Source organism: Desulfocucumis palustris, assembly GCF_002933875.1.
In the GTDB taxonomy this organism is placed as follows: domain Bacteria; phylum Bacillota; class Desulfotomaculia; order Desulfotomaculales; family Desulfocucumaceae; genus Desulfocucumis; species Desulfocucumis palustris.
On sequence record NZ_BFAV01000092.1, the window covers coordinates 1 to 57,671 of the forward strand.

Below are 57,671 nucleotides of genomic sequence, written 5' to 3' on the forward strand. Positions count from 1 at the left end.
ATATCGCTGGAAATACAAAATAGATGATTTTTCTATTGTATAATGTTTATGACAATCAATCCATTGATATGTTATTACGGAAACGCTATACTAGTTGTTCGCAAGGGTGGAAAAAAGTCAACTGTCGCGGTCGCGCACTCCATATTGATAGCAATTTATGGTGGAGGCCTTTACGGGTAGAGAAGAACTGGCCCGCGGCGGCGATTAGGCAACTGCGTACATAAAGTGAGGCCGGGACGAACGGTATGCTTGTCCTGCCTCTCCAAAACGGGGCGGCATTAATACCATTTAATAGGGGGGACTAAAGTCTCTCCTTTTAATTTCCTAGTAACATTTTCCGGTTTAAATCTTTATCCATTCCCCAATATGTTGTATAATACATTTGCCCGGGATACTATATTATGTTTATGTAAAGCGAGGGGTGGTGCCTTTGTGAAGTGCCCTTTTTGCGGCTTTGGTGACACTAAGGTTTTGGATTCCAGGCCCGCCGGCGACGGCAGCTCCATACGCCGCAGGAGGGAGTGCGTCAAGTGCGCCAAAAGGTTTACCACCTATGAGCGGCTGGACGAGCTTCCCCTGATGGTGGTAAAAAAGGACGGCCGCCGGGAGATGTTCGACCGGCCAAAATTATTATCCGGTATTGCCAAGGCCTGTCAGAAGCGGCCCATTTCCATGGATCATCTGGACGCGGCGGTCAACAGGATAGAGAGGCGGCTTAAGGATACGGCGGAAACCGAGGTAAACAGCCGGGATATAGGCGAACTGGTAATGGAGCTGCTGCGGGGGCTGGACGAAGTGGCCTACGTTCGTTTTGCCTCAGTCTACAGGGAGTTTCATGATGCCCGGAGTTTTGTGAAGGAAATTGAAAAGCTCATGGGGGTCGGAACCGGGGAAAAGACCGAGTGATTCGCATAACCCGGCCATAAATTGGAGACATGCGCCGGGACATTCCCTCGTGATATTGCTTAAGAAATAAAGAATTTACTATTTTCGAGGAGGCTTGCAAAAATTTGTTCAAGGTTATCAGAAAGAGAGACGGGCGTGAGGTTTCCTTTGACGAATCCAAAATAACCGATGCCATTTTTAAAGCAGCCCGGGCGGTGGGCGGAGAAGATCGCCAAACCGCCATGGAGCTTACCATCGAAGTTTTGAAAATGCTAAAAAAGCTTTATAATGGCAACATTTTCGGTGTGGAGGAAGTTCAGGACATGGTGGAAAAGGTGCTGATCGAAGCCGGTCACGCCCGCACGGCCAAGGCGTACATACTCCACCGGGACAGGCGTACGCGCATCAGGGATGCCAAGGGTGAACTGATGGACGCGGTGGAAGAAATACTGGAGGAAACCAACCGGGAAAACGCCAACATAAGCAATTCTCCTTCGGCCAAAATGCTGCAGATAGCCAGTGCGGCCAGTAAAAAATACTATCTCACCAGACTTATTCCCGAAGAAATGTCTCTGGCCCACCTGCGGGGCGATATTCACATTCACGATCTGGACTTCTACGGAAAAACACTAACCTGCGTGCAAATCCCCCTTGGCAGGCTGTTGGCCGAGGGTTTTAACACCGGTCACGGCTATATCAGGCCGCCCAGGCGTCCCACCTCGGCCACCGCGCTGGCGGCTATTATACTTCAAAGCTCCCAGAACGACATGCACGGGGGGCAGTCCTTCGCCTTTTTTGACAGGGACATGGCGCCCTTTGTGGAGGACGCGGATGATTTTGAAACCTATCAGGCCATGGAGGCCCTTATATACAACCTTAATTCAATGCATAGCAGGGCGGGAGCCCAGGTTCCCTTTTCCTCCATCAACGTGGGTACGGAAACCTCCGAGGCATCCCGCAGGGTGGTGCGCAATCTGCTGCTGGCCTACGAAGCGGGACTGGGCAGGGGGGAAAATCCAATATTTCCCAATATTATTTTCAAGGTCAAGAAGGGGGTCAACCTGGACCCCGGCGACCCCAACCACGATTTGTTCCAGCTTGCCATAAGGGTTGCCGCCAAGCGGCTGAACCCCACCTTCAGCTTTATGGATTCCAGTTTTAATGCCGAGTACGGGGATCAGGTGGGATATATGGGCTGCCGCACCAGGGTAATGGCCAACCGCCGGGGTCCTGCCGTCACCGACGGCAGGGGCAACCTGTCCTTCACCACCATTAACCTTCCCCGGGTGGCCATAAAAGCCGAGCGGGACCTGGATATGTTTTACCGTAAATTGTCCGATTTGATGGATCTGGCTGTCCGTCAGCTGCTGCACAGGTTTAAGGTTCAGGGCAGGCTGAAGGTTAAGGATATGCCCTTTGTGATGGGGCAGGGGTTATATATGGGTTCTCAAAATCTTAGGCCGGATGATTCCATTGAAGAGGTAATCGTACACGGCACTCTCACCGTTGGTTTTATCGGCCTGGCCGAAACCCTTACCGCCCTTACCGGCAGGCACCATGGACAGAGCGAGGAGTCCCAGGCCCTGGGACTTGAAATAATATCTTTTTTGAGAAAGAAGATTGACCAGGCGTGTGAGGAGCACAACCTGAACTATACCCTGCTGGCCACTCCGGCGGAGGGTCTGAGCGGCCGCTTTGTGAAGCTGGACCGTAAAGAATTCGGCATAATTCCCGGAGTTACCAACAAGGATTATTATACCAACTCCTTCCACGTACCGGTTGATTATATAATCAGTTCCTTTGACAAGATTAGCCTGGAGGGCCCCTACCATAAATTCTGCAATGCCGGTCACATAAGCTATGTGGAAATGGCCTCGCCTCCCGTGAACAACCCGGAAGCCATGGAGGCCCTGGTGAGACACATGGCTGCCAGCGACATGGGCTACGCCGCGGTGAATTTCCCGGTGGACTTTTGCACCTCCTGCAACATGATGGGGGTAATAAACCAGGATAGCTGCCCTTCCTGCGGTTCCACGGCAATAAGCAGGGTAAGGCGGATAACCGGTTATCTCAGCACCGTGGACCGCTTCAACGACAGTAAGGTGTCTGAGCTTAACGACCGGATTACCCACGGGGCATAGCCCTCCCGGGCAAGGGGGCCTCCATGCCGGTAACTCATAATTAAAAGGAAGGGTTTATATGGATTGGGTGGAACTGGCCGGAGTGCTGCCCGAAAGCGTGGTGGACGGTCCCGGTCTTCGTTTCGTCATATTCACCCAGGGCTGCCCGCACCGCTGCAAAGGTTGTCATAACCGGCACACCTGGGAGCCCGGCGGCGGCAAAATGTATGCCGCGGACGAATTGTTTGAGCAGATAAGGGCCAATCCTCTTTTAAAGGGCATTACCCTTTCAGGGGGCGAGCCCTTCAGCCAGTCGGCGCCCCTTGCCGGGCTGGCCAGGAGAGTCCGGGACAAGGGGATGGACGTCATCTGCTATTCGGGCTACACCTGGGAGTATTTGACCGGTCATTTGAACGGCCGCGGTAATTTTCAGGAGTTGCTCGGGGTTACGGATTATCTGGTGGACGGCCCCTTTGTGGAAGAACTGAGAAATTTTAAGCTTCCCTTCAGGGGCTCGTCCAACCAGCGGATTATAGATGTTAAACAGTCATTGGAGCAGGGCGTTATTGTGCCGGCGGCCTGGGGCCGGTAAAGGGACATAAAAGGCCCGGTAACCACCGCTCCGGTCAATAATTCCAATAATCAAACCATTGCCGGGCGGATTAAGATGTAACCCTCCCATGCTGAAACACATATTATATGGGTAAGGGGACACACCTTCCTGTATTGTCAATAACCGGTCAACTTGCGTATTCCAGGAGGAATATCCCCAATTTATGGGGATATTTCTTTTTGTGTTGTTGAACCTGGTGCTTGCCGGCAATGTCCGGGAAGGAGCGTCCCTCAAATTATGAACCCTGAAAGCAAGGGAGGGAAGCTTTTTGGCCGTTACCTATACAGTGCGGAGCGGAGATACCCTTGGGGCCATCGCGCAGCGTTATAACACCACGGTGGAACGCCTGGTGGAGCTGAACAACCTGTCCAATCCCAACATGATTCAGGTGGGGCAGGTACTGGTTATTGACAGCCAGGCGGACAGCGGCGCTGCAAACGGGGAGGAGGGAGCCGATCCGTCCGTCAGCAGGAGGATAGGCGGACTGCTGTACGTTTTTGGAACCCCCCGGGATGTGTACCGGCAGGGCGAAACCATACCTATCAGTCTCAGGAAAACCAACGTTTCCGGAAGAAACCTGGACCTCTATTATCCCACCAGCCAGAGGTTTGAATTTGAAGCTGTGAATCAGTCCGGGAGGGTCATCTGGAACTATTCCTCCGGGAGGGTTTTCAACCAGGTGGCGCAGACCGTGACACTCAGACCCGGCCAGTCCCAAAGCTTCAGTTTTAACTGGAACCAGAGAAACAACCAGGGAAATCTGGTTGGTCCACAGGTGTTGACCCTGAGGGGCTACAATGTGGCCAGCGGATTAAGAAACCAGTTCGTCTCGGTTTCCATCCGGATAACCGGAGGGGCCACCACCAGGCCCCCGATTACCACCAGACCTCCTATTACCACCAGGCCGCCGGTTACCACCACGCCGTCTCCCGGGGGGTGCCAGGCCGGAGTAAACCTGCTCAGGAACCCGGGCTTTGAATCCTGGAATACCCTCACCTCCCCCAGGAACTGGGTAAGCGTAAATGTTGTTCAGAGCAACGTGAGACACAGCGGGCAGTATTCGGCCCGGATGGGCGATAACCCGTCCCGCAGCGCGGAGCTGTATCAGGATATCCCCGTGCTGCCCCAGAGGACCTACCGGCTGACGTTCTGGGGCAGGGAGGTGGGCAGTCGTGAAAATGGTGATTTCAACCTGAGAACCAGTGTGCTCTATCTCAACAGCAGGGGCAGTGTTATAGGGCAGTCCGACCCGGATTACGATGAAAATTTCATTCCCAACGACAGGTTCAGCCAGTTCTCCTTTACCACCGGAAGGATACCCGCCGACGCCCGCACCGCCCGGGTCAGGTTCAGATTTACCCCCCGGGCCAACAACAATAATGGCGTGGCCGTGGATGACGTGTTTTTGGAGTGCATATTATAGAAAATTAAACAAGGGGCTGTGCCGGTCCCCACGGCAGGCCCCAAATAACGATTTAAACAGCAATCCCGTACCACTTGACAGTGATACGGGACTATTTTTGAATCATTTTGGATTTGCCGCCCTGCCAGTAAGCTTTTGACACGGCCCTTGCCTAAAATGTCCGTGTTTTAATGACCGCAGGTGCTGCAACTGCTTGAACTGCAACCGCTGCAGCCGCCGCCACCGCCCATGGGCGTGGAGAGACCGTTCTTGCCGACGCTTTTGGGGGCAAAACCGCTCATAACCCTCTGGGGTTTGGGAGCTTCACAGCGGGGGCAGTTTATATTTTCGCCGGTTTCCCCCATGGGGCACAGCTTGTCGAATTTATTGCCGCAGGAGTCGCAGCGGAATTCGTAAATGGGCATAAAGTAAACCTCCTTTTGTTAATGCTTTATAATAACAGATCATGGAACAATTACGGCTCATTATATCAATAAGATTATCCCTGCGGGGTATTGCTGTCAAGCGCAGGTTAGAAAAAAGTTAAGGGCCAAAACTGTTTTAAGGAAGGGATTAGCGGCCGATAGAGTGAATTAATAATTAATTCATCGAAAATAGCCGAACGGGGGAGCTTTCATGAGATTAAAATTTTTTGGCGCCGCGGGCACTGTAACTGGTTCCTGTCATATGATAGAAACGGGGGCTACCAGGATTCTGGTTGACTGCGGTGTTTTTCAGGGCTCCAGGTCGTTGCGGGAGCGTAATTATCAGCCGTTTCCGTTTAATCCCACCGGGTTGGATTTTGTTTTGCTGACCCATGCCCATATTGATCATAGCGGTGCTATTCCAAAACTTGTAAAACAGGGCTTTAGTGGAAAAATATTTGCCACGGGGGCGACCACGGATCTCTGCGAGGTGATGTTGCCCGACAGTGGATATATACAGGAAATGGAGGTCGAGCGGTTAAACCGCAAAAACAGCCGTTCCGGCAAACAGCTTGTTACACCCATTTACACCGCCGAAGAGGCCAGGGAGAGCATGCGTTATTTTAAGCGGGTCAGCTACGGGGAGACCATTTCCCTGAACAACAATATCAGCGTGCGCTTCCTGGACGCCGGACATATTTTGGGTTCCGCCATGCTGGAGATTTGGATCAGGGAAGGCGAAAAGCAGACCAAGCTGCTGTTTACCGGGGATCTGGGCAGTGACAACAAGCCCTTTGTCAACGACCCCACCGATGTGGCGGCCGCCGATTACGTTATCATGGAGTCCACATACGGGGCCAGGCTTCACAAGGATTCAGGAAACAGGATCGAGAAGCTTCACGATGTATTATGGGAGACCCACGGGAAGGGCGGCAATTTAATTATTCCGGCATTCGCCGTGGAGCGTACCCAGGACCTGTTGTACGACATGAATTTACTCATGCTGGAAAAAAGATTTCCGCCCATGCAGGTGTATATCGACAGCCCCATGGCTGTGGCCGCCACCCAGGTGTTTAAAAATCACCCGGAGTGTTTTGACCAGGAAACCAGGGAACTGATCAGGCAGGGCAAGGATCCCCTGGCCCTGCCGGGATTGGTTTTTTCCCAGACCACGGAGGAATCCATCGCCCTGAACAATATTCCCGGGGGGGCGGTAATTCTTTCAGCCAGCGGAATGTGTGACGCGGGACGGATAAAACACCACCTGAAACACAACCTGTGGCGAAAGGAGTCCACCGTTTTGTTCGTGGGATACCAGGCTGAGGGAACCAAGGGCAGGCGGTTGATGGAAGGGGAAAAGTCAATCAGGATTCACGGCGAGGAAGTGGCTGTTAAAGCCGACATCAAAAGTATCGACGGTTTTTCAGCCCATGCGGACCAGAAGGAATTACTGGACTGGCTGGGCAACTTTACCGAGCCGCCCCAAAGGGTATTCCTGGTGCACGGGGAGCCCGAGTCCACAGACGTCTTTTCCCGTCTGGTGGAGGAGCGCCTTAACATACCCGTAACCGTACCCCAGTGGCTGGATGCCGTGGATTTGACCCCGGGCCCGGTGGTAAGCCAGGAGGATGTTCTGAAGGCCCACAGCCTGGTGGCGAATAAGCTCAAGTCCCTGCTGGAGGTCAAGGGCGGGGAGGGTAATTATACGGAAATTATGAGACAATTGGGCCACCTGGACGGACTGATAGAAAAAATAAAAACCAAGGCGGGATAATATAAGTTAACTTTACGGCCTGTCGCTCTCCGGCTTTGAGGAGGGGAGCGTACAGGCCGCCGCAGGATTATTTTAACAGGAAAGGGTTGAGAACAACCTGTCCCCGTATAAAATAGTTGATAAAGAAGGTTTAAAATACCTGACCTTTGACATATTTGAGCGAACAGGCCTGGTAAGGCACGCATTCAGCACCAGGCTGGGGGGGGTAAGCGGCGCCCCCTATGAATCGCTAAACATGGCCTTTCACGTGGGTGACCGGGATGAGGCGGTGCTGGAAAACCGGAGGCTCATGTGCCGGGCGTTGGGGGCGGAACCGGGGGACATGGTGGCCGGAAAGCAGGTGCACGGCACGGAGATATGCAGGGTAACCGGCCGCCACCGGGGTAAAGGCGCCCGCTCCCTGGAAAGCGCCATACCGGACACGGACGGGCTGGTCACGGCGGAACCGGGTATTTTATTGTCAAGCTACTACGCCGACTGCGTGCCGGTGATGCTGCTTGATCCGGTGAAAAAAGCCGTTGGGCTGGCCCATGCCGGCTGGAAAGGCACCGCCGGGCGCATAGCGGCAAAGGCGGTTCAGACCCTGCGGGAATGTTTCGGGACGGACCCCGGTGATTGTCTGGCGGTGGTGGGCCCTTCCATTGGACCGTGCTGTTATGAGATAGATTCGCCGGTGCTGGAGCAGTTTAAAAAGAGTTATGAAAACTGGCCGGAAATGCTGCGCCGGACCGCTCCGGACAGGTGGAAGCTGAATTTGTGGCTGGCCAACCGGAGGGTTTTGGAAGAAGCCGGCCTTAAGGAAAATAATATTCTGGAAGCCGGGCTTTGCACAGCCTGCCACAGGGATTTGTTCTTTTCCTACAGGGGGCAGTCCGGCCTGTGCGGAAGAATGGCATCGCTAATTATGCTCAAATGACCGGAGAGGGGGATTGGGGTTGCAGACAATTCTGGTGGTGGACGATGAAGAAAATATTGTGGAATTAATCAAATTCAATCTTGAAAGGGAAGGCTACAGGGTAATTACCGCCGGGGACGGAAACACTGCCATAGCCCTGGCTGAAAGTGAATCTCCGGATCTCATACTGCTGGACATTATGCTGCCGGGAATGGACGGACTGGGGGTATGCAGAATACTCAACCAGAAATCCAGGACCAGGAATATTCCCATTATAATGCTCAGTGCCAGGGCGGAGGAATTGGACAAGGTGCTGGGTCTGGAAATAGGTGCCGATGACTATGTTACAAAGCCCTTCAGCACCAGGGAACTGGTGGCCAGAATCAAAGCCAGGCTCAGGAGGAACCGGGAAACTGAAGAGGTTGTCCAGGATAAATACTGCGCCAGACTGGTTTTCAACCGCCTGGTGATAGATCAGGAGAAATTTCTGGTAACCGTTGACGACAACAGGCTGGATCTTACCCCCAAGGAATTTGAGCTTTTAAAATTTTTGGCCTGTGAGCCGGGTAAAGTTTTTTCCCGGGATTACCTGCTGGAAAAAATATGGGGATACGATTATCTGGGGGACTCCAGGACGGTGGACGTGCACATCAGGCACATCAGGCAGAAATTCGAACAAATTCCCGGACAGCCGCAATTTATTGAGACTGTCCGTGGCGTGGGTTACCGGTTTAAGGATGTGGCGGGTTAGGGCTATTCAGGTTGAGGCGAATTTACCCAGCAGTTTAACCAGCAGCGGCAGGTCATGGGGAGTTGTGCCTGTTGCCTGCCTGAAACCTCCGGATAGGTGGTATTTATAGAAAAGTTGGCCCAGGTCAAGTATGCCTGTTGCCTTCCCGCCGTCAGTCACCGGAAGGTGATTGACCCTATGGCGCGCAAAAAGCCTGGCGGCGGCGGAAATGCTGCTGTGGCGCCTGATTGACACCGCGCCCAGCGGCCGCATGATTTCGCGTACGGTAACCCGGGCGTTTCCGCGCATTTCATGGATGTAATGCCAGGAGAAACATTCTTCCTTAAAAGCCGGATCTTCATCCAGCAATCTCAGCCCCAGCGCATTAAAGATACATTTCACGGTCAGCAGGCCGGTGGGCTCCCCGTTCCTGTCCCGCACCATCAGAAGCCGCTTACCCTGCCAGGGGCCATCCTTGTGCAGGGCCTCCTTAAGCATTTTAATGCCGGTGTATACGGATTCGTCCCGGCCGATGACCGGGTATTCACTTAGCGGTATGGCATATGCGTCTATTTCACTGTTCTTCGGCACGGTCTTTACAACCTCCCCGCTTTTTAAAGCAATTCCTCCATGAACCACAGCAAATCAATAGCCCTGATTACCCCTACCAGTCTTCCCCGCTCCTTAACCAGAACCGAATTGTTCCTGTTTTCAATTATAGCCCGGGCCGCGTGCAGTATATCATCGCCGGCGTTCACCCAATTGGCGCTGACAGGACGCATCAAATCCTTGATTTGCAATATGTTGTTTTTTTTGCCCGCCCTGATTACATACCAGGGCTTCCACCTGCCCCTGCCGGGGTCCCCGAGGCCTATGGCCTTCAGCAGGGAGCGCATGGTTACATAGCCCACGTACTCATTTGCCCCGTTGCTTATAAAAAGGGACTCGTAGCCTTTCCAGTGACTGTTCTTGCCACTGAAAGCCTCAACCATCAGTTCAGCGGCCCGGCCTATATATTCGTCCTCGCCGGCCACGGGATATTCGTCGATGGAGATCATCACGTCAGCCGCTCTTGTTCCCATGCCTGACACCTTCTTTGGGTAATTAAACTACCAACCCTTTTTGAAATATTCCAGCAAATCAGGTGCCAGTTTGGTTAAATACCTTTAGCCCCGGTATTGCCGGGTTTTAATTTGTTTGGCCGGCGGCGCTGGGTTAATTTTGCACGTTTTGTGGGCAAAAAATGCCCACAAAACCCCGGGGCAGTGCTATAATTATATCGTGCAATTAGTTAACTACCCTTGCAAAGGAGCATGACGTGAAAATAAAAATAAAAAAACCCAATATAAAATATGAGGGCTTTATCAATCAGCTGCTTATTCTGATTGTTGTGCTGCTGCTTATCCCCATTGTGCTTACATTCTATCTTTTTCATATGGTGCACAGCACCCAGCTGGGGATGATTAACAACCAGCGCAAAGTGCTGGAGGAAGTGCTGGATCACCTGGACAAAAAGCTGGACCGGCCTTTCGACAGCATGCTGGTGGACCTGAAGGTGCAGAACCTGCCCAAACGGGACCAGGAGAAGGCCCTAAACCAGGCTCTGAGGCCCATACTGGACGAGGTTGCCCAAAAATATCCCGGTGTTGATATAGGCTATTATTCAAAGGAATTTGACGTGATACTGGACGGTGACAACCAGCATTTAAACGAGAATTTTTCCGAGCGCAGAAAACGGAATTTCGACGACACCCTGGAAACCAAAAATTTAGTGTTTAATATACTGGGACAGGCGGAAAACGGCCAGTTGGAGGCATACCAGCCGCTGGTCAAGGACGGCAAAGTCATCGGGGCGGTCTGGGCCATTAAAAATATCAACCAGATATACCGGACCGTGGGCGAGATTCAGCAGGTGGTCTACGTGATTATATTCATTGGGGCTATATTGGCCTTCACCGGGGCTTTCGTGCTGATAAACAAATTTGCCAGGACCGTCAGCGATATTAAAAAGGGTCTTAATATAATGGGCAACGATCCCACCTACGTAATACCCCGGGCCACCGGAGAGCTGGGGGAGATAACCGATGCCGTCAACGAGATGTTCAGTAAACTGGTTAATATGCAAAATTACAACGAAATAATATTGACCAGCCTGGAGGACGGAATTATAACCGTTGACCGGGGGGAGAGGATTATCAGCCTTAACCAGGCGGCCAGAAACCTGCTGAATCTTGACGGCTCCTGCCTGGGCCAAAAAATAGATGAGGTGTTTCCCGGGGAATCGCCCTTTATTTACTATCTCAGGAAAACCAGGTCGGAAAACAGGCCCTTCAAGGACCTGGATGTAATATTCGGCAATGGGGGCGACGAAGCCAGGCACCTGCTGCTCAGCACTTCCACCATGGTAAATGTGAGGGGGGAGCAGGTGGACACATTGCTGCACTTCAGGGACATTACCGAGATTGTCCGGCTGCAGGAAAATATGAACAGGCAGCAAAGGCTGGCCTCCCTGGGCAAACTGGTGGCCGGGGTGGCTCACGAGATCAGGAGCCCGCTGACATCCATTACCGGTTACATCCAGTTCTGGACCAGGGGGCACGTGCCCTCGCCCAAATCCCTGGGCATCGTTAACCGGGAGATGAACCGGCTCAGTGCCATGACCGACAAGCTGCTGGAGTTCGCCAGGCCTTCCCGGGCGGTGCTGGAGGAATGCGACCTCAACGGCCTGGTAAAAAGGCTGGTCCAGTTTTTCGCGGATGCCCACAGCGGCGGGGAAATGGAAATATCCTATTCCTACCGGGAGAGCCTGCCGCCCGCCAGGATTGATTCGGGCCAGATAGAGCAGGTTTTGTCAAACATACTGTACAACGCCTACCAGGCCACGGACGGCAGGGGCAGGCTGGAGATCAGCACCGGCTACGACGCTGAAAGGGATATGCTGGAGGTTACCGTGCGGGATGACGGCTGCGGCATACCCGATGATGTCCTTCCAAAGATGTTTGAGCCGTTTTTTACCACCAAGTCCAAGGGCACCGGACTGGGGCTGGCCATCGCCTATGAAATAATGGAGGCCCACAACGGGTTAATCCAGGTGGACAGCGAATTGGGCCGGGGCACCACCGTTAAAATATATTTACCAACAGCGAACAGGGGTGAGAGCAATGCCGCGGGTGCTGATAGTTGATGACGAAGAGGGTGTATGCGAGCTGCTGCGCGATGTGCTGGAGGACGCGGGCTACGAGGTGCTTGTGTCCTATAACGCCAGGGATGCCTTTGGTATTCTGGCATCCCAGTCACTGGACACGGTGCTGCTGGACATCCGTTTGCCGGATGCGGACGGCATGCAAATGATGGAAGAGTTTAACAAAATGGGCCTGCACGTTCCGGTAATATTGATGACCGCCTTTGGAACCACCGAAATAGCCATTCAGGCTATGAAGCAGGGCGCCCACGATTATCTGAACAAGCCCCTGAACCTGGATGAACTGCTGCTGGCGGTGAATAAGGCGGTAAAAATGCGGCAGCTTGTCTCTGAAGTGGCCAATTTGCGGGAGAAGCTTGATGACGAAATTGATCCCGACGACAGCTTTATTGGCCAATCCAAGGACATGCAGGAAATATTTAAGGTTATCGGCAAGGTGGCGGACAGCGACATCACCGTTTTGATCCAGGGTGAGAGCGGAACAGGCAAGGAAATGGTGGCCAGGGCCATCCATAACAATAGCAGGCGTAATAACCTGCCTTTTGTTAAAATCAACTGCGCCAGCATTCCGGAGGGCCTGATGGAAAGCGAGCTGTTCGGGCATGAAAAAGGCTCTTTCACCGGCGCGATCAGCCAAAAGCCCGGTAAATTCGAGCTGGCGCATAGCGGAACGGTTTTTCTGGATGAAATTGGAGAGCTCTCTCAACTGGCCCAGACCAAATTGTTGCGGGTTCTGCAGGAAAAGGAATTTGAAAGGGTGGGGGGCACCAGGAGCATTAAGGTGGACGTCCGCATCCTGGCGGCCACTAACCGGAATCTTAAAAGGCTGGTGGCCGAGGGAAAATTCAGGGAGGATTTGTATTACCGGATAAATGTGGTTAATGTGCAGCTGCCGCCTCTAAGGGAAAGAAAGGAGGATATCCCGATTCTGTTTAACAACTTTTTAAAGAAATTCAGCCATAAATACAACAAGCAGATAAACGGGGTATCCCGGGAGGCCCTGGCGGTAATCGAAAGCTATAACTGGCCGGGCAATGTCCGGGAAATGAGAAACATATGCGAACAGGCCGTGGTCATGACCCGGGGCCCGGCGGTACTTGTGGAGGATTTGCCCATCAGCAATAACGGGGGGTATTCCCGGGACGGCAATGGAATGGGCGCCCAGGGGCAAATAAACTTCAACAGGCCGCTGAAGGATATAGTATCGGAGGTTGAGAAGCAGGCGATACTAAACGCGCTCAACAAGAACAACTGGAACCGCCAGGAAACGGCCAGCGCCCTGGGGCTGAACCGCAGGTCTCTATATGCCAAGATGAAGGAGTATAATTTGTTATAGTGGGCATATATTGCCCGCAGGTTCGGGCAATATATGCCCACTACTTAAGACGCCGGCAAAGCCGTAATGCGTCATGTGCCTGAAAATACAGACTAAAATCATTTGGCTGCCACCCCGTTCGGGTGGCATTTGTTTTGCACAATAGCATTAGCAAATAAATATTTTCACTATCACAGCTGTCGGGGGGTGGTGTCTTTTCCCGGGGTCCGGACCCGCGCTGCCGCATGCAAATTGAGGCACTAGTAACAATCGGATCCGGCCATTAATTCAGCGGATAATTAAAATGAAGGGGGAGGCGCATTATGACCGCGCAAAGCAAGGTTAAACTGAATAAATTCAGCGGGTGGGTCGCCATGGCGGTTCTTGCCGCATCTGTTGTATTGTTGTGGTCAGGGCTTAATGTACTCAAGGCGGATGTATTCACCCATTATTACAATCCGGCCAAACACGTAATAGTGGATCAGAACCCTGACACCAAGGAAGTATACGCCTGGAAAGACCAGGCGGGCAATGTTTACACACCAGAGGATTCTCAAGTGAAAAACTTTACCTGGGGCACCACCGCCCTTTTGCTGGTGGTTATGCTTTTCGGTGTTATTGCCTATAACGGATCAATTAAATATTATACCAAGGTATTGTTAAACAATGAGCCCCAAAATCATAATTATGTTCCTAGACTCCAATAAAGGAGGGGAATATACATGGACATTTTTTTTCCTATAGCCAGGATGCCGATATCCGTGGCGGCCATTCTGGGACTGGGAGGCGTGGTGGGCTTACTGTCCGGGCTGTTCGGCGTGGGAGGCGGTTTCCTCATGACGCCGCTGCTGATGATGATGGGGGTTCCCCCGGCTGTGGCGGTGGCCAGCGACACCAACCAGATTGTTGCCGCTTCAGCTTCCGGTACCATAGCCCACAGCAAAAGCAAAAATGTGGATTATAAACTTGGCTTTATCATCCTGCTGGGCGGACTGGCCGGCGGCAGTCTGGGCACAGTGGTGGTAAAGATTTTGCGGGGGCTGGGCAACTTTGATTTCGTGTTAAAAAGTTCATATGTGCTCATGCTGCTGCTGGTGGGAACCTTTATGTTCATTGAGAGCTTAAGCGCCCTGAAGAAGAAGGATGTCGATGTGTCCGCCGGCCGCAAGCCCTCGGCCGTTGCGCGTTTCATGGCCAAAATGCCGGTCCGGATGTATTTCGAGGTGTCAGGCATTGAAAGTTCCCTTATCGCGCTTTTTGGCCTGGGCCTGCTGGTAGGAGTGCTTTCAGCGGTGATGGGCGTGGGCGGCGGTTTCATCATGCTGCCGGTAATGATTTACTTCATCGGCATGCCCACCCATAACGCGGTAGGCACCAGTATATTCGTAATCATTTTCACAGCCATTAACGTTACCATAGCCCAGAGTGTATTAAACCATACGGTGGATCTGGTGCTTGCCCTGGTGTTGTTAATCGGCTCATCCATCGGCGCCCAGTTTGGCGCCAAATTAGGGAAAAAGCTTAAGGCTGAACAGCTCAGGGTTGTGTTTTCCCTTATAGTGCTGGCGGTGATGGTAAAAATGCTGGCGGATCTGCTCATTGTACCTTCTTCCTTGATCGGGCTGGGAGGGGGACATTGATGAAAAAAATACTGCTTGTTATACTGGCGCTAACATTTGCCATGAGCTTTTCCGGCCTGGCCCTGGCCCAGGACCCGGGCATCAGGGTATCACCGGCCAATATTGATATCGGTATGAATTTCAAGGGCGCGGATCTGGATATAACAGGCAACGTTCCCCGGGGAGCGGACATTTTTATCAAAGTCAGCTCTCCCAACGACCTGAGACTGGAACTGGACAAAAAAGGCAAGGTCGGGCCGTTTTGGATGAACGTTGAAAATACCACGGTTACCAATGTTCCCAAACTCTATCAGATAATATCGTCAAAACCGCTGGCTGAGCTGTCCGGTGATATTAAGAAGCAGACCGGTATAGACCAAACCTTCGGACCCATTTATGCATGGGCCAAAGTGGAGAAGCACTCCGATGACGGCCTGGTGGAACTTCCCGCTGATAAGGCCAAAACCTATATCAGCGCCCTGGTGGACATTTACCGTAAAAGCGGTCTTTACGCCGTTAATGAAAATGCTGTCAGCATTAATGGCGACAGGTTTAACGCCAGAGTGAAACTGCCGCCCAACATTCCCCAGGAAAAATGCACCGTAACCGTCTATGCCGTGAAAGACGGCAGGATTGTGGATACTTCCCTGGTGCCCTTCAACGTGGCCAGCGTGGGCATGGTCAGGTGGTTCAATAGTGAAGCCATATATGACGGACCCCAGTACGGGTTCATCGCAGTGATGCTGGCTCTGGCTTTCGGCACCGCGGTGGCGTTCCTTTTCAGCTATCTTGAGAACATTCTTAGCGGCGGGAAAACTACAGGTTTTAATCCCGGCGCTAGCCATTAAATCATAATATCCCTCATTAAACCGGCAGCGCGGCAACTCCCGCGTTATGCCGGTTTTTTTTTGCCTCCCAAAGCAGGTGCGGCCGCCTCATTGATAGTAGTATATATATCAGCCGGACCCGGCTCAATTGATAACAGGCCAAAAGCCTTAAATTATTGTTGAAGTTGCCGTGTTGCAGTCCGGCAAGTCTAAAGTTTCACTATGGTTGAGCCAAGAGCGTTATATTGGTTCCCAATGGCAGAAGTGGCGGTTATATATTTACAGCCAGGAAAAAGATTAAACAATATTCAAGCCATTTTTAACGGGTAGGCCGTTAATTAAAAATTAACTTTATTCTAACGGGCCTATAATATGCCTTTGTTAAAATGTCAAAAATATGTTTATTTGCATTAAGAGTGAGGTATCGAAATTGTCCGACAAAATTGAAGTAGAAAACCTGAATCTTTTTTATAAGGATTTTCAGGCCCTCAAGGACGTCAACATAAACATTAGAGAAAACAGGATCAGCGCGTTGATAGGGCCGTCCGGTTGCGGCAAGTCGACTTTTTTGAGAGTGCTTAACAGGATGAACGATCTTTATGAGGGGGTGCGGGTGGAGGGCAACGTTCTCCTGGACGGAAATGACATATATAAAGATAACGTGGATGTGGTTGCCCTGCGCAAAAGGGTGGGGATGGTCTTCCAGAGGCCAAATCCTTTTCCCATGTCCATTTATGACAACGTGGCCTACGGCCCCCGCATACACGGAAAGCGGAATAAAAAAGCCCTGGATGAACTGGTGGAAATGAGCCTGCGGGGCGCCGCCCTGTGGGACGAGGTGCATGACCGGCTGTTAAAGCCCGCCCTGGGTTTGTCGGGCGGGCAGCAGCAGAGGCTGTGTATCGCCAGATTGCTGGCGGTGGAACCGGATGTACTGCTGATGGATGAGCCCAGTTCGGCTCTTGATCCCATATCCACCTTAAAAATAGAAGAACTGATTCAGGTGCTGAAAAACGACTATACCATAGTAATAGTAACCCACAACATGCAGCAGGCCGCCAGGGTATCGGACTATACGGCCTTTTTCCTCAACGGGGAACTCATTGAATATGGAGAAACCGAAGAGATTTTCACCAGGCCCAGGGACCGCAGGACTGAGGACTATATCACCGGCAGATTCGGTTAAAAAAAAATTTTCAGGCAATAGACCGGCGGAGGTTTATATATAGCACCTTATTGTTAATTAATGTCCATATATTGTATATAACAGGTAAAATAAACAAAAATAGTGCCCGGGTGAAACCTCAAAAACGCCTGAAATAAAGGCGTTTTTATTTTTCTCGCAGGATTTTCCAGGTGCATTGTCGAATATAGATTATTTCAGAAAAAGGTCAGGGACACGCCTTCCCGGGATATCTAAAATTTTAAACCGTAAAACAAAAATCATGAAGGAATGTCCACAACGCATGTCAGAGGACACACCTTCTAAAAATACTAAACTATTGAATAAGGTTCACGAAGGAAGGTCCCCGGCTTATATCCGGGACATTTGCAGGAAGGTGTACGCGTGAAAAAAGAGGTTGCCGGTGAAGGCAGGCGCCCCTTGCGCCGCAGGAACTGGGCCGCGGTATTGATACTGCTTGCCTGCGGAGTTTTTATCCTGTTTATTGTTGCGACCCAAATTTGGCAGCTTATTTTATTCAGGCTGATTAATATTGAATTTTTAACCCCGGCTGTTTTTAATCAGGCCGATTCCGTAAATTGTTTGCTGATAAAAGATGAGACGCTGATAAATGCTCCCGTGGGGGGCAATTTCAGGCTTACCGTAAATGAGGGTGTCAGGGTTAAGGCCGGCCAGGAGGTGGCCAGGGTTTCAGCCCAGGCCGGTGAGGGCGGAGCACACGCGCTTGCCGCTCCCCGTTCCGGGCTGGTTTGCACGCATATCGACAACAGGGAGAATATATTAAAACCGGCTTATATGGATGCATTGGATATATCGCAGCTTCAAAAAATAACTGAAAATGCCCGGCCCGGAGAAATTGTTGAAAAGGGCCAGTCGGTGGTGAAAATTGTGGACAATCTTGCTCCGCTGCTCATATATCTGCAGGCGCCGGAGGAATATCCCCGGGAGAAGCTGCGCAAGGGCGGGGCTTTGACCCTTTTATGGAACGGCAAGGAATTGAACGGCCGGCTGGAAACTTTGAAAGAAGCCGTTAACAGGACGGAGCTTATTATAAGAATCAGCGATTATCCGGACAAACTGGTGCATCTTAGGAATGTGGACATGGAACTGCTCCGGGACAGGGTGACGGGATTCAAGGTGCCCTCTTCAGCCCTGGTGGAGAAAAACGGTGTTAAAGGAATTTATATTTCCAGCAAGCAGCGTGTGGAATGGTGTCCGGTGGAAGTAAGGGGCCATATGGACGGCGAGCCGGTAATCGCCGGAACCGGACTGGGGGCAGAAATTCGTTATATAAAAAATCCACGATGGGTAAGGGTGGGAGATAGGGTAGAGTGATGGAAGACAGTATTGCCGCCGGTTTAACCCTGGTAAGGGAAAATGTGAAAAGGGCTGCCCAAAGGGCGGGACGGGACCCTTCCGGGATAAAACTGGTGGCCGTAACCAAAACAGTGGGGCCGGATGCGGCTAAAAGGGCTATAGATCTGGGAGTAACCGCCCTGGGGGAAAACAGGGTGCAGGAAATATTGGCCAAAGGGCCGTTATTGCCCGGCGGTATTGAATGGCACCTGATCGGAACACTGCAGACCAATAAGGTCAAGCCGATAATTGGCAGGGTTAATCTCATTCATTCCCTGGACCGCTGGCACCTGGCGGAGGAAATAAGCAGGCGTTCGGTGGAGGCGGGACTGGCGTCCGGTGTGCTGGTACAGGTTAACGTGTCGGGGGAGGAAACAAAATCCGGATTATCCCCGGAAGAGGTGGCGGATTTTATTAAAGACGCCCTAAGCCTGCCGGGGTTGACCATAAAGGGCCTGATGACCATAGCTCCCTACGTGGATAATCCCGAAGAAGTAAGGCCGGTATTCAAGGAATTGAGGTTGTTGTCCGAAAATATTAAAAGTAAAATCAGTTCGGTGGAATTAGACTGTCTTTCCATGGGGATGACCAACGACTATACCGTGGCGGTGGAAGAAGGAGCTAACATTATAAGAGTGGGAACGGCCATTTTCGGAAAGCGAAAATATTAATGCCTTAAAGGAGGTATATCAGATGGCGGCAAAGAAATTGATGGATAGAATGCTCGGGTTTATGGGATTTGAAGAAGAACCTCTGGAAGATGAAGAAAAATGGCGCGATGATCGTTACCGCGAGGAAGAGGAAATCACTCCGGCCAAGCGCAGGGGGCAGGTGGTAAACCTGCACGCCCAGCGCCAGATGAAAGTGGTGGTGGTTGAGCCCCATGATTTTAACGAGGTGCAGACCATAGCCGACAATTTAAAGAGCCGCCGCCCGGTGATAATAAACCTGGAAAAGGCCGATGCGGAGCTGGCCAAGCGCGTGGTGGACTTTATCAGCGGCTGCACCTACGCTTTAAACGGTTCCCTGCAAAAGGTCGGCAACGGTATCTTTCTTTCCGTGCCCAGCAATATGGACATTTCCTGTGAATTGAAAGACCAGATCAAGGAGCAGGGCATTCTTTCCTGGATGCGATAGTATTTGTTTTCCATAAGCAGTGTCCCCTAATTGACAGAATACAGGAGGAGTTTAAATGCCCTTATCCGGATTAAAGATAGGCTTTTTGGGCGGCGGCGCCATGGCCGGGGCCATCTTGACCGGGCTGTTGCAAAAAGGTATATTTGCGCCGGAGAATGTATATGTTACCGATATAAACAGGGAGCGGCTGGAACTGCTGAAGGGCGAGTTCGGCATTAATACGGCCCTGGATAATGCCTCCGCGGCTGCCGTGGCGGACATAGTTCTGCTGGCTGTCAAACCCTTTGTGGCGGAAGGGGTGCTGCGGGAAGTCAGCGGCAGCATTAAATCCGGTCAGACATTAATTTCTATAGCCGCTGGTATTTCCACGGCCATGCTGGAGGAATACCTGGGGATTCCCGTGGCGGTGGTGCGGGTCGCACCCAACACCCCGGCCCTGGTGGGTGACGGGATCAGCGCCCTCTGCCCCGGCAGCCGGGCCGGTAGCCGGGATATGGAGCGGGCCATGGCTATTTTTTCCGCCGTGGGCAGGGCGGTGGAGGTACCGGAGTCCCAGATGGACGCGGTAACCGGATTGAGCGGCAGCGGTCCCGCTTACATGTTTGTTATACTGGAGGCGCTGGCGGACGCCGGTGTCAGGGTGGGTTTGCCCAGGGACACGGCTTTGCTGCTGGCGGCCCAGACCATGCAGGGAGCTGCCCGGATGGTTCTGGAAACCGGCGGCCATCCGGCCAAAATGAAGGACATGGTTACAACCCCCGGAGGAACCACCATCGAGGGTCTTTTTGCCCTTGAGCAAGCCGGATTAAGAGGAGCCCTGATGAGGGCGGTGGAGGTGGCCACCCTTCGTTCCAGGGAAATGGGAGCTGGTAAAAAATAATAAAAAAAGTTGGGCATATACCAATCAAGGAGCGGGGACATACCTTTATTGGTTTTTAAATTTCATTTTCTTTTGGGTTTTCCAAAAAGAAAAGTTCCCTAATTGTGTTTAGGAGTGCAATAATGAATTTAGAGTATATTGTAAACATAATATTTCAGGTTTATATATGGCTTATCTTTGCGCGGATCATCCTTTCCTGGGTGAGACATAATCCTTATCAGCCGGTAATTCGTTTTATCTATGAAGTTACCGAACCGGTTCTCGGTTTTTTCAGGAGAATTATACCACCCATTGGAGTTGTTGATATATCCCCCATTGCAGCCTTTTTCGCCCTTGAACTGTTAAACAGGCTTATCATTCAATTGTTGCGCATGCTGGGTCTTTAGCGGAGGGTGAGTTCTGTGTCCCAACGGGAGCGGCTGCTTACCGGCGTTCAGGGCGAGGATAGAGACATACTGGCCAGGGCGCTGGATCTGGCTGATTTGGTTAATCGTTACCATCAGCCCCAATATACAGATTTCCACGACCCGTATCATGCGGGTCTGATTATTTCTTCACTGTCAAGACTTTCTTCAATAACCTGCGGAGTTGATGGAGGCTACCCCGGGGCCGAGAGGCAGAGGGTGGTCATCTGTCCGGATTATATTGAACCGGAGGATGCCGGGGGATTGGGCTTTTTTGCCGTGGAGGGCAGTTTTGGGAACGCCCGGCCTTCCCACAGGGATTTCTTAGGCTCACTGCTGGGTCTGGGATTAAAGCGGGGAAAGCTGGGAGATATACTGGTTAATCCCGGGGGAGCCCAGGTGGTGGTTGACGCCGGTATAGCCGGATTTATTAAAAATAACCTTCTAAAAGTGTCCCGCTGGGAAGTAACCGTGCGGGAGATAACCAGGGAAGAACTTAAACTTCCTGAAAGGAAGTTTAAGGAAATAAATTCCACAGTGGCTTCCATGCGGCTTGACGCGGTGGCCGCCGTGGGTTACGGTGTTTCACGCTCCAAAATGGTTACCGAAATAGCCGCGGAAAAAGTTCATCTAAACTGGCAGCCCTGCCGGGATTCTTCCAGGCCGGTTAAAGAGGGGGATGTCATTTCCCTAAAAGGCCGCGGTCGGCTGGAGGTCTCCATGGTTAAAGGAGTTTCCCGGGGAGGGCGAATTTTCGTAACCCTACACCGGCTGCTCTAAAAAGGGGGTCAGGCCTGCGTTATTGCACTTTTTATTAAAAAAGTGCAATAACGCAGGCCTGACCCCAATGGATCAAGGTGACGGTGGATGTTGCACTTAAAAGAAGACGGCACCGGGGTGATTATTAAAGTCAGGGTGCAGCCCCGGGCCTCCAGAAATCAATTGGCGGGTATAATGGACGACGCCCTGAGGGTAAGAATTACCGCTCCCCCAGTGGACGGAGAAGCCAACGAGGCTTGCATCAAATTTCTGGCGGAGGTTTTCAAGGTCCCCCGCCAGAGCGTTCAACTGGTTTCCGGCCATACCGGCCGCAATAAAATGATTCGCATTGCCGGAATTAACGCCGAAAGAATTTTACAAATGATTTAAACCGGGGTCAGGCTTGCGTTATTGCACTTTTTAATAAAAAGTGCAATAACGCAAGCCTGACCCCGTAGAATAGGGGTAGTGTTGTGCTGGTTCAGGGGTTTAGACTGGTTTTAAAATTAGTGCCGGGGATCCTGGTTATGCTGGCGGTGGCCCTGCTGGCCAGGGGCGGCGCGGATTTGGGGTTCCCGCAGTGGCGGGGCCTGGAGGCTTTGTTTGCTTCAAATCCGGTAACCAGTAAATTATTGATAGATATTTTACATTTGAACTACATACTTATTTCCATATTGGCCGGCATGCTTTTTAGAAATCTGATCGGTTTACCGGATGTGCTAAAACCGGGCATCAGGACATCCCGCCTTTTTATTAAGATTGGCGTTATATTGCTGGGCTCTTTATACAGTGTGGCGGATCTGGCCAGCCTGGGATTGAATGCTTTCATAATTATTTTTGTCTTTATTGCGCTGATTATTGCCTTTACACTTTACCTGGGACAGAAGATTGGCATGAACCGGGCCTCTGCCTCCATATTGGCCGCCGGCACCGCGGTATGCGGGGTCTCCGCCATTGTGGCCACGGCTCCCGCGGTAAGGGCCAAAACTTCCGATGTGGCTTATTCAATTGCCACCATTTTGTCGGTGGGGGTTATATTCCTGCTGGTCTTTCCGCCCATCGGCACTCTTATCGGTTTGACCGCCCACCAGTTCGGGGTCTGGGCGGGAACAGGCATTTTGAATTCCGGCCAGGTGCTGGCGGCCGCCCTTGCCTTTGACCACGGCACTGCGGACAGGGTGTCCGAAAGTTTAAAGACAGGGGAAATATTTAACCTGGCCAGAATAATTTTTTTGCCTTTCGTGGTGCTTGCCCTGGCCGTGTACAACAGCCGGGGGGAAGATAACGATGACGAATACCCCGCATACACCGGTTTCTGGGATAAGTTTCCGTTATTTATTATCGGATTCTTTGTGGTGGTGATAATGACGTCCTTTGGGCTGTTGGGCGAGACTTCACCCCCATCCCCCGGGATCGTGCTTATCCGCAATCTCTATAACTGGTTTTTTGCCATAGGATTATCCGGGCTGGGTATGCAAATATCATTTGAGGAGCTGCGCAAGGCGGGCGGCCAGCCGCTGCTGGTGGGAACGGCGGCGGCCGTGCTTAAAGCCCTGCTTGCCCTGATTGTAACACTGCTGTTTATTCCGGCCCGGCCGTGAATATTTATGGGGAGGTCCTTGTAATGCCGGAAAAAAATGCCCGGGACAACTTAAACCTTTTGTTTGATTCCGGGAGGCTGGAGGATTTTGCCGCGCTGGCCATATCCGCGCTGATATTAATTTTAGTGCTGTTATTTTACTGATTACTGCCGCCCTTGAGAAAGACCACAGTTCCGGCATAAAAACTATTGTCGTCGTACAGGGGTATCAGCTCGCAGATGGTTTCACCATAGGAAAGCACGCCCCTGGCGGGGGAGTTTGTGCCGATGCTGTTTTCAATCAGGTCCGCCAGTTCGGAATTTGCCTGGTTTATATTTATATCGTTTTTAACATTGCCCAGGTAGTAGCTGGCCATCAAATTGAAGTTTATTATTTTTCCGTCCTTATCAACAAATATTATTCCGTCCTGTGAATACTCTATAATTTTCTCCAGCGCCTTGCCGCCCAGCTTGTCTTTTTCGTGGCTCGGACTGACAACCACCAGCGCCCCCAGCAGTTTTCCGTTTTTAACAATGGGTGAAGAAATTATATCAATCAGGTTGTTTGCTGTTTTTAAAGTTAGCTTGGTGCCGTCATTATCTGTGGGACCAATGATTTCCTTAAGCCGGGTCTTATTGAAAATTATTTCCTTTTCAGCAAAAATCTCGTATACAATGTTATTGGCAAAGACTATTTTGCTAAATTTGTTGGCTATAATTATGCCTTCTTTTAAATGATTGAAAATATTAAAATCTATATTTTCAAAATAGGATTGCATGTTATTGGCATTTAACAGCTCCACTATAAATTGATAAATAAGGAAATATAAAGTAAACAGCAAAAACATGATGGTGATAATTCTATAAGCGGCAAAATTACTTTGCTTGCTGAAAAAATAAACGCTCATTGATGTATTTTCCAGATCTATTCTGTGAATTGCATAACGGGCATCCTGGGTTTTAAATATTTCCCTGTCTGTGAGAAAAGCGCCGTAATCTGCCTGTTCAAAGGGCCAGGCCAAGGGTAGTCCGCCCCTGTCGATTATTGCCGCCTTGATTTGGTCGGTATTGTATTTGAGGATAAATTCATTGACAAAATCATTTGCGTTAAAAAGCAGCACCAAATAACGGGCGTTTTCATTAACGCCGCCGTTAATTCCTGTCACAACCGCCAGCCCGCTGGCATGCTCCCCATTTTTTACGGCGTATATATATGGGACGCCCTGTACGGTTTTTTGCAACGCGGACCGGGGGATGCGCAGGTCCATACCATTATAAGAATTTATAATATTGCCCGAACCATCCAGCAAACCGATATTTAAAATCCTGTCATCCTTTTGGGCAATAGCTTTAAAGCTGCCGATTTTATCCGTTGTGACATTTGTAAATAAATTTGACGCGTTTTCCGTTATAAACTGCAGATCCTGGATATAGGCGGCAATTTCACTTGAAACAATAGTTTCGATGTTGTTTTCATTATCAGCGATGATTTTTTTGATGTAACGAAACTCCCATATGAAAAACAAAATAATTAATGTCAAAAAAAAGATTATGGCAAAATACGCCAGAACCTTTCTTTTGTTGGCCGGGTTGTTCACTGCCGGGGGCCTCCTTTCTACCGGATCAACCCTTTTTTGGCAGCAGTGGCCAGGGCTTCTTCAACGGTATCAACTCCCAATTTGGTGCAGATGCCGGTTATTCTTCTCCTGAGCGTGGATATGCTCATATAAAGAGATGAAGCAATGGATTTTTGCGTGGCTCCGCCGGCCATCATTCTTAATATTTGCATTTCGTATTCTGTCAGGCTGCTTTCATTTAGTCTCATGATAACTTCAACATTCAAACCGGGATAAAGGTAATGCCCATCCCGCATGGTTATATTTATTGCCGACTTGATTTCATCAAAGGAGGCATACTTGGGAATAAAACCATGGACCCCGGATTCCAGGGCCTTCTTGATAAACAAAGCGTCGTCATAGGTTGTTAATGCTATAAACCGCACGCCGGGAAGCTTTTTTTTAAATTCCTTGCACAGGTCAAGCCCGTCGCCGTCCGGCAGTTTTATATCCAGTAAAATGACATCGGTATCGGGTTTTAATTGCTCCAGGGCTTCCCTGCAGGTGGCGGCCTCGGCGATTACCTGTATCCCTTCTTCCATTTCCATTAACCGCTTTAAACCTTCCCTGACAATATTATGGTCTTCCACCAGCATAACTTTAATTTTAGCCATTGTTTTTTCCTCCACTGCTCAAGGGAATCGTCAAGGTTAAGGAAAATCCGTTTTCATCGCTGCCGTAGGATAAGTCACCGCCTGCCAGATTAGCCCTTTCCTTCATCCCCCATAAACCTTTTCCCGCCACAAAATCCTCCATCATATCGCCGTTATCCATAATCTCAACCTTTAAAACATCTTCTTCCTCTTTAAGGTAAATATCCACTTCGCCGGCGGTGCTGTGCTTGACCACATTGCTTAAGGCTTCCTGAATAATCCTGTAAATAATTATTTCAACCTTTTTGTTTATGTTTAAAGTTCTTTCCTTATAGAACATGTACACCCTGATGCCCTGCATATTTTCAAAATTGGAGGTGTAGGATTCCAGGGCGGATACCAGGCCGACCTCATCAATTAAATAAGGATGAATGTCATTCATAATGCTGCGCATGTCCATGGCCGCGTTTTGGCAGTGGGTTCTGAGCTTGACCAGGCTCTCATGGATACCCGGCGGCACTTCATTGTTGGCCCGGAGGATATAATCCAGTGAATGAATGATAGGTGACATGCCCCTGCCAATCCAGTCATGTATTTCAATGGATATTTTTTTCCGCTCCGCTTCGATTGTATCAAACAGATATCTTTTATTTTTTTGCATTTCCACGGTATTGACAATTAATACGGCGCCTGTCAGCCTTTTAGAGAAAAACATGGGGTGATAGTCCACATTTAAAAAAGATTTGCTGCCGGCGCTGTTTAATATAATCTGTTTATTAATTATTTTATCCTGGTTTAGGAGCACGCTGAAAAGCGGCTGGATTAAATTCTGAATAAACGGAAAGGCCGCGGAAAGCTCGTTAAGTGTTTTGCCTAAAATATCAGGCTGTTTAACATTCAATAACTTTTGTAAAGGTTCATTTACCCTGGTGACCCTGCTTTCCCGGTCGATAACCATTACTCCATCCCTGTAAAACGCAACAAGGTCGGCGGAAAGTTTGCCGCTTTCCAGCAGAGGATGGAGCAGCTTGCGGACACCCAGCAGCAGCAGCAATAAAATCATCAGGACAAGCCCGAGGGATAAAATGGATATTCTATTCTGGATATTGGCAACCCGGGTTGTTTCATCCTTTAGGCGGGCATCCCCGGTTAACAGCAGGCTTCCGGATAACTCCAGCATTTCTCCGGTCATGGCATCAAACTGCCCGCCGTTAACGGCTATGAATTCGTCCTTTTTGCCCGCCTGGACAGCCGGAAGCACTTCTCCCCGCACGTAGGATATATAGTCCCTGGTTTTTTCTATGAGGTTCTTTAAATCAGCTTTTCTTTTTTCGGAACCGCCCCTGTTGAAAAGATCGAGTTCTTTTTTTACAACGTTAATACTCAATTCATTGAATTTTTCTATTTTCCCTTTATCGGCATAAAGCATGTAGGCCTGGGCATTGTATGTCAGGGCCGAGATATTATTAAAGAGATTGTAATTGGCGGAGGCCTCCTCAAGTTCCCCGGCAATATTTTCAATCCCGCGGGTTTCCACCCGGGCACTGTAAAAGTGCAGCAGGGGCACAAGTAAAATTACCGTCATTGTTATATAAAACCATCTGCCCGGGGCTTTTTGCGTAGTTATTTCCATTTACCCCCTTCTATTTTTATTAAATATATTTTCTCTTAAATGAAAGGATTTATCAAAAAGTTGAACATTTATGTTCAACTTTTTGATATCTTATGGCCGGATGCTGAACATGAAAATACCATTCAGCTCTCAAATTGTTGATTAAATGAAAAAATAATATAAGATTTCTATAATACAATCAATACCAAGATTATTTAAACAGTTATATAATATCCGGTTGATTAATGTTTTCGGCATATTACAGAATTTTTTTACCCGGGCCTGTTTAAAACGGTACTTGTCAACAATGCCGGCTGTTATAAGTGCCCCGTTTTAATCAATTAAACTAATAATTAATTACAAGGGGGGATTTTCCATGTCTAATAAACCTGTCGCCGTAAGCGGCGGCTGGTCGGACCTTTACAAAAAGGAAGATTGGTGGGCGGTCTGGCTTGGCGTCGGAACGGTGATTGCCGCGATATTATTCTGGATTTCCGGCGGCTCGATAAAACCGATTGCCGTAAGCATTTCCAAATGGTCCGACTTTAGCGCCGTTTCAGCGTTTTTAGGTCAAAACCTGGGTGCCCTGGTGATGATGTTTGTTGTTTTTGCCGTGCTTTTCTCCGTTGCGGTTAAAATACTGGGGCATAAATTAAACCAGTTTATTCCCGGATTTATTATTATTTTTGTAGCCAGCGTTATAGTCTCCATTTTCGGTTCCTGGGAGTGGGCGCAAAAATACAACCTGGAGCCTCCCCTGGTAGCCCTTGGTCTTGGCCTGCTGGTGGGCAACGTCATACCAATGCCCAAATGGATGGAGGCATCCTTGAGAACAGAATTCTACGTTAAAGTAGGTATCGTGCTGCTGGGCGCCACCCTTCCATTTACCAAAATTATAGAGGCGGGCCCGATGGCCTTTACCCAGGCCACCGTTATAGCCGTAAGCACTTTCACGGCCATATACTTCGCCGGCACCAAATTGTTTGGGCTGGATAAGCGTTTTGCCGCCACGCTGGGCGCCGGCGGCTCCATATGCGGCGTGTCCGCCTCCATTGCCATCGGTGGGGCCGTTAAGGCGGAAAAACAGCATGTGTCAGTGGCTATCTCGCTGGTTGTGGTCTGGGCCATCGTTATGATATACGCACTGCCCATTTTCATCAGCCTGTTTGGAATTCCCGCCGGCCCGGCCGGGGCCTGGATAGGCACTTCGGAGTTTGCCGACGCCGCCGGCATGGCCGCTGCCGCCGCCATTGGCGACCAGGCTATCACCACCTTTACTTTGATGAAGGTAGTTGGCCGTGATATGTTTGTGGGAATCTGGTGCTTTATTCTGGCCCTGATTTCCATTACCGTGTGGGAAAAGCGGGAAGACGGAACCAAGCCCCAGGCATCTGAAATATGGTACAGGTTCCCCAAGTTTGTTATTGGTTTCTTTGTGGCTTCCGCGCTGGTTACATTAATTATCGCCGGTGCCGACGCGGCGACTTCAAAGTCGATCACCGACAATGTCATTAAACCCATACAAACTCTTAGAACCTGGGCCTTTATTTTCTGCTTCCTGGCCATTGGCCTGACCACCCGCTTCAAAGAGCTGACCTCCGTGGGCTGGAAACCCTTTGCGGCTTTTACCACCGGGGTATTGATCAACGTGCCCCTGGGTTATATCATCTCCATCCTGCTGCTGGGCGGCTATTGGGCTGCCGTGGCTGTTAAATAGAATAGCATTTGGCGAACGGGAAAGGCGCGCATAAGCCATGCTTATAGCGCGCCTTTCTGTATTTTTATCTCGCTAACAGCCTGCGTCCTTAAAGGTCCGGGATAAACAGGCAATTAAGGAAAGGGGACACACCTCTCTTTAAAGGTCAGGGGACACACCTTCATTTGGAGCATACCTTTAGGGCAGAAGGAATGTCCCCAACGCATGGTCGGAAGGGAGCCCCTTCCGACCTCAAGGCTCACTTATATCACAACAAACCCCATTTACGCTCGTATTCCACCTTTAAAACAAATTCATCGTCGTTGAAGCCGTTATCCTTTAGCAGTTTGAGAGCGTCGTTAAAGTCGTAGGTGCTGGTTTCCAGCAAAATCTTGTCCCTTTTGCCGCTGGTGGCCCAGCCGTCATGGGCGGACATTAAAATCTCCATCATTTTGGCTATCCTGTCCAGCCGGTTATGCAAAAAGCGGCTTAAATCGGCCACTGCCGCCGGTTCTATCCCGGAAGACTTTACTATGCTCTTTAAGGGAGGCTCTTCCCCCTGCCCCCATTCCCGCTTTTCAAAGAAATCAAATATAAACTTTACTTTTTGGATACAGGTTATGTTTTTTTCATCCATGGGGCACGCTCTTCCCGTCATTTCGTTTTTGTAATCATACCAAACAGCCCGGATATTTTCAATGTTTAACGGCCCCGTACTCTTCCGGCAAGTTGGCAATGCGGGAAAAATTTTGTTTCCCGTTCCTCCCCTTGAGGAGTTCCCGCACCCTGGGGCATCCCCGTTCATGGCCGCGCTTATCATGGGCTCACCGGTATTGCCGGCGCAGGACGCGGCCGGCATAAGGAACTTTTTCTTACAACCTGTCAATCACCTGTCAGGATATTGTTTAATTATACGGTTTATAACACATAAGATATGTGGTATATAGTGTTAAAGTAAAATTATCGAGAAAAACAGGGAGTACATTATGCAAGGACAAATATTGTTTGTAACCGACGGGTCGGCTTCCTCCAGGGACGCGGGCGCAGTGGCCATTGAACTGGCCGGGCAGTGGAACGCGCCGTTGCGGGCCATCGCCGTTATAGATGAAAGTTGGGAGAATATGCTGGGTGATGAGTGGATCAATTCCTCCGGCGTCCGGAACAATTTTTTTCAATGGCTGGGAAAAGACCTGCAGCTAAACGCCCGGTCCGTGCTGGACGAATTCTGCAGCCGGGCAAAGACCCGGGGTCTTCTTGTTCAATCCGACATTATAAAAGGCAGGCCGGATAAAATAATCATCAAATCCGTCATTGATTGTGAAACAGCGCTGCTGGTCCTGCCCAATCCTTATGCCACCAAGCCCGCCGCGGAGTCCGGCTTGAAATATAATCTCAATGCCATTGCCCGCAAAGTAAACTGCCCCATCTGGGTGGCAATGGCGGGGCGGCCCCGTCAGTTTTGAGGGGAGCCACTGGGAACCATGGAGAAACCCCTTCACCGGCCATGTCAAAGGCCTCTTTTTATCTCGCCAACAGCCTGTAAGACCGCGTCCTTGAAGGTCTAAAAGGTATGCCGTGCAGTCAATGCGCGGCTTTTTGTGTTTGAAGCGCCTATGAATGTGCCTGGGAAAAATACCTGCCTCCGATTTACCGAATTACTGAAGCTAATTCCTTTCCCCCGGACCACCAGGCCTGTTCACCCGCTTAAAGGCCATTTGACCGCCTTTAATATCAGCGGGGCTTTGCAGGCGGGACCTTTTTTCACCGGCCTGTCGATGACCTTTATCGTTTCCAGGTTAAGAATATTTTTTGGGGAAAAGGTGGGGCTTTTCCGGGGTAATGACATAATCCACCAGTACGGGTTGGGGTGACCCGGCAAGTTGGTAAATTGCCCGGAACCGCTTTTCTGCGGCTCTGCCTCCGGGTGACAGGGTTAGAGTGGAATGTTGCTTATTGACTCCTTAATGCCTTCATCATTTCTGCCAAACCGGAGGCTATTCAAAGCAATTCAATGATCATGACCAAATTTTTTATTGGGTGACAATAGGGGCTTCTATTGGTGAGACTGGAAAAAATAATTGCCTGTTTTCTTAACTTTTTGGTGTTTTTTGAATGGCATAAAACTTGCGTTGTACTCATGCTCAACCGCTAATTCCGGTAATATAAAGCCTTTTTCACAATTTATTTTGATCATTTAGCAATGGAATCATAAGCAGGGACCGTGGAAAACCAATCTAATCCGGGTTAGCAGATGAAGCTAAAACCGTTTTTAAGTCTCCTTTTCGGAGCGGGGAGCATTTAACCGGGCGGCGGGAAGGAAAAAAACAATTAGGCAATTTAGTTATAAAGCAGGGGTTTGAAGTGGATTGCCGGGGCGGAAACATAGGTTTTTCAATCATACAAGGGTATCCGTTTGCAAGGCGGAAAGCTCAAAGCTAATTTTGTTGATCATAAATGGGAAGGAGGTAGCCGGTATTGTTGCTAAGGAAGTAGCCGGAATAGCAAATACGGCAGAGAAAGAGTAAAAATCTATTAACGGCAAAGCCTGAAAACACCGCCTCCGGCAGTAAGCTGGAATCTAAAAGTAAACAACTAAATATCCAAGTGTTGAATGGAGGGAAAACAATTGTTGGCAGCCGTTGTGATTGAACCGGGAAAATTAGAAATACAAGATCTACCTGTGCCCGGCCTGGGTAAAAATGATGTGTTGGTCAAGGTGGCAAGCTGCGGTGTGTGCGGCTCAGATGTTCACGCCTTTGAGGGAAATCATTTTAGGACAACATATCCCAGGGTTTTAGGGCATGAATTTAGTGGTGTTGTAGCGGAAATTGGTTCAGGAGTAACAAATTTTAAATGTGGCGACAGGGTTTGCGCAGAAACCAATATACCTTGCGGTGTATGTAAAATTTGCAACTCAGGATTGCCTCATCTGTGTAAATCGGTAATAGTAATAGGTTTTAATGCAGATGGCGGCTATGCGCAGTATGTCAAAGTTCCCGCTGATAATTTGATTCCGGTACCGCATAATATGACCCTGGACCAGGCAACGCTTACCCAGCCCCTGGGAGTCGGCTACAAAGCTGTTGTGGACCATTCATGTGTTGAAGAAGGAACCACGGTGGCTGTTTTGGGGGCCGGTCCCATAGGTTTGGGCGCCATTGCCACAGCCAGTGCCCGTGGTGGAAATGTTATTGCCATTGACTTGTTTGAACATAAATTAAAGACCGCCAAAAAAATGGGCGCCATGGAGGTAATTAATGGCAAAGAGGAGGACGTTGTAAGTAAAGTTTTGGAATTAACTGATGGTCACGGGGTTGACGCTGTTTTCGAATGTGCGGGCGGTGACCAGGACGTTACCATACAACAGGCAACGCAAATAGTCAGGCGGCGGGGCGAGGTCATTGTGGTGGGAACCTTTGGGAAAAAAGGAGCCAGGGTGCGTATGAATGATTTGCGGGCAGGAGAGATAACCATAAAAGGGACCCGCGGCCAGTACAAAAAGTATGCGCCCTGTCTGGAGATGGTCTCAAACGGGCAAATCGATGTAATGCCAATGTTAACCCATACTGTGTCCCTGGAGAATACATTAAGGGGCATTGAATTGATGGCGGGGAAAACCAATCAACAGGTGATAAAAGTATTACTAAAACCCAATGATTAATTTTATTGGGCCTTTTGCCGGGAGCCGCCGCCGGATACGGGGGGCGGCGGAGATGAGCGTTGAAACCTGTTTAGTTGGTTAAGGAGGGAAAAACATGTTTAAAAGATCAACAGGTATATTGGTGGTTTTGTTTATGCTGGCACTGGCCTTGACCGGGTGTCAGAGTTCCAAAAATGAAACAGCTCAGGATACGGGCAACGGAGTCGACAAATCCGGCTGGCCCAAACAGCTGACTGCGGTGTGCGGCCCGGAGGGCGGCAGCGGCTTCTCCCTTTTAAGCGTATGGGCGCCCATAGTTGGGCAGGCGACCGGGGCCAATCTTTCAGTTCAGGCAACCGGCGGCAATGTGGCCAATACCATCATGGTGGATAAAGGCCAGGCGGATATGGGGCTTAGTACTGCGGCCCTGGCCGCTGAAGGTATAAAAGGGGCTGATTGGACCAATAACCAGGCCTTGGGCAATTATAGACTGGTTGCCGTGCTTCAGACATATGTGGGCCAATATTACAGCATGGCCAAAAGCAATATAGACTCAATAGATGCCATGAAAGGAAAGCACATCTCAGTGGGTAACGCCGGTTCCGGCAGCGATACCTGGAGCCGCCGGGTACTGGATGCCTTTGGCATTACCCCCGGCAAGATCAGCAATATGGCCCCGGGGCAGGGCAATGATCTTTTAAAGGACGGCCTGCTTGATGTACAGGCTGTATTCGGCTCAGCCCCGCACAACTCAATTGCCGAGATGCAGGCCGCGGAGGATCTGACGGTATTTGGACTGGGCAAAGAGAAGTCGGAGGAATTTGTTTCCCGGTACCCGGGACTTTTTGTCTATGAAATACCCGCCAATACCTATAAAAACCAGAAGGAACCCATCTATTCAATAGCTGAACCGGTGGTTTTAATTGCCAATAAGGATCTTCCCGATGATCTGGTGTATGAAATAACCAGGGCCACTTTTGAAAAGCAAGATGAGCTTGTGGCGGGATATAAACCTTTCGGTGAAGTTAAAATCCAGGATGCCCAAAAGGGTTCCGTGATGCTTCACCCGGGCGCCTATAAGTACTATGTGGAAAAGGGCATTGATATTCCGGAACAAATATCGCCCAAGTGATTTTTGCAGTATTGGGGGAGTGTAAGGGCAGGGCATCGTCCTGCCCTTACACGGCAGTTTATCCACCGTAATTGTTTAACTAGTCGAAGGGGGGCGTCCCTGCCATGAATAGTGGCGACAATTTAACAGAAAATCCAAAATTTTTGCTTATTAGAAAATTTATTACCTGGTTTGCCGCTTTGTCGGTTCTGTTTCATATTGCCGCGGTTTCTATTTTTCCTGTGGATCCGTGGGTTTTAAGAGGCGCTCACGTAACCCTGGCCGGCATTGTTTTCTTTATCGGCTGTATCGCCACCAAGGAAGGAAAAATAGAAAAGGCATGGTATATAAGCCTTATTTTGGCCATTGCCAGCCTGGCCGTGGGCCTTTATATCATGTTTGAGTATTCGGAGCTGTATTACAGGCTGGGACTTAACCCGACCCGTTTGGATGTTGTAATGGGCCTGATCTGCATATTGGTGCTGTTTGAAATGACCAGGCGGCTTATGGGCCTGGCGCTTCCTTTAATAGCGGTGGCCTTCATTCTGTATTCGGTTTACGGGGGGTATTTACCGGGGGTTTTTGGGCACCGGGGCTTTTCCCTTTCCGATACCGTAAGCTTTCTATTCAGCCCCCAGGGTATATATGGAACCGCTGTTCAGGCGTCAGCCTCCGTGGTGATTCTGTTTATTACCTTCGGGGCTTTCCTGAATGTCTGCGGCGCCAGTAATCTTTTCATCAATTTGGCCCTTTCCCTGACCGGAAGAATAAGGGGGGGGACGGCTAAGGCGGCAATTGTGGCCAGTTCTCTTTTCGGCATGGTTTCCGGCAGCGCGGTGGCCAATGTTGCCACGGTGGGCACCTTCACAATCCCCTTGATGATCAGGGGGGGATACCAGAATCTCTTTGCCGGAGCTGTAGAGGCCGTCGGTTCCACCGGCGGGCAGTTAATGCCCCCGATCATGGGCACTTCGGCTTTTATTATGGCGGAGTTTTTGGGCATACCATATGTGGAGATTGCCCTTGCGGCTATTATACCGGCATTTCTTTATTACCTGGCGGTATTTTTACAGGTTGACTTCGAGGCGGTGCGCCTGGGCATCAAGGGCCTGCCCTCCAGCGAACTGCCAAAATTTTGGGAAACCGTAAAAAAACATGGCTATTTAATGCTGCCGATTCTTGTTTTGATGTACACGCTACTGGTTGTTCAGAGTTCCACCATCAGGGCGGGTCTGTTTGCCATATTGACAACCATCGCGCTGGGAGTGATAAGCCGCTCTTCCAGGCTTTCGCCGGGTAAAATTCTCAATGCCCTAAGTGACGGTATGACGGGAATTGTCAGCCTGGCCGCGGCAACAGCCACGGCGGGAATAATAGTCGGGGTATTAACCCTTACGGGCCTTGGCCTGAGAGTTGCCAGTATAATACTGTCCGTTGCCGGCGACAATTTGTTTTTGACGCTTCTCTTAACCATGATGATTTCAATTGTTCTGGGCATAGGATTGCCCACGGCCCCCTCTTATATAATTGCCGCTTCGGTGGCGGCCCCGGCCTTGATTAAACTGGGGGTGCCCGATTTGGCCGCCCACCTGTTTGTTTTTTACTATGCAGTTATTTCCACAATTACTCCTCCGGAATGCCACGCCGCCTTTTCAGCCGGCGCCATAGCCCAGGCGGATCCCATGAAAACCGGATTTGTGGCCTTTAAGCTGGGGCTGGCGGCGCTTATCGTGCCCTTTGCCTTTGCCTATGACTCGGTGTTGCTGCTGGACGGCACGGTGGTGGAAGTCGCTTTGGCTGTCCTCACTTCATCCATCGGCATATACGCCCTGGCCCGCTCGACGTCCTACCCGGGCCATAACAGAGTTGAAAGGTTGATATTGTTTGTGGCCGCGGTGCTGCTGATAATACCGGGGATAAAGACTTTTGTGCCCGGTCTGGCCCTGCTGGCGGTGGGACATATCCGCGCGGCGGCAGGGTATATGAGGGCCAGAAATCTGAGTAACTGACGGCATTGGGCCATCCCTGGCAAAGCAGGCGCAGAAAGCCGGTCCTGCCAGGAGGTCCCGATTTCCTGATTATTTGGGGGTGCCGCCCCCTGATTACGCTGCCGCCGCTTTCTTGTTTAAAAAAGCTGTACAGGGATGTTTGTTTATTGGCCCTATATCGTCTCTATTTTCCGTCCGGGCCGGCGGGTATTTGAAGTGATCCGGTTATGTGGCCAATTCCTTTTTATTGGGTGGTAATAGGGGCTGTTATTGGGGAAAAAGGTAAATATAATTGCCCGTTCTCCGGGGTTTTCCGGCGTTTTTCAAATGGCATGGAACTTGCACTATATTCAGGAGCATCTGCTTAATTCATGGTAATATAAAAGTCTGTACGAAGCACTATAAAGGGGCATTATGGCCATTTGGCGCTCAAAACCCGGAGCGGGTGTCCGTGAAGAACCGATTTAATCCTGATTGGTTGTTTTAAATTACCCGGGATTTGTAAAAAAACGGGCCATTAATGCAGGTCGCCGCAGGAGCGTGAAATATTTCACCATATGACATGGCTGGGGGTGTTTTATTGAACAATGTGCAAAAATTATCCACCGATGTGCTGGTGATTGGTGGAGGGGCTGCCGCTGCCATGGCCGCCCTGAGGGCTAATGAAAAGGGAGCCGCTACGCTGCTTATGAGTAAGTCAAGCTTTCCCTCGGGTTCCTCTCCCATGGCCCGCAGCGGCTTTCAGGCGGCTGTGGGCCATTCGGACCCGGCGGATAGCCCGGAAATTCACTGTCAGGACACTTTAAAAGTTGGTGGCGGGCTAAATAATCCGGGATTAGTAAGCCGCCTTAGCCGGGAGATTATCCGGATAGTTGACGACCTGGAAAAATGGGGCATTGATCTGATTAAAGACGGCGATAAATATGCCCAAAGGCACCGGGTGGGCTGTACTTATCCCCGGCATCTGCACCATTATGACCGTACCGGCAAAGCATTGATGCAAACTTTAAAGCAGCAGGTGATTAAAAGCGGCATTCCTGTAATGACCGGCACAATGGTTATTGATCTATTGGCCGGCGACGGTTGTGTTTGCGGTGCTTTGGCCCTGGATTGCAACGAATTGAAGTGGCTGGTGGTGGAGGCCAAATCCGTGGTGCTGGCTACCGGTGGCGGCGGCCGCATCTATGCGACCACGGACAACCCTGCCGGGATGACCGGTGACGGCTACAGTATGGCTTTGAGGCAGGGCCTGCTGCTGATAGATATGGAAATGATTGAATTCCAGCTGTCGGTGTGCTATCCTCCGTCCATGAACAGCTACCCTCCCAATTCCAGCGCCTGGGTAGCCGCCGGAGCCCGTTTTTACAATGGCCTGGGCGAAAGATTTATGAAGAAGCATCAGCCTGAAACCCTGGAAAAGAGCAGCAGGGCGATGATTAACAGGGCGGTGGGGATAGAGATAAATGAGGGGCGCTGCACCAGAAACGGTGGTGTGTATCTTGATATTTCAAGCATTCCCCCGGAGGAAATCGCCCAAATAGGCCCATCCATCTCCCGGGCCTTTGCCAATAAAGGCGTGGATTTAACCTATCAGCCAATGGAATTGGCGCCCGGGGCGCATACGTTTTTAGGCGGGGTTTTAATCCGGGAAGATTGTTCCACGGAATTAAGCGGGCTTTACGCCGCCGGAGAAGTGGCGGGAGGTGTTCACGGGGCCAACCGGCTGGGCGGGAATGCGGTGACCGACCCCCTGGTATTTGGTGACCTGGCAGGCACTGCCGCCGCTGCTTACGCAAGCAAACACGAACTGAAAGAAAATACCGGTATGGAAGCTGAAAAAATATTTTCGCTGGTCCGGGGATGGGATGAAGCGGCTTACGGGCTTTCGCCAAAAGAAAGCATCCAAAAGGTGCAAAATATTATGTCTGAAAATGTTGGTCTGGTTCGTTCCGGTCCCAAGCTGGAGCAGGCAATAGCCCGGCTGGAGGAAATGGAAAGGACAGATTTGCCCGGGCTGTCGGCCCGGGGGGAAAGTAACAGAGAAGTTGCGATAAATTTGAAACATTGTTTTGATTTCAGAAATATGCTTCTGTTGGGCAAGGCGATAGCCGTTTCGGCATTGGGCCGGGCTGAAAGCAGGGGAACCCATTACCGGCAGGATTTTTCCGAAAACAAGGGTGAGCGGTGGGCGAAACATGCGGGTATCCGTTTGCAGGACGGAAAGCTGAAAGCTAATTTTGTTGATCATAATGGGGAGGAGGTAGCCATTGATCAATAGTTGGGCATAATGCCGCTATTAAAGAAGGTTTTAATAAAGGAGGGTTTTAATATGCCGCTGATACAGATTTCCATGGTGGAAGGAAGAACAGTAGAGCAAAAGAGGGAGATTGCCAGGGTTGTTACCAGGGAAGTAGCCAGAATTGCAAATACAAAAGAAGAAAAAGTGAAAATCTATTTTACCGACATTAAGCCTGAAAACACCGCCTCCGGCGGTAAGCTGAAATCCGATTCATAATACTTTGCTTTAAAGGAAGAGAGGTTAGGAGAATGCTTGCAGCTGTATTGCATGGTCCCTACGATATGCGGGTTGAAGAGGTGGAAACCCCCGTTCCGGGTAAGGGGGAAGTTTTGCTGCGCATTAAAGCCTGCGCTATCTGCGGCTCCGATCTTCACGCCTATAAAGGCAAACACCAGAAAGTAACTTTTCCCAGAATTCTCGGTCATGAATTTTCCGGGGTAATTGAAGCGCTGTCGCCTGAAATAAAAGATTTTAAAGTTGGGGACCGGGTAGTGGTGGATACGAATAAGACCTGCGGACAATGTCCCCAATGCAAGGCCGGCAGACCAAACCTGTGCAAAACAACAGTAAATTTCGGGTTCAAAATGGACGGCGCTTTTGCTGAATTTGTCAGGGTGCCTGAGGGAATAAACATATATAAAATGCCGGAAAGCATCTCCTTTGAAGAAGCGGCCCTGGCGCAGCCGCTGGGGGTGGCGCTTAACGCCGTCAGAAGAAGGGCGGTTGTGACGGTTGGCGACACGGTGGCCGTATTGGGAGCCGGCCCCATTGGGCTCAGCGCGGCGGCGCTGGCAAAGGCCTGCGGGGCACAGGTTCTGGTCACGGATACAGAGGACTTCAGGCTGGAGATCGCTAAAAAAATGGGCGCCGACGAAGTGGTAAACGTATTAAAAGATGATGTGGTCGGCAAGTCCCTGGAATTCACGAGGCAAAACGGCTTTGACAAGGTTATTGAAGCCGTTGGGGGAATGCAGGATACCACCATTCAACAAACAACCCAGATTGTCAAGCCCGGCGGATTAATAGTGGTGGTCGGCAACTTCTCCGGCAATAAAGCGACATTGCGGATTACTGAATTTAAAGACCGGGAAATAGAAATAAGGGGCTCCAGGGGGCAGCACGGCACGGTGCCGTATTGCCTGAAGCTGATAGAGTCCGGTGTGATAGACGTTAAACCGATGATTACCCACACTATAGCACTGGATGGGATTGTCAAGGGTCTTGAACGCCTGGAGGAGCAGAAGGGCCGGACCATGAAAGTAATTGTCAAATTTTAAGACTTCCGCGTAAGGTTTTTATTATAATGCCGGTTACATTATATGGGGGGGAAGTACATGTTTATTCATACCGGAAGGTTAAAATTATTTTTAATATTGAGCTTGCTGGTGATTGCCGCCCTGGCCGTTTCCGGCTGCGGGGGCGGCGGAACCGGTGAACAGGCCAAGGATGATTATCCGGCCAAGGAGATTACCTTTCTCCAGTGGAATGACCCCGGGTCCGCAGGCGACACTTATGTAAGGACAATCACCAAGCTTGCTGAAGCGGAGCTTGGGCAGCCGATTAAAATTGTTACTAAAACCGGAGGTAATGGAGCGGAAGCGCTGGTAGATGTTTTGAAGGCTCCCGGGGACGGTTATACCCTGTCCCACTTTTCCTCAAGCCTGTCGGGTTTTATGAATATGCCCGGTTTTCCAGCCAAGGCGGAAGATTTTGATTATCTTGTCAGGGCGCAGGTAAGCACCTATATGCTGGCGGTGAATTCAAAACTGCCCATAAAAAATGTCGATGAATTTATAGCTTACGCCAAACAGAATCCGGATAAATTGTCCATAACCGGTTCCAGAATCGGCTCCGTGCACCACCAAAACCTGTTCAATATGATTAATGAGGCCGGGGTGTCCTTGAAATATGTTCCCCAGGAGGGCGGAAGCGCGGCTTTAAAGGAAGTGCTGGGAGGCCATGTGGATGGCCTGGTTTATGATCCCGCCCAAATACTTCCCTATGTGCAAGAGGGCACCTTGCGTCCCATAGTGGTTTTCGCCGAGGAAAAAGACGCCAACTATCCGGATGTTCCCACCATTAATGAAGCAGGTTTTAAAATGAAACCCAGCTATCAAGTCCGCGGTGTAATGGCAAAGAAAGGAATACCGGATAATAGAAAGGAAATCATTGTAAATGCCTTTAACAAAGCGATGGAAACAGCGGAATGGGAGGAATACCTGAAAAAAACCAATACAACATACAAAAAAATGACTCCCGAAGACTTTACCGCTGAATTCCTGGCGGAAACCACTGAGGCCAATGATTATCTTAAAAAGATAGGTATAGTCAAGTAATAACCAGTTGCCTCCGGCTAACACCCTTTTAGCCGGTAAAAGCAATATTTTGGCATGGGCACTGCAACTTGCCGGTAAAGCCTGATTCAGTATTGCCCGCAATGATAAACCAGGGAAGAAGGCCAGCGGTAATCAGCCATGCCGAGCGGGATGCAACCCGTGCCCCGGAGGCCGCCTGCCTGCCGTGACCGTCGCCGGTCACGGCAGGCAGGCGGCAGCATCTGCTCCGGTACGAGCATCCTTTGTCTGACCGCCATTACGGTGTTTTAATATGAAAATCCATCTGGGATTCTTTATATTCGATTAAGGGCTGCGTTTCATCGCTGGTTTAGGTGATTATTTCAGAAAATACTGTTTATGGCTGGAAAAACGGAAGTTATTTTAAAAAGTATCCGGTTTTTTCCTGGAAGCATAACTGGAACAGAGGTGGTGATTCAATGAGAACAGCTAATTTTGGCTTATCCATAATTATTTTTATAGTAAGCATATTTTTGTTTGTGAAAACTTCCTCTTTCCCCCCTTCATTGCAATCAGGTTTGCCGGGGCCTGATTTCTGGCCCAAATTTTTGTTGATATTATTAATGTGTTTCTGTTTTTTGCTTTTTATTATCACTTTAAGGGAGCCGGAGCAAAAAATCGACTGGCAATTAAAAGGAATTTATAAGTATATTGTTTTAACCGCTGTTTATCTTGTGGCCATGCGTCCGCTGGGCTTTTTAGCCGCCACATTATTGTTTGTGCCAATTATGTTATATCTTTTGGGTATGAGAAAATGGCATTTAATTGTAATGGTTCCCTTATTATTTGTTGCGGGAGTATATTTGATTTTGGAAGTGCTGCTTGGAGTCACTCTGGTTTAATTAACAAGGCACAGGGGGGGTTTAAATGGGGGAACTATTTAACGGGTTTTTGGCTGTCTTCACCTTATCAAATCTAGGAGCAATCTTTTTAGGTATTGCCATTGGAATTATTTTAGGGGCAATACCGGGAATAGGCGCCTCCGCGGCACTGGCTATTTTTTTGCCATTGACTTTAAGTATGCCGGTGGAAAGCGCCATATTATTTCTAATAGCTATTTATGCGGCTGCGGAGTACGGCGGCTCAATTTCGGCGATTATAATCAACGCTCCCGGAACGGGTGCCGCCGCTGCCACCATTTTAGACGGATATCCCATGGCCCAAAAAGGTCAGCCGGGTAAAGCCCTGGGCACTTCCCTGGTTTCAAGTGTCAGCGGCGGGACAATCAGCGCTATTATTCTGGCCACCCTTGCCCCCCCGCTGGCGCTATTCGGCTTGAAGTTCGGGCCGTCGGAAATGTTTGCGCTGGCCCTTTGCGGCATAGCCATTATAGCCAGCTTAACCAGTGACAATGTTATTAAAGGCTGGATATCGGCAATGCTGGGTTTGCTGCTGGCCACAGTGGGGATTGACCCGTTCGTCGGGTTTGGGCGTTATACCTTCGATATGCCCTCATTGATGAGCGGAATCAGCGAAATACCCGTCATGATCGGCTTGTTTGCCCTGGCTGAAGGATTCAGGATGCTGGAGAATATTAAAACCAATGGTGATGAGGCCGGTTTTAAAGGAATCGAGCCGGGAGAGGGAATTACCTTTAAGGAATTTCTCCAGTTAAAATTTACTATTTTGAGAAGTGGTATAATAGGCTCCATTATTGGGGCCGTTCCCGGTGTGGGGGCCAGTGTGGCTTCATTCATAGCCTACGACGTCGCAAAGCGCTCCTCCAAAACACCCGGGGAGTTCGGAAAGGGGCATATTGAAGGTGTTTCAGCCCCCGAGGCCGCCAACAACGCGCTGGTCGGCGGCGCTCTGGTGCCAGCTCTTTCACTGGGTATTCCCGGTTCAGCCAGTGTCGCCATTTTAATGGGCGCGCTGATTATGCACGGATTAACCCCCGGGCCCTTTTTGCTTCGTGACAGCCCCAACCTGGTATATTTGATCTTTGGCGGGTACTTTGTGGGAAACTTCGTGTTATTGCTGCTGGGATTGCTTGGTATTAAAGCAGTTCTTCAATTTTTGAAAATACCGGTTAATATTTTGGCCCCCTTGATTATAGCCGTTACTTTTTTGGGCGCCTATTTGTATGGCAACAGTTATTCCGACATGGTGGTTATGTTTATTTTCGGTGTTGTAGGCTGGATATTTAAAAAGGTGAATATACCGGTGGTGCCGCTGGTCATTGCCCTGATTCTGGGGGATATGGTGGAAAGAAACCTGCTCAGCGCGCTGCTGATTTCAAACGGTGATCCCCTGGTGTTTGTAACCAGGCCAATCAGCGCGATTCTTTTAATAGCTGCGGTTTTAACATTTGTACTGTCGATGAAAAAGAAGCAGGGCAAAACTTTAAAAAACGCGTAAAGACCGAAAGTCCCTTATGTTTTGGATTGGGACCGGAAGGCCGGCCCGGTATCCCCGGACTATATGGAAAGAAGAGTAGTTATATTGATGATAAAAAAAATAGGCGAAAATTGGCAAATATATTTTTCCGTGCTTTTTGTCATGACCGGGCTGGGCGTGGTTGGCCCCATTTTGCACGATATCCAGGTTTATTTTAAGCTGGAGAGCGCGGCCAGGACAAGCCTGGTCATTTCTGTTTTTGCCTTTACCAGGCTGCTCCTTGATATACCGTCCAGCTTTCTGACCCGGCGGTTAAATCTGGAATGGGTTTTGTGCTGGGGCGCTGTTCTTGTAATTGCGGGCTCTCTAATCACGGCCCTGGCGCCTGACTATTCTTTCCTTTTACTGGGCAGGGCGGTGGCCGGCGGGGGATCGGCCCTGACAATCATTTCAGCGGTGGTTATGCTGAATAAAAAAGCAGACTCCCAAAACCGGGGAAGCCTCCTGGCAACATACCAGGCCTTTTTGCTTGGCGGGGTATCCCTGGGGCCTGCCCTGGGCGGCCTGGCGGCTTACGCCTTTAACTGGCGCGCCGCTTTCTGGACAGGCTGCCTGGCCGGCCTTCTGGCACTGGCCTGCAATATTGGTTTGCTCAGGAAACCGGTGAACGGAGAGTCCCGGCCGGCTGTCCGGGACGACGGGGAATGCGGGGTCCAAAACATTAATAATAATTCGCGCCTGGAACGTACTTTTTGGATTGATGTAATCGCCGTTAACTTTGTAACCTTTGTTCTTTTGTTTGTTCTTGAAGGATTCAACAACACTATCATTCCGCTTTACGGCAGCAGGGTGCTGGGGCTTGAACCCGGAGTCCTGGGGATAATTCTCGGCGCCATGGCTGTAGTCAGGTTTGCTGTCAGCCTGTTTGGCGGCGTCCTGTCGGACAAATACGGCCGGGGAGCCATACTAATCCCCTGTTTACTGGTGGCGGGCATTGGAACCATGTGCCTGAAGTTCGCCGATACCACCGCTGTTTTTGTAATAGTGGCGGCCCTGTTCGCATTTGGCAGAATGGGCAACAATATCAATTTAGCTTTACTGGGGGATGTTACCCCGCCTGATAGAATGGGGATGATGATAGGGATTAACAGGTTCTTTTGTGATCTGGGGCTGGTCCTGGGCCCCTGGTTTCTGGGCATGGTGGTTGATATCTGGGGTTTTGAGGCCTCGGGTATTGTGGTTGGCGCCGCCGCCTGGCTGATGGCGTTTATTGTCTGGAAATTTTTCGGCCTGGGAATACCCGGCCGGCAGTCCACTGCCGGCCGGGTGGAAAATGAATAGCCGCTACCCGGCTGACCCGGGATAGCGGCACCTTTATGGCAGGGAGTAATATTTCATTATCCCTGCCATATTTGTTTGCGCGCCCCGTTTTTTGCCGGGGCGCCCGGTTTTGTTGAAAGTTAACTGACGGCCAGTGAATATCCCAGTTCAAATGCTTTTTTATTCTCTTCGTGAAATTTGGGGATTTTTTGCAGCATTACCTTCAGCACCTGGTCTTTGCTTAAAGTGCCGTCCAGCAGTCTGGTCAGGTATCCCAGGACCACCACATTGGCATATATTTCCCGGCCCAGTTCGTTTATGGCCATTTCCCGGGCGTTCACCGAAATCTGCCGGCAGTGGAGGCCGTGGTCCTGCTCCACGTAATAAGGCTCATAAATAATGACACCCTGGCTCACCAGCGGTTTGAATTTGTTGTAAGCCGCCTTGGACATGGCCACCAGAAAATCAGGGTCTTCGCATACCGGACTGTCCACCGGCGCGTCGGATATAACCACCTGTGTCCTGACGTAGCCGCCCCTGGTTTCCGTTCCGTGGCTGACCAGCATGGTGGTATACAGGTTTTCGTCAACCGAAACCTGGGCCAGTATCTGTCCCAGCCTCACCACTCCCTGGCCGCCGAAACCGCTAATCAGCACTTCGATCCTTTTTCCCATCAGCGCGCCCTCCTTTGAATCTCCCTGGTAAACTCCAAAAGCCTGGCGGAGAATTCCTGTCTGGTGTTGGAGGCGTCGTGGTAAATCCCGGTTCTGAAGCACATTTCGTTCTCCGGCACCCTGTCGTGCAGCCCGTAGGTGCGTTCCTTGATCCAGTTGTACATGGCTATGGGTTTTCTTGTCCCCAGCGCCCGGTCGGAGAAGTTGGTCACGCAGGGATATATCACATGCACCAGGGAGAACCCTTTATTGAGGATTGCTTTTTTAATGCTTTCCACCGCTTCCTGGCCCTGCAGGCTGGTATGCCTGGCCAGGAAAGTCGCCCCGGCGTCCTTAAGAATATTGAGCACATCCTGGCCTTCCTGCATAAAATTTGATTCGTAGGTGCCGTAGGGTGAGCTGTCGGTTTTTACCCCCAGGGGAGTGGTCCAGCCGTATTGCCCGCCGGTGGACATGTAACCCAGGTTGTCGCAGACCACCACAGTCATATCCACGTTGCGCCGGGCGCAGTGCAGAAGGTTTAAGAAACCGATTCCGAAGGAGTCGCCGTCGCCCACGGTGCAGATGATCTTTTTATCCGGCGGCAGGGCGATGCGCAGGCCCGAGGCTATGGCGTATACCCTGCCGTGGGTGCCGGCAAAGTTGTCGCCCTTCCAGGTGGCAAAGGTCTGCCGGCCGGCGCAGCCGATGCCTGTGCCCCATACCACGTCTTCCACGCCCAGACCCAGTTCGTCGATGGCCTTAACGGTTTTTTTATGCACCTGACCCAGCCCGCACCCGCTGCAGGCGGTGCTGGGTATCTTTCTGGGCCGCAGGTATTTGTTTGCCAGATAATCCATCTTTTACCACGCCTCCCATTCCCAGTTGTCTGACCGGACCAGCGGTTCGCCGTTTAGAATTTGTTTTATTTGCAGCAGCATCTCGGCCACGCTGGGCAGTTCGCCGCATTTTCCGAAGAAATGCACGTTGCTGCCCGTGGGGACGCAGCGCTGCACCTCGCGAACCAACTGGCCGTCGTAGTTCAGTTCCACCACCAGGTAGTTGGTCTTCCTGTGGTATAGGTCGTCCAAAAAGGGCCAGAGAGAAATGGGCCGGATGCAGCCGACCTTCAAACCTTCTTCCCGGGCCTTTTTGACGCAGCTGATCATGACCCGGGACGGGCTGCCGTACGCAACCAGCACCACATCGGGATCGTCGTCCATGAAATGCTCTTCATAGCGCCGGATAACTTCCTTATTGTTCCTGACCTTGTTAATCAGCCTGTAGGAGTGTTTGTGCGCCCATTCCACCTCCTCGGTATCATAGCCCTCGTCGGTGGGGGTCCAGTCGGAGCAGGTGCCGCCGGTGTTGTGGCCCATTACCACCGGCGGCACGTCCAGCTGGTCGGTGAAGGGATAGAACACCGGGCCCCGGCAAATTTCACGCTCTTTAAAGCGAAGGCCCATTTTTTCTATTTCTTCCCTGGTTTCCGGAAGCTCCAGGGTTTCCCAGCCGTCGGTGACCAACTGGTCGGCCAGAACGGTAACGGGCATTCTAAACCGCTCCGAAAGGTAAAATGCTTCCACGGTCAGGGAGAATGCCTCCTGTACGCTATTGGGGGCCAGCACGATGGTTTCGGCATTGCCGCCGTGGGTTGGGTACCTGGCAATGTAAAATTCCCCCTGGCCCGGGGCGCCGGTGATGCCTGATACCGGGCCGACCCGCTGGGCGTTTACCACCACAATGGGTATTTCACAGCCCAGGGCCCAGCCGTAAGGGTCGGCGTATAAAATATAGCCCGGGCCCGAGGTGGCGGTCATGGTTTTCAAGCCGCCCAGGGAGGCGCCCACCGCAATATGCATCCCGGTCATCTCGTCCTCGGCCTGAACGTAATAGCCGCCCACCTCCGGCAGTCTGCGGGACATGTTCTCGGCTATCTCGGTGGCCGGGGTGATGGGGTAGCCGGCGAATACTTTGCAGCCGGCCAGTATGGCCCCTTCCGTGATGGCTCTGTTGCCTGTATCGAAGTAGCGTTTCATTAATCAGCTTCACCTGCTTTCTCAATGCTGATGGCAAAATCGGGGCAAACAAAGAAGCATTTGTAGCAGCCCACGCATTTTTCATCATGCGCCGCCTGCATTGGCTTGTATCCCCGGTCATTGAATCCGCCCGCAGGGTCGAACACGCCCGGGCGGCAAACCTCCTGGCAATAACCGCAGGCTTTGCAGGCCGCGTAGTCCACCTCCACTTTGAATCTGGTGACGTCGCAGCCAAGGCAGCGCCGGGCTTCACGCCTGGCGACGTTTTCGCTGAAGGGTGTTTCCACTGCCTGGAAGGTATTCAGCCGCTGTCCGTACGGGATGGTGCGCGTGAAAGCCCTCTCCGTGCCCATGGGCATGGCCGGGGCCGGCGCGGGCATTTCTCCGGGCGCCAGGGCTTCGTGAATATCTCCGTCTCCGCCCAGGTATCTGTCAATTGCTCCGGCTGCCCGCTTGCCCTGGGCCACTGCCTGGATAATGGATGAGGGGCCGGTTACGGCGTCACCGGCGGCAAATACGCCCTCCATGCTTGTGGCCAGGGTGTCGTCGTTTACCTGAATGGTGCCGTCGGGGTTGCCGGCCACCTTGAATACCAGGGGGTCGGCTTTTTGGCCGATGGCGACTATTACCGCGTCGGTGGCAATGGTGAACTCACTGCCCTCCACCGGGACGGGAGCGGGTCTGCCGCCGGCGTCCCGGGAGCCCGGCTTTGTTCTGACGCAGGTTAGCAGGCCCCGGGTTGCTTTCACCGGCGCGGCCTGACATTCAATTATTACGCCTTCTTCCAGGGCGGCGGCGATCTCCTCTGCGCCGGCGGGCATCTGGTCCAGGGCGCGGCGGTAGATGACCGCCACTTCTCCGGCGCCCAGGCGAACCGCGGACCTGGCCGCATCAATGGCTGTGTTGCCGCCGCCGATTACGGCCACTCTCCGGCCGGGGGAGGCCGCGGTGCCATTGTTCACGTCTTGCAGAAAGCTGATGCCGTCAATAACCGGCATTTCCTCTCCGGCCATGCCGAGCTTGCTGCTTTGCCAGGCGCCGGAAGCCAGGAACACGGCGTTATAGCCCTCCCGCAACAGGGATGCCGCCGAATCGATCCTGGTCCCGGTTTTGATGGCGATGCCCCGGCCGGCGATTTCGGCAATTTCGGCGTCAAGGATGGAACCGGGCAGGCGGTAGGAGGGGATGCCATAGCGCATCATGCCGCCTGCCTCCGGCATGGCCTCGTAAACAGTCACCCGGTGCCCCTTGCCGGCCAGATAATAGGCCGCGGTCAGTCCGCAGGGGCCCGCCCCCACCACCGCCGCTTTTTTGCCGGTGGAAGGCGCGATTTTTACATTTTGTTTCCACAGCCCGCCGCCTATTTCCGCGGCGCTGCGCTTGAGCATGCGGATGGCCAGCGGCTGGTCGTACTGCGCCCTGGCGCATTTGGTTTCACAGGGATGTACGCAGGCATAGCCGCATACGGCGGGGAAAGGGATGCTCTCTCTTATTACCGACAGTGCCTCGTCAAATTTGCCTTGCCTGATGTACCTGATATATACGGGTACGTTTACTCCTGCCGGGCAGGCTTCGCGGCAGGGGGGCAAAGTGTAATTTTCCTTTCGGGTTGCTCCCATATAAGCTTTTTACACTCCTTCCTGTGATAACTGGTTAATTGGCTGTTAACAACGTTGTATTTGTGCCGCAACTCTATTTAGCAAGTTTCGCGCCAAAAGGATTAATGCGCTTTTAAATTGCTCTCCCGGCCTTTTTTATGAATATGGGGATTCCCGGCTCCCCCAAACCGGCCCAATAATAAACCAATTCATAATTTATTTGGGGTGTAATGGGGGCTGCGGGCGGCAGGCGGGTTGTTTTAAAAATAATACCCCTGACCGGAGCCAGGGGAAATGCAAAGGGAGATTTGCAAACATTTAGGAGTTTGTGATGGAGATCCTGTCCAGCGCCTTTTCAATTCTTTCAAATGCCTCATTTATTTCCTTGGTGGACACCAGGAGCGACAATCTCAGGTAACCTTCCCCCGCTTTGCCGAAGGCGGTGCCGGGGAAGGTAAATACCCTGGCATTTTTCAGCAGGTACACCGCAAGGTCAAAGGACTTCATTTCGTACTTTGAAACATCCGGTAATATATAGAATGAGCCCCCCGGCGCAACATATTTCCAGCCCAAACGATCCAGCCACCTCATGGCTGCCTGGCGCCGTTCCTGGTACACGGCGACTGTCTCCTTAACGCAGTCCTGGGATTCTTCCAGCGCCGCCAGGGCCGCGTATTGAGATACCGCGGGCGCGCAAATGGTTACGGAGTATTTGAGGTTGAGCATGGGAGAAATAATATCACCGGGGCCGGCAAGGTAGCCCACTCTCCAGCCGGTCATGGAATAGGCTTTGGAAAAACCGTTAACTGTAAGGGTGCGCTCGAACATTCTGGGCAGGGAGGCCACGCTGGTTGTCTGAATCCCGTCAAAAACCAGACGCTCGTAGAGCTCGTCCGATATTACCACCAGATCCTCCCGCTCGGCCAGTTCAGCTATTTTCACAAGGTTGCCACGGCTGATAACAGCCCCGGTGGGGTTGTTGGGGGAAATAATTAATAGCATTTTTGATTTTGGCGTAATTACCTCGGCCACGTCTTCCGCCGTTATTTCAAAGTTATTCTCCGCCCTGGCCACCACCGGCACTATTTTGCCCCCCGCTATTTCAATGCAGCTATCGTAGGGAGTGTATCTGGGTTCCGGTACGATTACCTCGTCGCCCGGGTTTATTAAGGTCATCATGGCTAAAAAGATAGCCTCCTGGGCCCCCACTGTAACAATTATCTCCTTGTCCGGGTTGACCGATATGCCGTTTTCCTCCGCCAGTTTTTTGCTTATGGCCTTTCTTAAACCGGGCAGGCCGGCCCAGGCCGTATAGTGGGTGGCGCCCTCCGCCAAGGCTTCCTGGGCCGCCTTGATTATGTGCCGCGGGGTGGGCAGATCCGGGTCGCCCCGGCCCAAATTGATTATCTGGCCCAGCTCGTTGGCTAATTCAATTAATTTACGGCGTTCGTCCGCCGGGTTCTCTCCTTTGGCGCGATCGGATAAAAAACGTTTATTGGATGACAAATTAGTGCTCATTTATAAACACCGCCTGATTCTAAAATCTTTCGGGAAAATCTTTTTTGGTTATTTCCACGGGAACAGCCTTTAATTTTGTTAAAAATTCGGCGAACAGGTCAATCATTCTGCCGTATATCTTTTCCCCCTTTTCCCTGCTGGCCAGGTGAGGATTTCCCATAATTCCCGTTTTGCTGTATTCCCACTGGTCAAAGGGAAAACGAATGGGAAAATCTTTGTACTTGAACCCGAATCCCGAGCCCGAATCCTTTACACTGCCCCCGGGAAGATAGCCGGGGGTGGTGGGAAGGGTTTTTTCCACTCTATCCAGGCGCACCAGGTCGGGGCAGATGAGCATGGCCCCGGAGGTTTCAATCTCTCCGGCGTGCCAGCCCGGCAATTGGTCCTTGCCCTCAATAAGATCTTCGCAGAGTTCGGAAAAAACTTCGGTATCGGCTGCGTAACCCACCGCCATTGCCCCTGTTTCGTAACGCAGGGCCCTGATTACCCGGTCCACGGTGGGAGCGTTGCTGGTATGTCCCGTGCTGAAGACGATTTTTTTGAAGCCGTGGTAAATCAGGCTACGGCCAATGTCGTACAGTACGTTAAACAGGGTTTCATCCCGGAGCGTTATGGTGCCGGGTTCGTCGGGGCGCATGTGGAAACAGCTGTAACCGTACGGCAGCAAAGGGGCCACGGGGACTTCCGCCTTTTTGGCCGCTTCAATGCAGACATAGTATCCCGCATAGGAATCAATGCCCATTGGCAGACCCGGGCCGTGTTGCTCGGTGCTGCCGATGGGAACCAGTACCACATCGGTTTTTTTCAGCCATTCTTTTACTTCCACCCAGGTAAGATCAAAAATCCGGTACTTGGAGTTTTCCTTGTTTTTATCCTCGGTGTTCATTTGGTTCCCTCCAGTTATTACTTAAAATACTTTGCACTAGGAGTTGGAATAGAGGTCGAATTTCTCCAAAAGGCTTTTGAATTCTTTAATTGTAATCAATCTTTTTAAGCGGCTTGCCTCATTTTTTACCTCGTTCACCAGTTCTTTCACAGTGTCTTCATCAGCGGAGACATTAAGCTTGTCCAGCCACCACAGAATATTTGCCCGGCCGCATTTTTTACCAAGCTCAATGTCGTGGCTCCTGGCGAATATTTCCGGCTGGAAGGGTTCGACGGTATGAGGATTTTTTACCAGGGCCGCCACGGGAATACCGGCCTCCCAGGTGAATACCTTTTCGCCCACCACCGGCTTGTTGGGAGGGAATTTCCAGCCGCTGATGGTATGAATCCTCTGCACAACTTCGTACAGGGCCTCAAAATCAAGGCCTGTTTCCAATCCATAGAGATACTGCAGTGCCATCGCCAGCTCTTCCGTGGCCGCGTTACCGGCTCTTTGACCGAACGAGCTGACAGTGCAGGAAATAGACTCCGCCCCGTTTTCTATGCTGGCCAGAGAGTTTGCCACCCCCAGGCCGAAGTCGTTGTGGCAATGCACCTCTATGGGCACATCAACCCACTGGCTTACTTTTCTTACCAGGTAGCCCATGCCCCCTGTATTGACGCAGCCCGCGGTGTCCACCACGGATACCCTGTCCACCCGGGCCTTGGGCACAACGGTGGTCAGCAGTTTCTGTAAAAATTCTTCCCTGGCCCTGGTGGAATCAATCATGAACAGGTATGTGCTGAGACCCTTCTCCTTGGCATAGCTGGCCACCCGTAAAGCTTTTTCTATCACCTCTTCTTCTTTCCAGCCGAATTGATATTTCAGCCGGACATAGCTGACGGGAACCTCGATAATGGCCCCCCAGACACCGCAATTCGCCGCCAGGTCTATGTCTTTTTCCATGGCCCGGCAGAGACAGGTGATTTTAGCCTGGAGTCCGTCTCCGGCAATTCTCTCCAGCGCGGCCTGATCCTCCCTGGAAACCGCCGGAAAGGCAGCCTCGATATAATGAATTCCCGCCTTTGACAGCCCGCGGGCTATTTCCAGTTTGTCCTCTTTGCTGAAAACCACCGCCGGCGCCTGTTCCCCGTCGCGCAGGGTTGAATCGTGCAAGGTTACTTGTTTGGGGAATGATATTCCGGACCGCACTTCCGGCAGAAAATTAAAATGGCTGACCCAACTGCGGTTAGTTTTCCACGGCCCCTGTTCCAGGTTTAAAAGGTTCAAAGCTTCATATACCTCCTCTTGCAGCTGATGTTTTTTCTTTCGGTTTTAAAACAGCAATTTTCGTACCATACCGGAAAACCGTGGCGGAAACGGAAATGAGCCAAAAATTTTTTTTTCAGTCCCCGCATTAGACCCAATTTACACCCAATTGTTTTGCCCATTAGCCGGCACCCGGGGCGGCGGCTTCCAAATCCGGATGGGGTAAAGCCCCGCCCGGAGCAATATTTTGTTATCCGGGCCATCAATTTGATAATGCTGTGCGGCGCTTAACCCGCCGGCGGATATGAACTTCTTTATATGCTTCGCCGGGCGGCGGCCTGTGATAATTTGCTGCTGGTGACACAAAGTGCCTGGGTTCGAGGATTGCATTGGTCATATTGCAAGTACGGCGCCATGCGGATTATTTCCGGATGAAACGTGCCGCCAAATACCTGTCTTTAAGCAATCCCTTTTAGGGAGGGCTTTTAAGCCGGCGGTAAAAAAACCGTGAAACAAGAAAGAAATACTAAAAAAAGGACAGTTTAAACACCCCTCCCCAATTAATACCCAGTTAAAAGGAGAGAAGAGGAAAATGTCGAAAATTATTATAATTGGTCGAAGCAGGAGGTTTTTAAATTGAGTCCGCACAAACACTCTTCTTTAACCCTACTGACTAAAGGGCAGGGCAATGCCAGGATCTTAACCCGGCAGTTGACGGATTTGCTGGGGGACCGGGTTGATGTTACCGGGGTCTGTGTTGACAAGCCTTTTTCTTCCGTATCCCTTGAGGCGGATTTAATTGTGGCGTCCACCACTTCCGTTTTGAATTTCATACCTCAATATATTGACCAGATACGGAATCGCCTGCTCATTGCCCGGAGAACAATTGATTTTAAAAATCTGCAATTGCTTTTGGGGCTTCCGCCAAAAACCAGGGCCATGCTGGTTAATGACCGCAAGGAAACCGCTGAGGAGGTAATACAATTTTTATACGGTCTCGGATTTGAGCACCTGTGGCTGATACCTTATTACCCCGGGAATCCCAATCCATCAAGGGTTGAATACGCCATTACGCCGGGTGAGCCGCAACTGGTGCCGCCGGGTATAAAAAATGTGCTTGATCTGGGAACAAGAAAAATTGATATTACAACCCTGGCTGAAATTCTAAGCCGTCTGGGCATGCTTGATGAGAAAGCAAGCCTTTTGTCCGCCCGCTATATCAGCTCGATTGTTGATATAACAAAACACCTTGCCGACAGCCTGGGGGTGAACCAAAAGCTCAACACGCTGCTTCAAATGGTTCTTGACAAAATAACCAACGGTGTGTTGGCGGCGGATAAAGAAGGCAGGATTATAATGCTCAACAAGGCGGCCGAAAAAGTGCTGGAACTCAGGAGCGAGAAATGTTTGGGGAAGGAAAACCAGGTTTTGCAGGTATTGGAGGTGGACAAGGCCCTGCGTTCAGGTGAGCCCGACGAGAACAAGACCAGGGTCTACCAGGGAAAACACCTGCTGGTAAACAACATACCCATGCTGGAAAATGAAGAACCCTCGGGGGCCATTTGCATTTTCTATGAATTGAGCGAGGTTGAAAAAATAGAGAAGTGCCTCCGTAAACACCTGACCAAAATAGGTTTTACCTCCAAGTACACCTTTAGCGATATAGATGGAAAAAGCCAAAAATTGCTCAAACAAATCGACAATGCCAAACGATTCGCGGAAACGGACTATAATGTGCTGATCATTGGGGAATCCGGCACAGGTAAAGAGCTTTTCGCCAATGCCATTCATAATTATTCCAGGCGGAAGAACCGGCCCTTTGTGGCTATAAACTGTGCCGCCCTGCCCATTGACCTGCTGGAAAGCGAACTCTTCGGCTTTGAAGAGGGTACTTTCACAGGGGCCAGGCGCGGGGGGAAGCCGGGGCTTTTTGAGCAGGCTCACCTGGGAACCATTTTTCTGGATGAAATAGGAGAAATTCCGGCCCAGGTGCAGGCCAAGCTATTAAGGGTGCTGGAAGAGAAGGAAGTAATGCGGGTCGGGGGAGAAAGCTTGATTCCCGTGGATGTCCGGGTTATTGCGGCCACTAATAAAGACCTTCAGAAACTGGTTGAAAAACACCAGTTCAGGGAGGATCTGTATTACCGCTTAAAAGTACTCTCATTAAAACTGCCGCCCCTGAGGGAAAGAAATAGCGACATTATTGCCTATGCCGAACAATTTGTAAGGCAATTGGACATAAGCACGGAAAATTTTTTATCGCCTGAAGTTAAAGAGGCTTTTGTGAATTACAACTGGCCGGGGAATATCAGGGAGGTTAAAAATGTAATAGAGTACCTGGCCACAGTGGTAAGGGGGCGTACTGTAGCGGTGGAGGATTTGCCGGCTGAGCTGCTTGCCGTTATTGAAGGGGACGGCGGAGGATGGCCTGAAAGCGGAATACCCACCGTGGGCTGTACCCCCGAAGAGATGGGCCTGTTGAAGGTCTTGTCCCAGTTTTGTGAAAACGGCAAGACCGTGGGCCGGAAGAGCCTTCAACAGGCATTGTTAAAGACGGGCATCGCCCTGACTGAGGACCAGGTTCGCAACAGGCTCGGCCACCTGGAGGAAAAGGGCCTGGTACTGATAAGCCGGGGACGGCGGGGGACATCGGTTACCCAATCCGGGCTGGAATTAATAAGAAGAGCCAACGCCGCAAACTAACCCGCGGGCCTGGCAGGCGGCTTAAATCCGGTTCGCCGGCAGGTTCCTCAAAAACAGTGCTCCTTTATCCCCGGTGCCGGATTAACATTTTACCGCCAGGCTTACCTATATTTGTGCTACAATTTTACTGACGGCAGTGGTGAGAACCGACAGCCGCAAAGTTCTTTGGCCGCCGTGCCGGCACGCCGGGTCCGGGCGGCCTCCGCCTCCGCGGCGGCCCGCTCCCGGTGATGCCGTCGATGCTTAAAAAAATGTGGGCAGGGGGAGCATTGTAAGTGCGGCGGAAGGACTTGTTTTAATATAAAGCATAATTTTGCTTTGATGCAAAGGGTGATTAACGCGCATGTTATGGTTTTTGTTCTATGATAACAAACTGCTTATAAAGATTAACAATGACACACTCTCAATTCCAGGCAGGGAAGATTTAACGGCATTGGAAATCCAGCTGAGGAGAGAAATTTATATAGGCAGGCTATATGACTCTCCCTGTTTTGCGGCGGAGTTTTCCGGAGAGCCGTTATCGCTGCCCGGTGGTTTTGATTATTTGAGTTTGAGAGAATTACTTAATAAATCCGAGGATGACATTTTTCGGGTGGCCGGACGCGGGTATCAAATTATAAATTGGGCCCGCAAGCATCAATTTTGCGGCAAATGCGGCGGCCCCACCAAAAACAAGCCGGATGAGCTTGCCAAGGAATGTACCGTTTGCGGCACTGTAAGCTTTCCACGCATATCCCCCGCTGTAATAGTGGCAATAGTTAAAGAGGATAAACTATTACTGGCCAGAAATATAAAATTCCCATCCAGCTTCTATAGCGTTCTGGCCGGTTTTGTTGAACCGGGAGAAACCCTGGAGGAGTGTGTGCAAAGGGAGGTAAAGGAAGAGGTTGGGATTGAGGTAAAAAATATAAAATACTTTGGAAGCCAGTCCTGGCCATTCCCGGACTCCCTTATGATTGCTTTCACCGCGGAATATGCCGGTGGCGAAATTGCCGTTGACAATATGGAGTTATCCCATGCCGACTGGTTTTCAAGCCGCAATATGCCGGCAAAAATCCCGGATAAAAAAACCATCGCCGGACGCCTTATTGAATGGTTTTTGGAGCAAAAAAATTTTTAAGCGCCGCCAATGGGGCAATGGGGGAGTATGTGTATTTGCCCGGCCCTGATAGTCATACTTACCGGATAATGCTGTAAAACCTTTCCTGAAAGCGATAGAGTCCGAACAAAGGTCCCTGCTCGAAGGTTTCAAGCGGATAAGCAGCTTTAAATGCGTGATAATGCTGCCATACTGTTTGAATTGTTTCCCTTGGACCGATGAAGCCTAGTAACAGATTTACCAGGGAAAGTGTGTAGGGATCCTGAATCTGGCCGATGATTTCCAGGATTTGTTTGGAATAGTTTATTTTGGATTTGCGAAGCACTTTTATTGCTGTTTCCGCAAAGAAATCGCTTTCATTGTTCCGGAGCTTGCTGATTATTTCCGGCATGACAGCTTCGGAATAAAGAAGCAAGTGTTGTTCAAACAGAATGTTATTAATGCTGTCTACGCCTTGCTCCATCATCTTAATCAATATTTCAGGGGAGGCCTGTTTGATTTGTTCGGCCTCATCAGCGCCTCTGTTATTGATAAACTTGCCGGCCTCCCTGTGGGCTAACTCTTCTATGCCCGGCATGACAAAGGCGGAGTAAATCAATCTTGCTGCCGAGAGTTCCTTGTAGGGGTTTTTATCAATAAACGTTTCATCTAAAACGGGCGTGCCGTGGTCCCTGGAAAGAAGTTCAATAAACCTGGGTTTTAGTCCTGATAAAGTGATGGCATTATTGGCACAGCAATGTTTATATTTTTTCCCGCTCCCGCAGGGGCAGGGCTGATTTCTTCCGACTTTCATTTAATCACCCGGTTTATCATTAAAATTTAAGAGACTGAACGGATTATACCGTAACCAGTTAATTTTACCATGTTTTGCATGATAGTTGAAGCCTTGTAAAAGGAAAGGGTCATTTAGCGGAATTTTACCTTGTAAGGAGGGATATCATGAAGCCGGTTAAGTTAAAGGATGTTATTGAAAAACTGGAGCTAATCAATGACGATTTAAAATCATATTACTCAAAAGAAACAGGTGGTATTTTTTCTTTATCGGTTGATGAATTGCGTATTGCAGAGGATTCCGAAGCTGACGATGACTTTTTCGTGTATCCGGAATGGCGGAGGGAAAGGCGATTCGGGGAAAAGCCGGCTGATGGACTGCGGTGATGGCCTAACACTTATATTATTATGAGCCGGCAGTGTCGGCCTGTGTGGAGGTATGTTATAAGCTAAGCTGGTAAAAAACAGAATGTCTTCAAAATAATATGCCAAATTGCAGACAGTTGATAAATGTTAAGAAGTAACACAAAAAAAACAGCGTTGACAGAGGAAATTATTTTGTTATAATGTAATTATTGGTAAAAACCTTTTCTGGAGAAGGCTGAAGTCAAAAAAATAGAGATAAAAAACAAGTCCAAGAACAGGCCATTCTTGGACTTGGCGCTGAGAATCAGCTAATGTTTTCTGTGTAATCACATAATATCGTAAAACGCACCCCAAAGGCAAGGGTATTTGTGATTTTGCTGTTGGATGCGCTTTGTCTCGGAAAGGAGAAACTTTGGTTCGTCAACCAAATAGCACGATTATGAATGAGCCATTTGAGCCGCGGACGATTTTAGCGGTGTGGAACAAGGCTGTCCTTATTCCCGGATACGAACAGTACGCATTCAAGGAAGACCGGTGTGGCGCGCGGATAAAGTTTGCCGATTACGGGAATGTCAATTCCGATTTTGGTTGGGAAATTGACCATGAGAAGCCGGTGGCCGAGGGTGGAACAGATGACCTGGATAACCTCCAGCCACTGCACTGGCGCAACAACCGCGGGAAAGGCGACAATTGGCCGAATTGGACTTGTTCATATCCGTCGGCAACGTCACCAGGCTAACATGCCGGTATAATTGCTTGTACCCGCCAGTGGCTGCAGGAGGAAAATAAGACACAGAGATAGTCACGGCAAGGACCCGTTCCCGCCAAAAGGTTTATTGGTTTAAATGCCAAAGCCACTCTCGCAATAGAGTGGCTTTGGTTTCAAGTGATTTAGACCGGTTTAATGCGTTTTCCCCTAATATCCCTGAAGGGAGTGAAAATTACGACAATAAAAAAAGTAAAACTCAAGAAAATTGCTGATATATTAAATGGTGTGCCCGATGTCAGGCAGCCGGGGAAAGCGAACACCACCGGTGAGATAACGTATAATTTTATTCAGCCCAATCATTTGGGAATTTTCAATGATATACAATGTATTTCAGAAATAAAAAGACATAC

The 57,671-nt window shown here is 50.5% G+C and carries 54 protein-coding genes (1 of these 54 running past the window's edge); 39 read left to right on the top strand and 15 right to left on the bottom strand.

What is annotated here, in order from left to right; genetic code table 11:
- Positions 1-432 precede the first annotated feature (432 nt).
- The 4 genes from nrdR to DCCM_RS19195 all read left to right on the top strand — a co-directional run bounded on the left by nrdR (position 433) and on the right by DCCM_RS19195 (position 5,041).
- On the top strand, positions 433-906 hold the full coding sequence (nrdR, locus tag DCCM_RS06850; protein ID WP_104371684.1) for a transcriptional regulator NrdR: 474 nt from the start codon (positions 433-435) through the stop codon (positions 904-906).
- Between the two features lie 104 nt (positions 907-1,010).
- Positions 1,011-3,026, top strand: a complete 2,016-nt coding sequence (gene nrdD, locus DCCM_RS06855; RefSeq protein WP_104371685.1) for an anaerobic ribonucleoside-triphosphate reductase — start codon at positions 1,011-1,013, stop codon at positions 3,024-3,026.
- 58 nt (positions 3,027-3,084) lie between these two features.
- On the top strand, positions 3,085-3,597 hold the full coding sequence (gene nrdG / locus DCCM_RS06860; RefSeq protein ID WP_104371686.1) for an anaerobic ribonucleoside-triphosphate reductase activating protein: 513 nt from the start codon (positions 3,085-3,087) through the stop codon (positions 3,595-3,597).
- 289 nt (positions 3,598-3,886) lie between these two features.
- Positions 3,887-5,041: a BsuPI-related putative proteinase inhibitor gene (locus tag DCCM_RS19195; RefSeq protein ID WP_231702685.1), complete on the top strand. Its 1,155-nt coding sequence runs from the start codon at positions 3,887-3,889 to the stop codon at positions 5,039-5,041.
- A gap of 167 nt (positions 5,042-5,208) precedes the next feature.
- Here the strand turns inward: DCCM_RS19195 and DCCM_RS06875 are convergent, their stop codons facing one another.
- A complete protein-coding gene (locus DCCM_RS06875) occupies positions 5,209-5,445 on the bottom strand; it encodes an FmdB family zinc ribbon protein (RefSeq protein WP_104371687.1) in 237 nt (78 codons plus the stop codon).
- A gap of 211 nt (positions 5,446-5,656) precedes the next feature.
- Between DCCM_RS06875 and DCCM_RS06880 the strand changes: the two genes are divergently transcribed.
- The 3 genes from DCCM_RS06880 to DCCM_RS06890 all read left to right on the top strand — a co-directional run bounded on the left by DCCM_RS06880 (position 5,657) and on the right by DCCM_RS06890 (position 8,865).
- Entirely contained in the window at positions 5,657-7,219 is a 1,563-nt protein-coding gene (locus DCCM_RS06880; RefSeq protein WP_104371688.1) for an MBL fold metallo-hydrolase RNA specificity domain-containing protein, read from the top strand.
- 151 nt (positions 7,220-7,370) lie between these two features.
- Positions 7,371-8,135, top strand: a complete 765-nt coding sequence (gene pgeF, locus DCCM_RS06885; protein WP_307718802.1) for a peptidoglycan editing factor PgeF — start codon at positions 7,371-7,373, stop codon at positions 8,133-8,135.
- Positions 8,136-8,154: 19 nt separating this feature from the next.
- Complete coding sequence (locus tag DCCM_RS06890) at positions 8,155-8,865, top strand: response regulator transcription factor (RefSeq protein WP_104371690.1); 711 nt, start codon at positions 8,155-8,157, stop codon at positions 8,863-8,865.
- A gap of 6 nt (positions 8,866-8,871) precedes the next feature.
- Here the strand turns inward: DCCM_RS06890 and DCCM_RS06895 are convergent, their stop codons facing one another.
- Positions 8,872-9,435 carry a CBS domain-containing protein gene (locus DCCM_RS06895; RefSeq protein WP_104371691.1) on the bottom strand — a complete coding sequence of 188 codons (564 nt, stop codon included), beginning with the start codon at positions 9,433-9,435 and terminating at the stop codon, positions 8,872-8,874.
- 23 nt (positions 9,436-9,458) lie between these two features.
- Entirely contained in the window at positions 9,459-9,926 is a 468-nt protein-coding gene (locus DCCM_RS06900) for a CBS domain-containing protein (protein ID WP_104371692.1), read from the bottom strand.
- Positions 9,927-10,162: 236 nt separating this feature from the next.
- On the opposite strand from DCCM_RS06900, the gene atoS reads away from it, so the two are divergent.
- From atoS to DCCM_RS06970, 14 genes are all read left to right on the top strand, one after another.
- Positions 10,163-12,028, top strand: a complete 1,866-nt coding sequence (atoS, locus tag DCCM_RS06905; protein WP_231702687.1) for a two-component system sensor histidine kinase AtoS — start codon at positions 10,163-10,165, stop codon at positions 12,026-12,028.
- Positions 12,006-13,382 (top strand): sigma-54-dependent transcriptional regulator, encoded by a 1,377-nt coding sequence (locus DCCM_RS06910; protein WP_104371693.1) that lies wholly within the window; start codon positions 12,006-12,008, stop codon positions 13,380-13,382. Before atoS ends, DCCM_RS06910 begins: the two co-directional genes overlap by 23 nt.
- A 302-nt stretch (positions 13,383-13,684) precedes the next feature.
- Positions 13,685-14,068, top strand: coding sequence for a hypothetical protein (locus tag DCCM_RS06915; protein WP_104371694.1), 384 nt, complete (start codon positions 13,685-13,687; stop codon positions 14,066-14,068).
- 15 nt (positions 14,069-14,083) lie between these two features.
- Positions 14,084-15,001 carry a sulfite exporter TauE/SafE family protein gene (locus DCCM_RS06920; RefSeq protein WP_104371695.1) on the top strand — a complete coding sequence of 306 codons (918 nt, stop codon included), beginning with the start codon at positions 14,084-14,086 and terminating at the stop codon, positions 14,999-15,001.
- Positions 15,001-15,828: a TIGR02186 family protein gene (locus tag DCCM_RS06925; protein ID WP_104371696.1), complete on the top strand. Its 828-nt coding sequence runs from the start codon at positions 15,001-15,003 to the stop codon at positions 15,826-15,828. Before DCCM_RS06920 ends, DCCM_RS06925 begins: the two co-directional genes overlap by 1 nt.
- Before the next feature lie 376 nt (positions 15,829-16,204).
- A complete protein-coding gene (pstB, locus tag DCCM_RS06930) occupies positions 16,205-16,993 on the top strand; it encodes a phosphate ABC transporter ATP-binding protein PstB (RefSeq protein ID WP_104371697.1) in 789 nt (262 codons plus the stop codon).
- A 381-nt stretch (positions 16,994-17,374) separates the two neighbouring features.
- On the top strand, positions 17,375-18,325 hold the full coding sequence (locus DCCM_RS06935) for a biotin/lipoyl attachment domain-containing protein (protein ID WP_104371698.1): 951 nt from the start codon (positions 17,375-17,377) through the stop codon (positions 18,323-18,325).
- Complete coding sequence (locus DCCM_RS06940; protein ID WP_104371752.1) at positions 18,325-19,017, top strand: YggS family pyridoxal phosphate-dependent enzyme; 693 nt, start codon at positions 18,325-18,327, stop codon at positions 19,015-19,017. Before DCCM_RS06935 ends, DCCM_RS06940 begins: the two co-directional genes overlap by 1 nt.
- A gap of 22 nt (positions 19,018-19,039) precedes the next feature.
- Positions 19,040-19,483, top strand: coding sequence for a cell division protein SepF (locus DCCM_RS06945; protein ID WP_104371699.1), 444 nt, complete (start codon positions 19,040-19,042; stop codon positions 19,481-19,483).
- A 55-nt stretch (positions 19,484-19,538) separates the two neighbouring features.
- Entirely contained in the window at positions 19,539-20,363 is an 825-nt protein-coding gene (gene proC / locus DCCM_RS06950) for a pyrroline-5-carboxylate reductase (RefSeq protein WP_104371700.1), read from the top strand.
- Positions 20,364-20,485: 122 nt separating this feature from the next.
- Complete coding sequence (locus DCCM_RS06955; RefSeq protein ID WP_104371701.1) at positions 20,486-20,749, top strand: YggT family protein; 264 nt, start codon at positions 20,486-20,488, stop codon at positions 20,747-20,749.
- Between the two features lie 15 nt (positions 20,750-20,764).
- Positions 20,765-21,547, top strand: coding sequence for a YlmH family RNA-binding protein (locus DCCM_RS06960; RefSeq protein WP_104371702.1), 783 nt, complete (start codon positions 20,765-20,767; stop codon positions 21,545-21,547).
- 87 nt (positions 21,548-21,634) lie between these two features.
- On the top strand, positions 21,635-21,916 hold the full coding sequence (locus DCCM_RS06965; protein ID WP_104371703.1) for a DUF167 domain-containing protein: 282 nt from the start codon (positions 21,635-21,637) through the stop codon (positions 21,914-21,916).
- Positions 21,917-21,999: 83 nt separating this feature from the next.
- Positions 22,000-23,127: a YeiH family protein gene (locus tag DCCM_RS06970; RefSeq protein WP_307718801.1), complete on the top strand. Its 1,128-nt coding sequence runs from the start codon at positions 22,000-22,002 to the stop codon at positions 23,125-23,127.
- Between the two features lie 136 nt (positions 23,128-23,263).
- On the opposite strand, the gene DCCM_RS06975 is transcribed toward DCCM_RS06970, so the two are convergent.
- Genes DCCM_RS06975 through DCCM_RS06985 form a run of 3 tightly spaced genes read right to left on the bottom strand, consistent with a single transcriptional unit; the run spans position 23,264 to position 26,947 of the window.
- Positions 23,264-24,703, bottom strand: a complete 1,440-nt coding sequence (locus DCCM_RS06975; protein WP_104371704.1) for a PAS domain-containing protein — start codon at positions 24,701-24,703, stop codon at positions 23,264-23,266.
- Positions 24,704-24,720: 17 nt separating this feature from the next.
- Complete coding sequence (locus DCCM_RS06980) at positions 24,721-25,335, bottom strand: response regulator transcription factor (RefSeq protein WP_104371705.1); 615 nt, start codon at positions 25,333-25,335, stop codon at positions 24,721-24,723.
- The gene (locus DCCM_RS06985; RefSeq protein ID WP_104371706.1) at positions 25,328-26,947 is read right to left on the bottom strand and encodes a sensor histidine kinase; all 1,620 of its coding nucleotides are present in this window, start codon (positions 26,945-26,947) and stop codon (positions 25,328-25,330) included. The genes DCCM_RS06980 and DCCM_RS06985 overlap by 8 nt, the downstream gene beginning before the upstream one ends.
- A 355-nt stretch (positions 26,948-27,302) precedes the next feature.
- Between DCCM_RS06985 and DCCM_RS06990 the strand changes: the two genes are divergently transcribed.
- The gene (locus DCCM_RS06990) at positions 27,303-28,643 is read left to right on the top strand and encodes a YeiH family protein (RefSeq protein WP_104371707.1); all 1,341 of its coding nucleotides are present in this window, start codon (positions 27,303-27,305) and stop codon (positions 28,641-28,643) included.
- A gap of 247 nt (positions 28,644-28,890) precedes the next feature.
- Here the strand turns inward: DCCM_RS06990 and DCCM_RS06995 are convergent, their stop codons facing one another.
- Positions 28,891-29,259 carry a hypothetical protein gene (locus DCCM_RS06995; protein ID WP_104371754.1) on the bottom strand — a complete coding sequence of 123 codons (369 nt, stop codon included), beginning with the start codon at positions 29,257-29,259 and terminating at the stop codon, positions 28,891-28,893.
- A gap of 349 nt (positions 29,260-29,608) precedes the next feature.
- On the opposite strand from DCCM_RS06995, the gene DCCM_RS07000 reads away from it, so the two are divergent.
- The 12 genes from DCCM_RS07000 to DCCM_RS07055 all read left to right on the top strand — a co-directional run bounded on the left by DCCM_RS07000 (position 29,609) and on the right by DCCM_RS07055 (position 43,692).
- A complete protein-coding gene (locus DCCM_RS07000; RefSeq protein WP_104371708.1) occupies positions 29,609-30,085 on the top strand; it encodes a universal stress protein in 477 nt (158 codons plus the stop codon).
- A gap of 135 nt (positions 30,086-30,220) precedes the next feature.
- Entirely contained in the window at positions 30,221-30,493 is a 273-nt protein-coding gene (locus DCCM_RS07005) for a hypothetical protein (RefSeq protein ID WP_128739107.1), read from the top strand.
- A gap of 755 nt (positions 30,494-31,248) precedes the next feature.
- Complete coding sequence (locus DCCM_RS07010; protein ID WP_165792044.1) at positions 31,249-32,283, top strand: zinc-dependent alcohol dehydrogenase; 1,035 nt, start codon at positions 31,249-31,251, stop codon at positions 32,281-32,283.
- 94 nt (positions 32,284-32,377) lie between these two features.
- Positions 32,378-33,394: a TAXI family TRAP transporter solute-binding subunit gene (locus DCCM_RS07015; RefSeq protein WP_104371711.1), complete on the top strand. Its 1,017-nt coding sequence runs from the start codon at positions 32,378-32,380 to the stop codon at positions 33,392-33,394.
- A 104-nt stretch (positions 33,395-33,498) separates the two neighbouring features.
- Positions 33,499-35,382, top strand: a complete 1,884-nt coding sequence (locus DCCM_RS07020; RefSeq protein WP_104371712.1) for a TRAP transporter permease — start codon at positions 33,499-33,501, stop codon at positions 35,380-35,382.
- Positions 35,383-35,950: 568 nt separating this feature from the next.
- Complete coding sequence (locus DCCM_RS07025) at positions 35,951-37,639, top strand: FAD-binding protein (RefSeq protein ID WP_231702691.1); 1,689 nt, start codon at positions 35,951-35,953, stop codon at positions 37,637-37,639.
- Between the two features lie 51 nt (positions 37,640-37,690).
- On the top strand, positions 37,691-37,876 hold the full coding sequence (locus DCCM_RS07030; RefSeq protein WP_104371755.1) for a tautomerase family protein: 186 nt from the start codon (positions 37,691-37,693) through the stop codon (positions 37,874-37,876).
- 32 nt (positions 37,877-37,908) lie between these two features.
- Positions 37,909-38,937, top strand: coding sequence for a zinc-dependent alcohol dehydrogenase (locus tag DCCM_RS07035; protein WP_104371714.1), 1,029 nt, complete (start codon positions 37,909-37,911; stop codon positions 38,935-38,937).
- Positions 38,938-38,994: 57 nt separating this feature from the next.
- Positions 38,995-39,996, top strand: a complete 1,002-nt coding sequence (locus tag DCCM_RS07040; RefSeq protein WP_165792046.1) for a Bug family tripartite tricarboxylate transporter substrate binding protein — start codon at positions 38,995-38,997, stop codon at positions 39,994-39,996.
- Between the two features lie 332 nt (positions 39,997-40,328).
- Positions 40,329-40,856, top strand: a complete 528-nt coding sequence (locus DCCM_RS07045) for a tripartite tricarboxylate transporter TctB family protein (RefSeq protein WP_104371716.1) — start codon at positions 40,329-40,331, stop codon at positions 40,854-40,856.
- A 25-nt stretch (positions 40,857-40,881) separates the two neighbouring features.
- Positions 40,882-42,372: a tripartite tricarboxylate transporter permease gene (locus tag DCCM_RS07050; RefSeq protein WP_104371717.1), complete on the top strand. Its 1,491-nt coding sequence runs from the start codon at positions 40,882-40,884 to the stop codon at positions 42,370-42,372.
- A gap of 87 nt (positions 42,373-42,459) precedes the next feature.
- Positions 42,460-43,692, top strand: coding sequence for an MFS transporter (locus DCCM_RS07055; RefSeq protein WP_231702692.1), 1,233 nt, complete (start codon positions 42,460-42,462; stop codon positions 43,690-43,692).
- A 119-nt stretch (positions 43,693-43,811) separates the two neighbouring features.
- Here DCCM_RS07055 and DCCM_RS07060 read toward each other — a convergent pair whose 3' ends face one another.
- The 7 genes from DCCM_RS07060 to DCCM_RS07090 form a co-directional block, all read right to left on the bottom strand.
- Positions 43,812-44,345 carry a 2-oxoacid:ferredoxin oxidoreductase subunit gamma family protein gene (locus DCCM_RS07060; protein ID WP_104371719.1) on the bottom strand — a complete coding sequence of 178 codons (534 nt, stop codon included), beginning with the start codon at positions 44,343-44,345 and terminating at the stop codon, positions 43,812-43,814.
- Entirely contained in the window at positions 44,345-45,184 is an 840-nt protein-coding gene (locus DCCM_RS07065) for a thiamine pyrophosphate-dependent enzyme (RefSeq protein WP_104371720.1), read from the bottom strand. The genes DCCM_RS07060 and DCCM_RS07065 overlap by 1 nt, the downstream gene beginning before the upstream one ends.
- Positions 45,185-45,187: 3 nt before the next feature.
- Positions 45,188-46,363: a 2-oxoglutarate ferredoxin oxidoreductase subunit alpha gene (locus DCCM_RS07070; protein WP_104371721.1), complete on the bottom strand. Its 1,176-nt coding sequence runs from the start codon at positions 46,361-46,363 to the stop codon at positions 45,188-45,190.
- Complete coding sequence (locus DCCM_RS07075) at positions 46,363-47,982, bottom strand: FAD-dependent oxidoreductase (RefSeq protein WP_104371722.1); 1,620 nt, start codon at positions 47,980-47,982, stop codon at positions 46,363-46,365. The genes DCCM_RS07070 and DCCM_RS07075 overlap by 1 nt, the downstream gene beginning before the upstream one ends.
- A gap of 297 nt (positions 47,983-48,279) precedes the next feature.
- Positions 48,280-49,479 carry a pyridoxal phosphate-dependent aminotransferase gene (locus DCCM_RS07080; protein WP_104371723.1) on the bottom strand — a complete coding sequence of 400 codons (1,200 nt, stop codon included), beginning with the start codon at positions 49,477-49,479 and terminating at the stop codon, positions 48,280-48,282.
- Positions 49,480-49,498: 19 nt separating this feature from the next.
- Positions 49,499-50,365 carry a creatininase family protein gene (locus DCCM_RS07085; RefSeq protein ID WP_104371724.1) on the bottom strand — a complete coding sequence of 289 codons (867 nt, stop codon included), beginning with the start codon at positions 50,363-50,365 and terminating at the stop codon, positions 49,499-49,501.
- Between the two features lie 36 nt (positions 50,366-50,401).
- Positions 50,402-51,634, bottom strand: coding sequence for a LeuA family protein (locus DCCM_RS07090; protein WP_165792048.1), 1,233 nt, complete (start codon positions 51,632-51,634; stop codon positions 50,402-50,404).
- A gap of 615 nt (positions 51,635-52,249) precedes the next feature.
- Here DCCM_RS07090 and DCCM_RS07100 point away from each other — a divergent pair.
- Together DCCM_RS07100 and nudC are read left to right on the top strand one after the other, a co-directional pair.
- The gene (locus DCCM_RS07100) at positions 52,250-54,316 is read left to right on the top strand and encodes a sigma 54-interacting transcriptional regulator (protein ID WP_104371727.1); all 2,067 of its coding nucleotides are present in this window, start codon (positions 52,250-52,252) and stop codon (positions 54,314-54,316) included.
- Between the two features lie 343 nt (positions 54,317-54,659).
- On the top strand, positions 54,660-55,436 hold the full coding sequence (nudC, locus tag DCCM_RS07105; protein WP_104371728.1) for an NAD(+) diphosphatase: 777 nt from the start codon (positions 54,660-54,662) through the stop codon (positions 55,434-55,436).
- Between the two features lie 58 nt (positions 55,437-55,494).
- On the opposite strand, the gene DCCM_RS19435 is transcribed toward nudC, so the two are convergent.
- A complete protein-coding gene (locus DCCM_RS19435; protein ID WP_269433738.1) occupies positions 55,495-56,208 on the bottom strand; it encodes a YecA family protein in 714 nt (237 codons plus the stop codon).
- A 146-nt stretch (positions 56,209-56,354) separates the two neighbouring features.
- On the opposite strand from DCCM_RS19435, the gene DCCM_RS07115 reads away from it, so the two are divergent.
- The 3 genes from DCCM_RS07115 to DCCM_RS07125 form a co-directional block, all read left to right on the top strand.
- Positions 56,355-56,573, top strand: coding sequence for a hypothetical protein (locus DCCM_RS07115; RefSeq protein WP_104371729.1), 219 nt, complete (start codon positions 56,355-56,357; stop codon positions 56,571-56,573).
- Between the two features lie 391 nt (positions 56,574-56,964).
- Positions 56,965-57,291: an HNH endonuclease signature motif containing protein gene (locus DCCM_RS07120; RefSeq protein ID WP_104371730.1), complete on the top strand. Its 327-nt coding sequence runs from the start codon at positions 56,965-56,967 to the stop codon at positions 57,289-57,291.
- A 195-nt stretch (positions 57,292-57,486) separates the two neighbouring features.
- A protein-coding gene (locus DCCM_RS07125; protein WP_128739108.1) for a restriction endonuclease subunit S domain-containing protein crosses the window boundary here: on the top strand, positions 57,487-57,671 show its start. 424 nt of this gene lie beyond the right edge of the window; 185 of the gene's 609 nt are visible here — the first part of the coding sequence; it begins with the start codon at positions 57,487-57,489; the stop codon falls past the right edge of the window.

Coding starts and splice junctions, on each gene's coding strand:
- nrdG (WP_104371686.1), top strand. CDS start 3,085: ATGGATTGGGTGGAACTGGCCGGAGTGCTGCCCGAAAGCGTGGTGGAC.
- DCCM_RS06875 (WP_104371687.1), bottom strand. CDS start 5,445: ATGCCCATTTACGAATTCCGCTGCGACTCCTGCGGCAATAAATTCGAC.
- DCCM_RS06880 (WP_104371688.1), top strand. CDS start 5,657: ATGAGATTAAAATTTTTTGGCGCCGCGGGCACTGTAACTGGTTCCTGT.
- DCCM_RS06900 (WP_104371692.1), bottom strand. CDS start 9,926: ATGGGAACAAGAGCGGCTGACGTGATGATCTCCATCGACGAATATCCC.
- DCCM_RS06910 (WP_104371693.1), top strand. CDS start 12,006: ATGCCGCGGGTGCTGATAGTTGATGACGAAGAGGGTGTATGCGAGCTG.
- DCCM_RS06915 (WP_104371694.1), top strand. CDS start 13,685: ATGACCGCGCAAAGCAAGGTTAAACTGAATAAATTCAGCGGGTGGGTC.
- DCCM_RS06920 (WP_104371695.1), top strand. CDS start 14,084: ATGGACATTTTTTTTCCTATAGCCAGGATGCCGATATCCGTGGCGGCC.
- DCCM_RS06925 (WP_104371696.1), top strand. CDS start 15,001: ATGAAAAAAATACTGCTTGTTATACTGGCGCTAACATTTGCCATGAGC.
- pstB (WP_104371697.1), top strand. CDS start 16,205: ATGTTTATTTGCATTAAGAGTGAGGTATCGAAATTGTCCGACAAAATT.
- DCCM_RS06940 (WP_104371752.1), top strand. CDS start 18,325: ATGGAAGACAGTATTGCCGCCGGTTTAACCCTGGTAAGGGAAAATGTG.
- DCCM_RS06945 (WP_104371699.1), top strand. CDS start 19,040: ATGGCGGCAAAGAAATTGATGGATAGAATGCTCGGGTTTATGGGATTT.
- proC (WP_104371700.1), top strand. CDS start 19,539: ATGCCCTTATCCGGATTAAAGATAGGCTTTTTGGGCGGCGGCGCCATG.
- DCCM_RS06955 (WP_104371701.1), top strand. CDS start 20,486: ATGAATTTAGAGTATATTGTAAACATAATATTTCAGGTTTATATATGG.
- DCCM_RS06965 (WP_104371703.1), top strand. CDS start 21,635: ATGTTGCACTTAAAAGAAGACGGCACCGGGGTGATTATTAAAGTCAGG.
- DCCM_RS06980 (WP_104371705.1), bottom strand. CDS start 25,335: ATGGCTAAAATTAAAGTTATGCTGGTGGAAGACCATAATATTGTCAGG.
- DCCM_RS06985 (WP_104371706.1), bottom strand. CDS start 26,947: ATGGAAATAACTACGCAAAAAGCCCCGGGCAGATGGTTTTATATAACA.
- DCCM_RS06990 (WP_104371707.1), top strand. CDS start 27,303: ATGTCTAATAAACCTGTCGCCGTAAGCGGCGGCTGGTCGGACCTTTAC.
- DCCM_RS06995 (WP_104371754.1), bottom strand. CDS start 29,259: ATGGATGAAAAAAACATAACCTGTATCCAAAAAGTAAAGTTTATATTT.
- DCCM_RS07000 (WP_104371708.1), top strand. CDS start 29,609: ATGCAAGGACAAATATTGTTTGTAACCGACGGGTCGGCTTCCTCCAGG.
- DCCM_RS07015 (WP_104371711.1), top strand. CDS start 32,378: ATGTTTAAAAGATCAACAGGTATATTGGTGGTTTTGTTTATGCTGGCA.
- DCCM_RS07020 (WP_104371712.1), top strand. CDS start 33,499: ATGAATAGTGGCGACAATTTAACAGAAAATCCAAAATTTTTGCTTATT.
- DCCM_RS07030 (WP_104371755.1), top strand. CDS start 37,691: ATGCCGCTGATACAGATTTCCATGGTGGAAGGAAGAACAGTAGAGCAA.
- DCCM_RS07035 (WP_104371714.1), top strand. CDS start 37,909: ATGCTTGCAGCTGTATTGCATGGTCCCTACGATATGCGGGTTGAAGAG.
- DCCM_RS07040 (WP_165792046.1), top strand. CDS start 38,995: ATGTTTATTCATACCGGAAGGTTAAAATTATTTTTAATATTGAGCTTG.
- DCCM_RS07050 (WP_104371717.1), top strand. CDS start 40,882: ATGGGGGAACTATTTAACGGGTTTTTGGCTGTCTTCACCTTATCAAAT.
- DCCM_RS07055 (WP_231702692.1), top strand. CDS start 42,460: ATGATAAAAAAAATAGGCGAAAATTGGCAAATATATTTTTCCGTGCTT.
- DCCM_RS07060 (WP_104371719.1), bottom strand. CDS start 44,345: ATGGGAAAAAGGATCGAAGTGCTGATTAGCGGTTTCGGCGGCCAGGGA.
- DCCM_RS07065 (WP_104371720.1), bottom strand. CDS start 45,184: ATGGATTATCTGGCAAACAAATACCTGCGGCCCAGAAAGATACCCAGC.
- DCCM_RS07070 (WP_104371721.1), bottom strand. CDS start 46,363: ATGAAACGCTACTTCGATACAGGCAACAGAGCCATCACGGAAGGGGCC.
- DCCM_RS07075 (WP_104371722.1), bottom strand. CDS start 47,982: ATGGGAGCAACCCGAAAGGAAAATTACACTTTGCCCCCCTGCCGCGAA.
- DCCM_RS07080 (WP_104371723.1), bottom strand. CDS start 49,479: ATGAGCACTAATTTGTCATCCAATAAACGTTTTTTATCCGATCGCGCC.
- DCCM_RS07085 (WP_104371724.1), bottom strand. CDS start 50,365: ATGAACACCGAGGATAAAAACAAGGAAAACTCCAAGTACCGGATTTTT.
- nudC (WP_104371728.1), top strand. CDS start 54,660: ATGTTATGGTTTTTGTTCTATGATAACAAACTGCTTATAAAGATTAAC.
- DCCM_RS19435 (WP_269433738.1), bottom strand. CDS start 56,208: ATGAAAGTCGGAAGAAATCAGCCCTGCCCCTGCGGGAGCGGGAAAAAA.
- DCCM_RS07115 (WP_104371729.1), top strand. CDS start 56,355: ATGAAGCCGGTTAAGTTAAAGGATGTTATTGAAAAACTGGAGCTAATC.